Here is a 57,671-nt window from a genome sequence, read left to right on the forward strand (position 1 = left end):
ATACTCACGCACTGCAACTTCTACTGCTTGTTTGAGTAGCTGTTCTGTTTCTTTTGTCAATTGGGTGGGGAAAATTTCCGGTGAAGCCCGCCAGGTTTTGACTTTTTTACCAGGGACAAAACCTTGACCACCGCCGTGTCCTGTAGGTAATCCTGCTGCTCTTTGAATGCCAAAGGCATCTTCATCTTCTGGCATGACGATGCGAGGCATTAAATATTCTCGCAGCTTCAAACGCGCCATGTATTCGGAGTTACCACCCAAGATGATGTCTGTACCTCTTCCTGCCATATTAGTAGCAATGGTCACAGCACCTTTGCGTCCTGCTTGGGCGACAATTTCTGCCTCGCGTTCTACGTTTTCTGGTCGCGCATTGAGTAATTCGTGAGGAATTTCCAGCTGCTTCAATAGTTGACTCAGATATTCAGATTTTTCTACGCTCGTGGTTCCTACTAGCACTGGTCTCCCAGCTTGGTGCATTTCGGCACATTCTTTGGCGATCGCACCCCACTTGCCTGCTTCTGTCTTAAATACCATATCAGACCAATCTTGGCGATTTCTCGGTCTGTTAGTGGGAATTACCGTAACTTCTAGTTTGTAAATTTTTTCAAACTCTGGTTCTTCTGTTTTTGCTGTTCCCGTCATTCCACCCAACTTGGGATATAGCAAGAAGAGATTTTGATAAGTAATTGTTGCTAGAGTTTGAGTTTCTGGCTGAATTTCTACGTGTTCTTTGGCTTCAATTGCTTGGTGTAATCCATCACTCCACCGCCGTCCAGGTAGTACCCGACCGGTAAATTCATCCACAATCACCACTTCGCCATTACGAACGATGTAATTTACGTCCTTAAGGAAAAGTTCTTTAGCTTTAATCGCATTGAAAACAAAATGTGCCCAAGGATCTTCTGGGTCAAATAAATCTGTGACTCCCAAAAGATTTTCTGCCTCTGCAAAGCCTTCATCTGTTAGTAGCACGTTACGAGCTTTTTCATCTACCTCGTAATGCTCGTCTTTTTTGAGAGTCAGTGCTATTTCAGCAGCTTGCAAGTATTTTTCTGTAGGTCTTTCTACTTGTCCTGAAATAATCAGCGGTGTCCGGGCCTCGTCAATTAGAATTGAGTCCACCTCATCAATAACACAGTAATTGAACGGGCGTTGTACCACATCTTTCATGTCTGTGGCCATGTTGTCCCGCAGGTAGTCAAAGCCTACCTCACTGTTCGTCACATAAGTAATATCGCACTCATAATTTTTTTGGCGTTCAGTGGGAGTCATACTTGCCTGAATTAGCCCCACACTCAACCCCAAGAAGCGATGCACCTGTCCCATCCATTCCGCATCCCGACGAGCCAGGTAATCGTTGACAGTGATAACATGTACACCTTTACCAGTAAGAGCATTCAAATAACTAGGCAAGGTAGCTACTAGTGTTTTACCCTCACCAGTTTTCATTTCGGCAATTTGCCCTACATGCAAAATGATACCGCCAAGCAGTTGGACATCAAAGTGCCGTAAGCCTAAAACTCGCCGTCCTGCTTCTCGCACAACAGCATAAGCTTCTGGCAAAATATCATCCAGAATTTCGCCTTTGGCGAGTCTTTGTCTAAATTCTGTGGTTTTACCTTTTAACTCCTCATCAGAAAGAGTATTAATTTCTTCCTCTAAAAGGTTAATTTCAGTAACGGAAGGTTGGTATTTTTTCAGCTTACGAGCGTTGGGATCGCCCAACAAAAGTTTTAGCATGGCAGGTTATCGAACTGAATCAAAGGGGATGGGGATTAAAGGTTTGGCATCGATTATAAACATTTAACCCAATTCAACGCTTTTAGTTGAAAATGGGTATGAAATGAGAATTAACTCAAAAACACGAGAAAAACTGGTCAATCAGTTTCTTAAATGATTGGTTTTAACTCTTATCTTATATTTAGTCTTTCTTCATAGTATCATTTTGCCTCCAGATGGGGCATTGGGGATTGGGGATTGAGTATTAGGAAAGTTTTTCCAGTCCCTAGTGCCCAGTCCCTAGTCCCTACTTTTAATTTTCCCACTCTCGGCTGAGGCGGCGGAAGTTGTAGTCACTAGCACTGGGATGACAGCTCAGGCAGCTACCAATTTCAACAGGACGTGGTAGGTTAACTCCTGGATGCAAAGCTTTGAAATAACGCGAGTTGCTGAGACGATAGGGTGTTTCTTCATCATTGAGTTTGACACGGGAAAAAGTCAAAAGATACTTCCACACTAAAATGCGCGGCGGATCGACTAAAGGTTTGAGTTGTGCGCCGTAGTGCTGTGAGTCTTCCAGAAGATTTTTCCAAGTTTGGGTTGGGAAAACGGCTGGTGGTAAAGCGATGTGGCATGTGGAACAGTTTTCCAAATACAGTTCTTGCCCCAGTTGATATTGTGCAGGCACTACATCAACTGTGCCAATTTCGGCTGTGGGAGTAGCACTTTGGGCATTAGTTACCAAGGCTAGAAGCCAGCCCATAGCTAAACTCCACGTGATAATTACCAAAAGTAAAGCAAAAAATTGCCGTTTGAATTCGCGTTCTGCCCTTTGGTGTAGCCCGCCGTAGGCATCGCTTTTTTGCGGGTTCGTTTCTTGATCGCGCGATTTCCGCTTAACAAAAATTGACATTCCTCACATTCCCAGATACAAGTGGCGCTTGTGTTAATCATAGGACTTACGCAGTATTAGAAGTGTTTCAGATTATGCGTAAGTATTTTTGGCAAGGAATATGGCGATCGCATTTCTGGCGAATATCAAAATTAATATTATATATTTCTACAGCATACTACTGCTGTTTAAATTAACTCTTGAATTAAGGAATGGGAACTGATCGCAATAATCGTTCAATAACAGTTCTAGCGTTGCGTCCTCCTCTGGGAATCAGGCGATGGCAAATAACGTGAGGAACAAGAAATTTCACATCATCGGGAATGGCATAATCACGCCCTAAAAGAAAAGCTAGCGCTTGGGTAGCCCGGTGTAAAGCGACTGTGCCGCGCGGACTGACACCAAGAGCAATTTCCTCGTCTTGGCGTGTTGCCCTTACTAATTCGAGGATGTATTGTTGCAAAGAGGTTGCCACTCTGACTTGAGAGCAAAGGTAACGCAATTCCTGTACTTCTGCCAAGGTAATACAAGGCTGTAAATCAGCAACTTTAACACCATTTTGGAGATTTTGCAGCATTTGGAGTTCTTCTGACTCAGAAGGATAACCCAAACTCAACGACAACATAAACCGATCCATTTGCGCTTCTGGCAAGGGAAAAGTACCTTGATACTCAATCGGATTTTGAGTAGCAATCACAAAAAACGGTTGAGGAACTGTACGAGAGACACCATCGACTGTTACCTGATGCTCTTCCATAACTTCCAGCAAAGCTGACTGGGTGCGGGGTGTGGCGCGGTTAATTTCGTCAGCTAGTAGCACATTGGCAAAGGCTGGCCCTGGAAGAAAAGTAAATTCACCACTTTTTGGATTCCAGATGTTGGTACCAGTGATGTCAGTTGGTAGTAAATCCGGGGTGCATTGTAGCCGTTGAAACCTGCCATCCACTGAATGAGCTAAAGATTTAGCAAGCAGGGTTTTGCCAACGCCTGGAACATCTTCTAAGAGGGCATGACCACCACCTAACAAGGCGACTAACACTAAGCGTATTGCCTCAGTTTTGCCAACGATGGTAAGAGTCAGATTTTGTGTTAGAGCGTCAATTTTTTCTCTCATACAGTGTGGGGAGTGGGGAAGATAGGGAGCAGAGGGAAGAATAATAACTCCTCACTTAACAGTCAACAGTCAACAGTCAACAGTAAGCACTCCCAATGCCCTATCTATTGTGCCCACTCAGCACTCAGCACTCAGCACTCAGTACTAAGAACTTGTCTAGCAGCTAGGCAGTCAAGTTGAATTTGTGTTTTTAAGGCTTCTAGAGAAGGAAATTTTTGTTCAGGGCGCAAAAATTTGACTAGCTCTACAGCCAGTTTTTTACCATACAAATCACCCGACCAATCGAATAGATGTACTTCCACAGATGCAGAAACACCATTTACAGTTGGACGGTTACCGATATTCATCACACCCAATATCTCACTAGGAGAGACATCTGGTATTTCACTAACAGTAAAAACCCGAACAGCGTAAACTCCTTGACGAGGTAAAAACTTTTCTTTTGGCAACTGGAGGTTGGCGGTAGGAAAGCCAATGGTTCTGCCTAGTTGCTGTCCTTGAACTACTACACCAAGGAGACTATAGGAGCGTCCTAGTAAGAGATTTGCATTTTCGATGTCGCCATCTTCAAGGGTTTGGCGGATCAATGAAGTGCTAATGCGCGGATCTTGACTTGGAGTAGTACTGGTGCAACTGCTTTGGGTAGGTGAGTCAGCTGTATAACTTTGTAAGGGAACGATAATAACAGGAATATTGTACTTGGCGGCGAGTAATTGCAAATCTTTAGCAGTACCACTACGCTTTTTGCCAAAACAAAAATCTTCCCCGATACTAATTCGCTGGCATTGGAGTTGTTGAACGAGAATTTTTTCCACAAATTCTTCAGGGGTCAAAGCAGATAATTCTTTGTCGAAGGGTAGTAGTACCAGTTGTTCTACCCCAAGCGATCGCAATTGTTGGACTTTTTCATCAAGTGGCGTTAACAAAGTCCGGGGTTGCCCCGTAAAAAACTCGTGTGGATGGGGGTCAAAGGTGACAACTGTCGAGTAGGTATATTGTTGATTTGTCAGTTGTTGATTTTCGTTGGACTGTAGACTAGTGACTACTGACAACTGACCACCAGCGTGCAATACTGGCTCAATTACCCTTTGATGACCAAGATGTACACCATCAAATTTGCCAAGTGCAACAGCAGTCGGCGTTAGTAGCCCTTCGGTGGAAGAAGCAACCCACACAGAACACCCATTTTGAGACAAATTTAGCACGTGGATTCTGAGATTTTAGGTTTATTTTAGCGATCAGCAGGAAGCTACCTTATAGTAAACCGCTTTCAGGAGGACAGGTTTTATAGTACCGACTTGTCCTTTGTTATTAGTCATTAGTGTTTTGTCATTGGTCATTTGTCTTATGACCACTGCTCAAGGCTTAATAACTAACGACTAGAGAGTGTCCTCCTGTTGTCGCCTTTGTTTTGTAATCAGCGCGGCGACAACTTGCTTAGGCAGCGCTGTCTTACCGTATTGCCAACAAGTACGCTCTGGCGCTGAAAGCTTCTGATCACCAATCTAATCTAAAATCTACAATTGCTTTGATCGCAATATCTAGACAGAAAACTTGCTAACAGGAAAAGATTCTGATAATGAAACTGAGGTGGAAACTTGAAGTACGATTCCTTCCCGTGCCATGATTGCACCAGGGAATTTCTCAGCGGCTTGTTTTCCTACACGATCTAAAAAATCATCATTGTGCGCCGGGTCATGGTGATAGATTACCAAAGTTTTGACATTAGCAGCTTGTGCTATTTTGACAGCTTCTTGCCAGGTAGAATGTCCCCAGCCAATTTTTGGAGATGTTGGTGAGTAATATTCTTCGTCAGTATAGGTAGAATCGTAAATTAGGATGTCGGCATCACGAGATAGCCAAAGCACATTGTCATCAAGTCGGTCAGGAAAGTGTTCGGTATCAGTAATGTAAACAGCAGCACCATCACGCCAGTTGACGCGGTATCCTACAGCTTCACCTGGATGATTTAAAGGTGCTGTTTCGACGATAATGTCATCGATATGTATTGGTTGCCCTGCTCGAATGTCGTGAAAACTTAAATTGGCTTGCATAATCTGCAAGGGCACAGGAAAGTTCGGGTGGAGCATCTGGTCATTGAGGCGCTGTTCTATGGTAGAACCATCAGGAGCGATCGCCCCGTAAATGTGAAAATTATTCCCTTTAACAAATCCTGGAACAAAGAAGGGAAAACCCTGCATGTGGTCCCAGTGCGAGTGGGTGAAAAATATATGGCCTTCTAACGGCATCTGGCGCAATAAAGATTGCCCCAAAACATGCAGTCCCGTACCACCATCGAAAATTAAGCGTTTACCGCCCACTTGCATCTCAACGCAAGGGGTATTCCCGCCGTAACGAACAGTGTGTGGCCCTGGACTGGGGATGCTGCCGCGAACCCCCCAAAATTGTACGGTAAATTGGTTCTCTATCCTAGACATGGGTGTTGCTTGCTGGACTGAGCGGGCGATAAATGAAAAAATTGTTACTGATTTTGTTTAAGTTTATGTTGTCTCACTGATTTTGGTAAGGAAGGATTAGAGGGAGAATTTCTTGGTAAAACAGCATACACTGTTTCCGGCTGATTGTGTAAATCTCAATCAGGCTCTCTAAAGTAAAATCTTTAAGTTTTTCGAGTGGATGTGTATCTGTTATTTCATTGCCCCTACGTTATAGCCTACATTTTGAGCTAATGCATTTGATTAATTCTATTTTTTCACTCATAAACCTGTAAATTTAGGGAAACTTGAATTCCCACTCAGACATTTTATCTAGTCCAGTTCCATAGGTAAGGTTGTATTGTAATGGAGTTATACTGATATAGTTATTACGTATGACATAGACATCTGTTGGCACATTTTGTGGCAAATTTAATCCAGCTGGGGGTTCTACATCCTCAATGACTTCTCCAGTTAACCAGTAGTAGGTTTTTCCCCGAGGATCGACTCGTTTGTCAAAGACATCTATGTAACGTCGGACTCCTTGGCGCGTAAGAGTCGCTCCGGCAATTTCTTCCCACTTCACAGCAGGAATATTAACATTGAGCAACATCAAATCTGGCAGTGGTTTTTGGGCTAACTGGTCTAAGAGAATTTTGACGAACTTGGCAGCAGGTTGAAAATCTTTCGAGGTATGGCTGGTAAGACTCACCGCTACACTGGGAATACCTTCAATCAGACCTTCCATTGCCGCAGAAACAGTACCAGAATACAAAATTTCAGTTCCCAAATTAGCACCTTGATTAATGCCAGAGAGAACGAAATCGGGGTGAGTGTCTAGCAAAGCCCACAGCGCCAATTTGACGCAATCTGAAGGCGTACCATCGCAAGCCCAAGCTTTAACAGCTGGATCGAAAATTGATTCCACAATTTCAGCACGAATTGGTTGGTGCATAGTTAATCCATGTCCAGTTGCCGATCGCTCTCGGTCTGGGCAAACTACAGTAACATCATGCCCTGCTTGTGCTAAATAGTTGGCTAGAGTACGAATACCTAAGGCGGAAATGCCGTCATCGTTGCTAATTAGTAATTTCATAGTCATTGGTCATTGGTCATTAGTTATTTGTTATTTTTTATTAGCCATTTGTCAATGTCAAAGGTCACACGCATTAGGTAAAAGAACACATTTACCCACCCACTGTTCTCTAGGTAATAAACGGAAGTTTGGTTTCCAGTGTTGCCTTTAGTCTAGTTGAGGCATACCTATAAGTTTCTTTATCGAGCAGTTCACAGCTTTTGACTATAGACTAATGACTAATGACCTGTTTGACCAATGACTAATAACTAATGACTAGCAATTTAGAAGCTCAACTTTTAGCACTGCGGCAGCAAGGAGAACAAGCGATCGCCGCCGCTAATACCCTAGAACGCCTAGAAGAACTCAGAGTTAACTATCTGGGTAAGAAAGGAGAACTGGGGGCACTGTTGCGAAGTATGGGGCAGCTGAGTGCAGAGGAGAGACCGATAATTGGGGCGATCGCCAACACAGTCAAAGAATCCCTGCAAACTAGTCTAGACCAACAACGCGCCGCCTTGGAAGCCGCGCAAATTCGCTCCCAGCTAGAAGCTGAAACTCTCGATGTCAGTATGCCGGGAATTTACCGTCCCCAAGGTCGCATTCATCCTCTCAATGGCATTATTGACCGGGCACTCGATATCTTTGTCGGTATGGGCTACACCGTAGCTCAAGGACCAGAGATGGAAACAGATTACTACAATTTTGAGGCGCTCAACACCCCGCCTGACCATCCAGCCCGCGATATGCAGGATACATTTTACCTGCCAGACGGCAATCTGCTGCGAACTCATACCTCGTCAGTGCAAATTCGCTACATGGAAAGAGAGGAACCACCGATTCGGGTTGTGGCTCCAGGACGAGTTTATCGGCGAGATAGTGTAGATGCAACTCACTCCGCGGTTTTCCATCAAATAGAACTTTTAGCCATTGATGAAGGATTAACTTTTACAGACCTCAAGGGGACAATTAAAGTATTTTTACAGACAATATTTGGCGAGTTACCTATTCGCTTCCGCGCCAGTTATTTCCCGTTTACTGAACCTTCTGCTGAGGTGGATTTGCAGTGGAATGGCCGCTGGCTGGAGGTGATGGGCTGCGGGATGGTCGATCCAAATGTCCTCAAAGCAGTCGGTTATGACCCAGAAATTTATACTGGTTTTGCAGCCGGTTTTGGTGTAGAACGCTTTGCAATGGTGTTACATCAAATGGATGATATTCGTCGCTTGTATGCTAGTGATTTGCGATTTTTGCAACAATTTTAGTCAGGCATTAGCAGAGTATATCCTAGCAAAAACAGTGGATTTGTCAGTTTCAGAAGTCAACGAGACTATATCAGATTGAAGTAAACTATCAGTACCAACATTGCTTTACACTGTATGACTGCGATCGCTGGCAAACATCTAACGCTTGAGGAAAATTTGAACTATGATGATGGCACGGATAGCCATTATGAATTGGTGGCAGGTGAATTAGTTGCAATACCACCTGAAAGCCCAAAAAATGTCCAGATATCTCTCTTTTTGCTGATAAATTTCCTCAAGTTTGTTCCAGTTAATCGGTTAAGTAACAAAGTTGAAATTATTGTTGCTGGTTCTCGTGCGACAATTCGCATTCCTGATTTAGTTGTGCTGACGGATGAACTTGCAACAGCCCTAGAAGGTGCAACGCGATCCACAATCACTGTGGATATGCMACCTCCAGCATTAGTTGTTGAAGTTGTTTCTCCAGGCAAAGCTAACGAAGACCGGGACTATCGTTACAAACGTTCTGAGTATGCTGCAAGGGGAATTGCTGAATATTGGATTATTGACCCCCAAAGAAATGCAATTACCGTACTAATATTAGTTGACGGGTTTTATGAAGAAACCAGATTTGTAGGAAATACTGCGATCGCTTCTACTATTTTCCCAGAATTACAATTAACCACAGAGCAAGTACTCAACGTTGGATAAAGGAAGACAGACGAAGTGATTTGAGAGGTGCGATCGCTTTTCAAACTTTCGTTATCTCAAACAGTAAGGTTCAAATCTCTCATCTAAGTATTTGGCGAGAAACTTCTCGGCGATCGGATCCCTCGATCAAGCGATTTTCTAGTCTGTAAACCAGCCTGTTGCTGACCATAACTATTGGTAAACTAGAGGCAACGCCAGTATCTGCTAAGTGATTTTACCCCAAATGAACGAATCAGAAGACTTTCGCCGAAATCTTCTCAGATGCTTGGGAGGTGAGTGGCCCGAGCCTTGTCCGCTCGATCCACGGCTGGAGGACTCTATAGCTCGTGAGGGATATCGAATTGACAAAGTAACATATCAGGTCGAACTTGGAGAGCGTGTGCCTGCATATGTTCTTGTACCGGATGGTGTGACTTCCAAATCACCTGCCCCAGCGATCGCTGTCTGGCATCAGCATAATAATAATTGGGCGCTTGGCAAAAGCGAACCGGCTGGTCTTATAGGCGATCCGACACAATTCACAGGTGTTGCTCTGGCACATGAAGGATATGTTGTGCTTTGTCCAGACGCCCTGTGCTTTGAGGAACGACAGGACTCGATTCTTCGAGGAGGTGATTTTGAGCGCTTTGCTTTCTTGCGCTATCTCGTGAACGGGAAGTGCCTTGCATGGAAATACATACTTGATATGCATAGAGCTATCGACTACTTGTGCTCGCGACCAGATGTGAATGCTAATGCCATCGGTTGCTACGGTCATTCCCTTGGCTCGATTTTCACATGCCTGGTTGGCCCGTGGGAGACACGCCTCAAATGTTTAGTGGGAAATTGCACTTTGCCTATTTACTCAGCGATTCATAGGACTCGTTTGATTATTGATTTCAGCATCTTTATTCCTGGTTTGAACCAATACGGTGATACGCCGGATATTGCAGCACTGATAGCTCCTCGTCCTCTACACCTCAATTTTGGCACCGAGGATAAACGCAGTCCAATGCTTGAGGTCAGGAAGGCTATGGAGACAATTGAGAAGGCTTATTATAAGTGTGAAGCCAAAGATAGCTTTACCTACTTTATTGAGGAGAACCAGGGGCACGTATTGTCTGAGCAGATGTGGGAGCGTGCGAAATCTAAGTTTCTCAAATATTTGCCGCCAAAAGGTGGTCGGTGAATTACACTAACCACCATGCGTGAGACTTTATTTAACTATTCCTGAATGACCTGGAATATCTGCTAAAGGTTCAAATCTCCCACCTAAATATTTAGCGAGAAACTCTTCGGCGATCGCAAAGAAATGTAAGCGATTTTCTGGTCTGGCAAAACCATGTCCTTCATCAGGGTAAAGTGCATATTGCACAGGTAAACCAGCCTGTTGCATTGCGTTAACAATTTGGTCGCTTTCTGCTTGCTTTACTCGTGGATCGTTTGCACCTTGACCAATTAGTAAAGGTTTTTGAATTTTGTCAACGAAAAATAAAGGCGATCGCGATTTCAAAAACTCTGCTTCTGTTTCTAAATTGCCAACGCGGTGATAAAACATCGCTTTGAGCGGTTCCCAATAAGGCGGTATAGTTTGGATTAAACTAATCAAGTTACTTGGGCCCACAATATCCACACCAGCAGCAAAAATTTCTGGTGTAAAAGTCAACCCCACTAGAGTCGCGTAACCACCATAAGAACCACCCATAATCGCAATCTTTTGCGGGTCAGAAATACCTTGTTCCACTAGCCAATTAACACCATCAATTAAATCATCGTGCATTTTGCCAGCCCATTCTCGGTTTCCAGCATTCACGAATGCCTTACCATAACCAGTGGAGCCCCGAAAATTTAGTTGTAAAACAGCATAACCCCGGTTAGCTAGCCATTGCGCTTCTGGATCTAAACCCCAGGTATCCCGCCCCCAAGGGCCGCCGTGAACCAAGAGTACTGTTGGTAAATTCTGGCTAGCTATTCCTACAGGAGTTGTTAGGTAACCGTGGATAGTTAAACCATCCCGCGCCTCGTAGGAAATTGGTTGCATTGAAGCTAACTCCAAGTCTTCGAGTTTCGGTTGGTTGCTGAAGAGGAAAGTGCTAGTTTTTGACTCTCGGTTGTAGGCATAGTAATAAACTGGGCCATCGTCAGTGTTGTAAGCTACTAGCCAGTTTTTATCTTCTAAGTCGCGGCTAATTAAAGAGAACTCCCCTGAACGTAATTTAGCAATTTCTTCAAAATCAGCAGCAATACTTTGGTCAATTACTCGCCATTCCTGTTTGTCTTTGTAGAAAGAAACTGCTTCGATAACTCGCGTCACTGGCTGAATAATTATCCCCACAACATCGTACTGCCAATCTTCAGCAATGACAGTTTCTTGACGGGTATTTAAATCAACAGCTAGCAGGCGTTGGGCGTTAGCATCATGATTAGCTTCAATGTATAGTGTTTTGCCATCGCCTGAAAAGCTAATAGGACTCCCTTCTTCTTCTGGCCCCCAGTGGCGGAGAATTTCCCATTGTTTATCTGTGCTTTCCCGTAGTAACAAATCATAACCACCATCAGGGGTGCTAGCTGTTGCTGCGTTTACTTGGAAATCGGTATCTGCTGTCCAACTAAGAATATTACCTGGGTTGTCAGTGTCAAACTCTACTGCACCATTTTTCAGGTTAATACGGTAAACGTCGAACTTTTGCGGGTTATTCAAGTTCAACGCCACCAGTATTTCGTCTGGAAATTTAGGTTCTATTTCTACCACTTCTGCTTTCACACCTTGAAATGGTGTTAAATCGCGGGTAATCTTTGAGTGAATATTGACTAAGTAGAGGTGAAAGTTTTCATCACCGTCTGAGTCTTGCATGTAAATCAACTGGTCAGCATTATAAGTCCAAAAGAAAATGCGGATACCGCGTTTTTTGTCCGCAGTTAGTATTTGGTCATCTTCTTGTCCTATAGTTCGTAACCATACCTGCAAGATATTTTGTTCATCGGGGGCGATATATGCCAAATATTTGCCATCAGGTGAGAGTCTTGGGCTAGCTTTTTCGGGATTTCCAAATAGAATTTCGCGCGGAATCAGTGGTGGTAGTGAGGTTACTGTTGTTGATGACATATTTTTATCCTCTAGTTGAGCGAATAATTCGTAATTGGTAATAATTTGTAATTAGTAATTTGTAATTAATTTATTACAGTTTCATCCCCTAATTCCGTTACGGATCAAAATAAACATTTTTCATGGTTTCAAGCAAGGGAATTCATCTGTGGGGCAGCAATTACGAATCATGTTGACTACCCTATTGTTACTTGGCGGTAAAAATGATAGTTCATCCGATTGGGTGAATCTAGCCGGAAAATTGTAGCAAACAGCGAAGAATGATTTGTAACTATAACTTAGTATAAATTATAGCAGGAGGCAGTTCGCGTAGCGTGTCGAAGACAAGGCAGCTATGCTGKAGGCAGGAGGTAAAACTATTACTATTCCTAGCATTCATCTTTTCAAAATGTCCTAACCTCTGTGACTACGGCTATAAAGTTTGTGAATAAATCTCTGATACTCGGCCACAAGTCTTTGATACTCATCAATACTTAGTTATGAGACTTACAAATAAAAAATGTGAATTCGACGAACCTATCCCTGGCTTGAACAAAGCAAGGTTAGCGACAATTATCGCAATGTCCACAACGCCAGTTGGCTGCTTCTTTGTCAAAACCAAAGGCGTTTAACAAAAATTGCCAACGACACTGCTTACTTGTAAGATATTGCTGCATTTGTTTGGCAGCGTGTAATTGCGTCGCTGGCTGATTTTTGGCTTTTTCCTCAATGGTGTAATGAAAAGGGTCAAGCCAGTTTAACTGACTGTTGCTGTGGAGTAAAGCTAAGGCTGTAGCAGCTTCGGGAAATTGCCGGGTTACTAGGTTGACTTCTCCCTGTTTTGGTAATTTTTTCACAAGTTGCTGCGCTATTTGTTGTTGCGATCGCATTTTTTCAACAAAAAACTCCTGTCTTTGCTTATCTTCTGAATCTAACCAGCCCGTCGGTTCACTTACCAACGTTAAGGCTTGGGCTGGTTTCCCATCTCTTCCAGCACGGCCAATTTCTTGCACATATTCCGAAAGCAGATGTGGCGCGTGAAAATGAATTACCCAGCGCACATCTGCTTTATTAATCCCCATACCAAACGCACAGGTGCAAACCACAAAGGGCATTTTGCCACTTAACCAGCTGGCTTCCACTGCACGGCGTTCTGCTGCACCTAATCCTGCATGATAACTCGCTGTTGCATAACCCATGTCTGCTAACCATTGGGCTAAATCTTCGCTATCTCGCCTAGTGCGAACGTAAATTAACCCTGATTGTTGCGGTCTATTTTGAATAAACTTTAATAATTGTTGTTTTCTACCTCGTGGCGTCCAAGCAATGCGAACACTGGGATGCAAATTAGGACGGTAAGGATTCAAGCGGAAAATCTCTGGTTGCTGTAATTGTAAAACTGTTTGAATAATTTTTTGTGCTAAGGGGTCGGCAGTCGCAGTAAAAGCCGCAATGCAGATTTTTGTTCCTGGTGGTTTTGATTTGAGCAATGCAGGGCGTACCGCACCTAATCTGCGATAAGCTGGGCGAAAAGTATCACCCCACTGGACTAAACAATGAGCTTCATCCAAAATCAAACCGTTAATTTGCAATTGCGGCTGAGTTAATTTTTCCCAGACTGGGGTACTCAACAATGTTTCTGGTGATAAATATAGTAATCTTAGCTGTTGGCGTTCTAAAGCTTGCAGAGTTGCACGGCGTTGAGATGAAGACAATTCACTATGCAAAAGTGCTGCTTTTTGGTGGTTTTCTCGTAGTTCTTGTACTTGATTTTCCATCAACGCCACCAAGGGCGAAACTACTATAGTTAATCCTGTTTGTAGGAGTGCAGGAAGTTGAAAACAAATCGATTTACCTCCACCTGTGGGCATAATAATCAGCGCATCTTTTTGTGCTAACAAACTGCTGATGATTTCTCCCTGTGGTGGACGAAAATCTTCATAACCCCAAATTTTTTTAAAAGCTGCAAGAACTTCTTGCCAAGATTTTATAGTCGGCTGATTCATAATCAATACTAGATGCACCCATATTCTTGAACACTGAATATAGCTTCTGGTTTGCAGCTAATGGTTCAGTATTTTCATCATCTGAATATTGCAATTCACTAAGCACAACAATGAATTATAATTAATTATTATTTTTTAATTATTAAATGAAATATGAACGAAGAGTTAAAGAATAGATTTTACATTAACACTGATAAATCTAAATTAGATATTAAAATGATTCATGATTTTTTACAAATTTCTTATTGGGCAGAAAACATCCCATTAGCAATGGTCGAAAAATCAATAAACAATTCTTTATGTTTTGGATTATATGAGAGCGAACAACAAGTTGGTTTTGCAAGAGTTATTACTGATTATGCGACTTCTGCCTTATTAAAAGATGTTTTTATTTTGGAGCCTTATCGAGGACAGGGTTTAGGTAAATGGTTTGTAGAATATATTTTAGAATATCCAGAATTGCAAGATATTCAAAGATGGATGTTAGGTACAAGAGATGCTCATGGACTTTATCGGCGTTATGGTTTTAAAAATTTGACTGAGCCGGAAAGAATCATGATGCGTTTAAATTATAATTGCGATCGCACTTGAGCAATACTTAGTAGTAAGTCATAGCAAAAATCAATTTAGCATCTGGAATTGGTAAAAAGCTTGCAGTATAAATGTTCTTTATTTTGACTTTTGCGTTGCTATACCAGCTTGCTAAAGCGTGAGCAAACTAGTGCGATCGCATGATTCATACTTCGATTCAGCTACGCCAAATTCAGAATATAGACAAAAAAGTAGGGTAGCACAGATGTGTTACCCTACTTTTACTTTCCAACCGGCTGTAAATCAAGACAGAAGCGTTTTTACACTTTCTGTGCAGATACACCTTGTTGTTTTTGTTGACTTTGCAAAGATGCATACAACCTATTCAAGGCATTTACATAAGCTTGCGCTGATGCCACGATGATATCTGTATTCGCCGCATGACCAGAAAATACTCTAGATTCATAACGTAAACGAATTGTCACTTCGCCTATTGCATCAATACCTGCTGTTACTGATTGCACAGAAAACTCAATCAATTCGTTAGGCACATTTACCACGCGGTTGATTGCTTTATAAACGGCATCAACTGGCCCAGTACCAATTGCTGCATCAGTTAATTCTTCACCTTCTGGGGTACGCAGAGTAACTGTAGCGGTAGGACAGGCGTTGCTACCACAGGAAACTTGCACTAGTTCTACACGGAATAAATCTGGTGCTTGTTGGATTTCATCGTTGACAATTGCTTCTAAATCGCGATCAGATATTTCTTTCTTTTTATCTGCAACTTCTTTGAATCTGACGAATGCTTTATTTAATTCGCTATCTGACAATTCAAAACCCAATTCTTTTAACCGGGTGCGAAAAGCATTTCTCCCTGAATGTTTACCCAAAACTATTTGATTGTCTGTCAAACCAATCAATTGGGCATCCATAATTTCATAGGTGAGCTTATTTTTTAATACACCATCTTGATGAATACCAGACTCATGGGCAAAGGCATTTGCCCCAACGATCGCTTTATTAGGTTGCACTAGCATTCCTGTCAAATTAGAAACTAAACGTGAGGTTCTATAAATCTCACGCGTGTCAATATTTGTCAGGGATTCTTGAGATTCTTCTGGCCTTCCGAAATAGGGATTAAAATATTGTCGTCGCACATGCAACGCCATTACTAACTCTTCTAATGATGCATTGCCGGCACGTTCACCAATGCCATTGATTGTACATTCTAGTTGACGTGCGCCATTTTTTACAGCTTCTAAAAAGTTAGCAACTGCCAAGCCTAAATCATTATGACCGTGAACCGAAATAATCGCTTGGTCGATGTTGGGAACATTTTCTTTAATGCCTTTAATCATCGCTCCAAATTCGCTTGGGGTGGTGTAACCAACTGTATCGGGAATGTTAACTGTTGTTGCACCAGCTGCGATCGTCGCTTCTAATACTTGATACAAAAACTCTGGATCGGAACGGGCTGCATCCATCGGCGAAAATTCCACATCTGTCATGAAGGATTTAGCATAAGCCACCATTTCTTCGGCGATCGCTAATACTTCTGCCCGTGACTTGTGCAATTGATATTCTAAATGAATATCTGAAGTCGAAATAAATGTGTGAATTCTACCTTTGACTGCTGGTTTTAACGCTTCGGCAGCAGCTTCAATATCTGCTTTAATCGCCCTTGCCAAACTGCAAATTACAGGACCATTTTCTGTCCCAACAATTTCAGCAATCTTGCTTACTGCTTCAAAATCTCCCGGACTGGCAAAGGCAAATCCTGCCTCAATTATATCCACACCTAGCCTTGCTAATTGTTTAGCAATAACTAATTTTTCGTCTATATTTAGGGTTGCTCCGGGACACTGCTCTCCATCTCGCAGTGTAGTATCAAAAATCAGGATTTTATCAGTTTTAGTTGTCATTTGCGCTTTTTTGTTTAGTTTTTACTTTTGACTGAAAATATCTTCAAACTTAGTTTTTATTTATACTTTAACCTTTGTAAATAATTATTAAATCTACTGCCCATCAGTTTTTTCTATTTGTTCTCTGATATCATTTAAATCTATATATCTATCAGTAGCGTTCCTGAGTTCTCTAGCAATCATTCCTTCTGTTGATACTACTGTAATATGTGTGTTTTTGGATCGTAATAGTTCGATTGCTCTTTCAAAATCTCCATCACCGCTAAATAATACAACTCGATCATACTGGTCTACTGTATTAAACATATCGACAACAATTTCAATATCTAAATTTGCTTTTTGTGAGTAACGACCAGAAGTATCATCATAGTATTCTTTAAGAATTTTAGTTCTGACTGTATATCCCAGACTAATTAGAGCATCTCGAAAACCTCGTTGATCTTGTGGGTCTTTTAAACCAGTGTACCAGAATGCATTGATTAATGTTGTTTCTGACTGCTCATGTTTGAAGTATTCTAAGACTCGTCGCGGGTCAAAAAACCACCCATTTTTTTGTTGAGCATAGAACATATTGTTTCCATCTACAAAAATAGACAGACGATTCATTGGAGAACCCATACAAACTTACACCTAATAATATAAATGAATTTAGATGGAACAATAGATTATAGCAATTTTCAAATGCCTTGTTTGCTAATATCTATAAAGTAGGTTTTTATCTATAGCTTTGATCCTGCCTCTTTAAAGGCATAAAAACTGCTGCAACATTAGAGTTGAGATCGTGGGTACTAAGCCTTATTCACCTCCGATACTGTAAGAGCCACGTGTAATCAAAATTTACCAATAAAATTGACCTAGTAACAGCATTCATCACTGCATAACACTAAAGTTTACCCTTAAAGAGGTATGGCATAACCTGAAGGAAGAATATGAGTAAATGCCTATATAGTAAGTAAAGCTTTCAGTATCAAGACATACTTTGCGGCCGATACCAATAGTTGCGCCCAAAACAGAAGACGGACTTGGAACCGCTTCTAGGAAAGCACCCAGTGAAAAGTATACCTGTTGGTTAGATTGAAGTAAAATCTCGTAGTAAACAAGTGCAAAGGCTGAGTATATTGGCTCCAATCTATGGGAGAATCACTAGTTGTAACTCACTCAACACAGAAGGAATAAGTTAGGTAGTGCTAGAGAAAGAATCTCTTGGAGGCTGGCTTTGGCAAAGAAAGTTTCTTGATGAATAAAAGATACTTTACAAATGTATAAGATTAGCATCTTAAGTCTTATTTCAATGTGGTTGTACTAAAAGGTGACCTAAAAAAATATTGGACTTCAATCAATCAGTAACACGATATGGCAGAAGAATCTACATCTACCTTAACCAAAAACTCTGTCTCTACTGCCAATAAACACTCAACTAAACCGACAAAAGTCACGTCTACAGCAGCAGCACGTCAGTCTAGGTGGATAGTTCGCATAGGTCATCTTTTGGCTGGGACTTGGGCAATCGGGGCAGCAGTACTAACTGCTTCTGGTTGGGATTCGGTTCAATTAATGGAAAATCAGGCAGTTTCGGAGTTTTTTAAAGTGCGTGGAGCGATCGCACCTCCAGAAGACATTGTAATTTTAGCAATAGATGATCAGTCAATATCAGTTCCAAGACAGTACTATAAAACAGATCCCAAACAGTATGCCTACCTAGAAACACTGAAATCTTTTCCTTACAAACGTGCTGCATATGCTCAAGTAATCGCTAAGTTAATCAATGCAGGTGCGCGCGCTGTAGCTATAGATATTGTTTTTGATACACCAAGCAGCTATGGACCTAGTGATGATCGCCAACTCCAAGCAGCATTGCAAAAATATGGCAGCAAAGTTACCTTAGCAGCCCTCTATGAAAATTACGAGACATATCAAGGCTCGTTTATCCAACTAACAGAGCCACAACAGATGTTTCACACAGGGTCAGTATTTATTGGCGCAGTTAATTTCCCTGTGGAGGTTGATGGTAAGATTCATCGATTGGCAAGCGATTCCAACTTGTTAAGTGAAGACAATTTATTTAGCAAAAAGCCACCTTCTTTTGATGAAGCGGCCTTGTTAGCAGCACAAGTAAATTATCCGCAACCAAAGGGCGATCGCATTCATTTTTGGGGACCTACGGGGACATTTGAGCAAATACCCTTTTGGCACGTACTCGACCCGGAAAACTGGAATACTTATTTGCAGCAGGGAAAAGTCTTCAAAGACAAGATAGTTTTGATTGGTTCAACAGATAAGTTAAATAATGATTATTATCCAGTAGCAGCTAGTAAGAGTCCCGAACCGATGGCAGGCGTAGAAATTCATGCCAATGCGATCGCAACCTTAATGACAGATAAAGCGATGGCTCAAGGAATTCAAACTCTACCATTACGGGGTTTGTTTGTACTGATTTTAGTTGGCAGTACAGCTTTAATTATTAGCATAAACAAGCATAGTCTGAATCGATTACTGTATAGTCTAGCTTTATCTGGCACTTGGTTAGTAATTAGCTATGGGTTATTTGTCTACGATCAATTAATTTTCCCTATTACTGTACCAATGGTAGCGATCGCTTTTTGCGGACTCAGCTACCTGGGAACTTCAATGGTCAGAGAAAATATTAGAAAACACCAATTAGTAGACATATTTCAGAAATATAAAACTTCTCCCATTGTCCAAGAGATTATCAGCCAACAAAATGACCTGCAACAGCTAATCCAGCAGCGAGATTTAGCTTTATCAGGTAAAATGTTGGCTCAACGCTACAAAATTGTCAAAGTTCTCGGTGCAGGTGGATTCAGCGAAACCTACATTGCCGAAGATACCCAACGTCCTGGGAACCCGCGATGTGTTGTCAAGCAACTAAAACCAAGCAATACCAAATCAGGAGTATTGCAACTTGCCAGACGCTTATTTAACTCAGAGGCACAAACACTCGAAAAATTGGGAACTCATCCTCAAATTCCGCAACTCCTGGCATATTTTGAAGAAGATGAAGAATTTTATCTTGTACAAGAATACATCATTGGTCATCCTCTGAGTCAGGAACTGCCACCAGGCAGAGCAATTGAAGAAATTGCCGCGATTAAAATTGTCAAAGACTTATTGCAAACATTAATATTTGTCCACGAAAACAACGTGATTCACCGCGATATTAAACCTAGCAATATCATCCGCCGACACTCAGACGGTAAACTTGTACTGATTGACTTTGGGGCAGTCAAACAAGTCAGTGCCAAACAGCTAGAGCCTCAAGAGCAAACTGCCTTCACTATTGGTATTGGGACTCAGGGTTACGCACCAACCGAGCAATGTTTGGGGCGTCCACACTACAGTAGTGACATCTATGCAGTAGGTATGGTTGGGATTAAAGCCTTGACTGGAATAGCACCGCGCGAGTTAGATACAGATGCTAATGGACAGATCAAATGGAGCGATCAAGTGCAGGTAAGCAACTCCCTAGCTCAGATTCTCAGTAAAATGGTTCTAGATGACTTCAAAATGCGATATCAGTCTGCGTCGGAAGCGCTTAAAGCTGTTGAAGCTGTTGAAACTTTTGACGATTTACTAAATTCCCAAAGTAGATACCCCATGTCACAACATGACTCATCAATGAGTACTTTAGAACAATTAAACGCTCCGACAAAATCTTACTTAGGAAGTTCGTCAGAAACAATTTGACAGGGACGTGGGAGTGCTCTGATGCAGGAACGTTGGGAGAATATTTGATAATTTCAATCCATCAGAGCCTCTCCCACTCCCTACGTCTTGTTTATTCTGTGCATCTCCCCTTCCCCGCGTTTTCTTCAATTTAACGACAGAAACTCTTCTCCTGTCGTCGGATGAATGCCTACTGTTTCATCCAGTTCTTGCTTAGTAATGCCTTTACGAATTGCAACACCAAGACTTTGAATGATATCAGCTGCGTTTTCGCCCACCATGTGAGCGCCCAAAACTTCCTCGGAATCGCCATTTACCACTAACTTGATTGCCGCTTGCTTATCGTATTGAGTTAGCTGATAGAACAGTGGTTGGAATTGGGTGTAGTAGCATTTTACAGATTCACCAAACTTTTCCCGTGCCTTGGCCTCAGTCATTCCGACGCTAGCTACTTCTGGACGGCAGAAAACAGCAGAGGGGACATAATCATAATTCAGTTTTTGCGGCTTGTTGCCAAAAACTKTATTGGCAAAGGCAATACCTTCTGCCTTCGCCACTGGAGATAATTGGATGCGGCTAGTACAGTCACCTACAGCAAAGATATTTTCTTGGTTGGTACGGCTTTCTTCATCTACTTTAATTGCACCATGTTCGCCAAGTTCAACACGGGCATTTTCTAAGCCTAGATTTTTAGTATTTGGGGTGTAACCTGCGGCAACTAAGATGGTATCTGCTGCAACTATTTCTCGGCTCTCACTAGTAATACTCAACAACAAAGACTCTTCTGAATATTTGATTTTTTGAATGGTGGTGTTGGTGAATAACTTAATTCCCCGTTTACTCAAAGCCTGTCGCACTGTAGAGCGAATGTCATCATCAAACCCCGATAAAATCATCTCTTCTTTTTCAATTACCGTTACTTGGCAGCCAAAAGCGTGCATCATACTAGAAAATTCTATGCCAATATAGCCGCCGCCAATAATTGCCAAACGCTTCGGCAGATAGGGTAGCTGAAACATTTCGCGAGATGTGATAGCGTATTCTATACCTGGGATATTTGGCTTCAGGGGTTGTCCGCCGACAGCAATTAAAATTTTGTCTGCTGTAACTTGGCGTCCACCAATATTGATAGTATGGGCATCAATGAAAGTGGCACGTTCTGAAATTATTTCAATTCCGGCTTTGTGCAATTGTTGAGAATAGGATTGGTTGATGCTGTCAAGATGCTGGTATACAGATTTAATAAATAATGTCCAGTCAAAGTATGTTTGACAATCACTCCACCCATAACTACGCGCCATTTTATTTTGCATCGCAAAGTCAGCAGCATAGACAATCAGTTTTTTGGGAACACAGCCACGATTGACGCAGGTTCCACCAAGGGCTTCTTGCTCAGCGATCGCAACACGAACACCGTAGCTAGCTGCTTTTTTAGCTGCTGCCAATCCCCCAGGCCCAGCACCAATGACAAACAAGTCGTAATCAAATGTCATAAAAATCTGTTCCTTTTCAACTTTTTGGAAAGCAGAGCTATTTCATCCCTTATAGTTATTTAGACAAAACTTCATCTACTGTCTTTGGGTGGACAAATCGATATGAAAGCACACTGATATGTAGCAGATTGCCGCTAACCGCAATTACTACAAAAATAACAGCGATCGCCCCGTTATTGCTAAGTTACATGACATTTGGTTAGGGAACAGACAACATACTTATTTTACAAGAGGTAAGTATTAGCGCTCGCTCTAGGCGGGGCATAGCCCATCGCCTATGGTGGGTAGGTATGCGATCGCACTTCTAAGCAGCCATAGTGGAGAAAAACTAGAAATGCGTTGTTTGCGTATAATTATGGTGAATCAAATAAAGTTTGCATCTCCTGTGCATCCCGTGTCATTCCTAAGTGCTTAAAACCATTAATAGCCTCAGTTGACAATTGGCGGGCTTTGTCTGCACTTCCCCACTTTTTCTCCCAACGCGCAAGAGAACGCTGATAGCAAGCTAGACACCGCTTGTTTTTACTGCTTCTAGCTATAGTGAAGCCTTGAATTAATAGCTTATGAGCTTCATCACGTTCGTCTTGCTCTATTGCAATATCAGCTAGCCAATTTTGAGCAGAATTTATCACCCGATACCAACTAATTTTTTCTGCATTTTGCATCACCTTTTGAAAGAGCATCTTGGCTTCTGTATAGTTATGTTCTCTATAAAAAATTACCGCTTGATGATAAAGAACAGGAATCAAATAACGGATGCACTTTTGCTTATCTAGATGAGCTTGAGTCACTAAGTTCTCTTCTAGATTGAGCCATCTACGTGCGTCTGCATAGTTATTCTGTCTGATTCGCAGCCTAGCGATGTTCTCAGCCAAATCAGCCTGAACCCAGAAGTCTGCATGGTCGCGTAAAACCCATGCCCGCTGCAAGATTTCGTCTGCTTCTTTCAAACTTTGGTGTGAGCACTGCCGAATCAGCAGCCAGGTTTTACAGATAATGATTTTTATTAAAGATGACCATTCACCACGCTGTTCCGATTGTTCTATAAGCCACTGCAACCAATCGAGGCGGTCGTCCCAGTAGGCGTAGAGATTTGCATAGTGGTTCAAAAGCAGCCATAAATCCCTAACTCGTGCATAGTGGTCTTGGTCTTTACACCAATAAAGTACTGCGCGCAGATTTCCTTGCTCTGGTTCTAACTTATTATAGTGTATCCATTTTTCCCAATCTTCTCCGGCATAACTGCGGGCAAAATCCAAATACCATTTAACCCACCGATTTCGTGCTTCTTTCTCAAAATCTGGGTAAGCGGCTAATTCTGCTAAGGCATAATTACGAGTCAGAGAGAGCATCTCAAATCGCTTAGTCTCTGGGTTGAGATTCACCAAGGAAAGTTGCTGCAAGCGTCCCAAGCCATTATTTACAGCATCAGGAGCAGCTGTTAGTCCAGCAACCTCAGCCACAGCAGTAAGTATGGGAGAGTCAGGAAAAATCGCCAGTGACATCAGTAACTTGTGGGGTGGCTGTCCCTTGATTCCTCGCACTGATTGCTCAAAGCAAAAACGAGCAACATCACCTGTAGCCGAGGTTAATCGCTCCAATACCGAGTTTAAGGAGTAGCCAGTTGATACTTGGCCAATTGCATATACTATCGCCAGAGGGATTCCCCCAGTGCAATTGTAGAGTTGCTTAGAGTCCTCATCGTTAATGGTTATACCTTTTTCTCCTGCTTGTTGCTGAATTAACCGTAAACCATCATCTAAAGGCAAGTTTCGTAGATTGATGGGCAGCAAGGCAATCCGTTGGCGAGTAGTAATAACCACTTTGACGCTAATGGGCAAATCGTACAGGAATTCCATGACCCTATCCCAATCCTCTATAGTTTCCATATTGTCCACAATCAGCAGTGTTCGCTTTTTGGAGAGACTTTGGCGTATTAAGTCAAATTGGTCATTCGGAGGAAATTGAATAATCGTGGGGTCTTCTAAAGCATTTGCAATCTCGCGAAAGATATCGCGGAGGTTACGCTGTCCCTGTTGTCGTTGCAAAATACTGTCAGGAATGAGTTCTTGTTGTTTGGCTGAAGTGAAAATAATTGCATCAAATCTAGGTGCGTTAGAAAGGTTTCCGTTACTGGCTTTTAAACATAGATAAGCAGCTGCTAACACCAGCGCCGTTTTGCCTACGCCACCAATGCCATGCACCGTGATCATATGAGCACCATGCTCCGGCGAAAGGCGTTCCAGTAACTTCTTCATTTCCGCCTCACGACCAATAAATTCTGTAAATGTCGGCGCTGGTAGATTGTGAGGGATGGATAAGCTATCCATAGACGATGGGGCAACACGTCTACGATACCCATGTTTCTCCAGAATGTAGACTAGGTTGCTTGACTTGACGCTGTTGTCAGACTCTCTTGTCAAAACTTCTATGTCTCGATAGATATTGCTTAACCCTGCTCTGACAACAGCATTTTCCCTATGCAAGTCTTGACTAATTTTTTTTAAGCTATATCCACACAGTAACCCTAGTAACAAATCTTTTCTAGTACTTTGTCTGTAACGCTTTTGAAGCATAGCCTCTAAGTCAGTCAGTAGTCGGTCTATCTCCCAGTCTTGCAAAATTTTGCGATTCCAACTTTTAGGTAAATTCCAACTTGCTGATTTATTTGACATAAAATATTGTCCTATCAAAAAGTGATGGATTTTCAATTATTAATATTTTCAATAATAAAAATTTGAGATATTGAGCACTATCAAAAAATCCCAATAGTATTATGGGTAAAAAAATTCTTGATGTTCTTAACCGAATGCTTATTGCGGAGTGTTACTAAATACTCCGCAATAAGCATCTAGTCCAGAATCATGCTTTCTCTATCGAGTCGATTGATTTTGAACACAAGAGTTGTTTACAGTTTGGTGCTGGCTATTGGCCACAGTGAAGCCACTTCCAAATGAAATCCCTGCCGTCAAGATAACGGCCAACAACGTCTCTGATAGGCGAAATGTGAAACTAACCCCCGATTGGGGGTTATTGTTTTGAGTAGAGTTTTGTGACATACTAATGGATGCAGCCCTTAATCTGCTGTAAATAAACAATATTCCTGGTGAAGTTGCCAAACATTACCCAGGGATAAACACCAGAAGCCCCCAGCGCCAACTAAAACACTGGGGGTCTTCGCTGTTATGCTTAGGATACAATAAACACTTACAGCAAGTCAATTTAGTTTGTAAATATAGTTATCCAAGTATTATCTTAGCATAATTTTGAATAATGAGTTAAAAATATAACATTTAAACATATAAAATACTAATAAATAAATAACAATTCATTAACAACAAAATTTTGCTAAATAACTGTATTTAAAGAGTTTTAGGCAATTCTACTTCTAGAAAAGTTCCAATGATGTTGTTCTAGGTATTTGATAGACATTCAATATTTTACCAAAGCCTAACTCCAATACCTTTGCAACACTAAATCAATAATTGAGTGCAGCTTTAGCAACTCTCTATGGACTCACCTGTTATAGATAGTGGCTCTTCTCTCAGAGTGTTGAATACTGAAGTCGTTGAAGCAGCCAAACTTGCGGCCTTTACAATATGCTACTTATGTGTGGTGTGGTATCTTTTATAGGACATCTCTATGTGAGGTAAAAAAGTAGGTGCAGGATTTGAACCTCCAAATTGCCAAAATGGTGGAGATACAGATTTTCCACCAACCATCAAACTGGACGACAACCAGACAAAATTTCGTGCATCTTCACGACTTGTCCAATAACTGCGACCGCCGGCGCACCAAATCCAGTTTTCTCCACTTGTTCTACAATTGTTTCTAATGTGCCAATCAATTCTTCTTGTTCTGGGCGCGTACCCCAGCGCACCAAAGCAATCGGCGTTTCCAAACTCAACCCAGCTGTACTTAATTGTTCCACAATGTAAGGTAAATTGTGAATTCCCATATAAATTACAATGGTTTCCGAACCGTGGGCGATCGCACTCCAATTAACTAGAGGTTTATACTTGCCTGCCGCTTCGTGTCCAGTTACAAATGTCACCGAAGAACTATACAATCTATGCGTCAATGGTATACCTGCATATGCAGCTGCGGCAATTCCTGAAGTGATACCAGGCACTACTTCCACTGGAATTCCTGCATTGAGTAATTCTGCCATTTCCTCGCCTCCACGACCAAAAATAAAGGGGTCGCCTCCTTTTAGCCGCACTACTATGGCATTATCCTGGGCTTTATCAATTAGCAGTTGAGTAGTTTCTTCTTGAAAGAGCGAATGTTTTCCCCTGCGCTTACCAGCGTTAATTTGTTCTGCTTGGGGATTAATCATTGCCAGAATTGCTGGACTCACTAAAGCATCATAAATAACTACATCTGCACATTCCAATAAACCTTTCGCCTTCAAGGTTATTAGTCCTGGATCTCCCGGCCCCGCACCTACTAAATAAACCTTTGCCAAATATTTCTTCGTGTGTGTGACTGTGCGGTTCATTTGTCTGTTAAATCCCAAATTAAATCGGCTAATTCTGCACTTGCTCCTAAAGGTTCTGCCAAATGGAAAGTCACTGCCGAAAATTGTAATTTTAGCTTTTCTACTGAAGCAGCGATCGCATCAGTTATTCCACCAGCGAATAAAAAATATGGTAAAATTGCAATTTCCTTATACCCAGCAGTTACCAATTCTTTAACCCGTAATTCTAAACTGCCAGATACAGACCAATAAGCAACCACTGCTGTTAAACTCTGAGCCATTGCTTCTATTGGTTTTTGAGAATCAGGGCGACGGCTACCATGAGCTAACAAAATCCATGCTTGTGCCTGTATGTTAGCGATTTGCTTTGCCAACAGTTTCTTTAAATCTGGGTGAGAACCTAAGTATGGTTGCAATTCAATTATGATATCTTCACCAGTAGCCTGTTGTGCTAGGGCTACTTGAGTGGGAATATCTGTCATTACATGCACTCCCGGGAGTAGAAATAGCGGTAGAATCTTGAGGTGATTATCATTTGGAGACATGTGGACACCAAAAGCAGTTTGGGCAAATTGTTTAATCTGCTCGTGTAGAGGCTCTGGACTCATTTCCAAAGCAGCTATCCCTACCACATATTCGCTATTTGCTTGGTTGTGATTTTGGTACAATTTATTGCATACTAGCCTTGCCAGTTGTTGCATAGCAATTTCTGGTCGCGGGTCGCGACTTCCATGAGATACCAATAGATATGCAGATGACATGGGCAAGCTTTAACTTCTGTGACTAGTTTTCATATTTTACATAATATTAAGCTGGTGTCATGGGTAGACTGGCGATCGCAAAAACTATTATTAGTTTTTAAATAAAAGTATTCTAGTCACAGGTTGTCTTATTGTTGTTCGGCAGTGTAAGTATAAAATTGATCGAAAGCTCCCACCGTTTCAAATTTGTAAGAAGGTACCCAAGAATTTATTTTTAGATCGGTACGGTAAACACTAAAAATAATATAATTTTGCCTTTGTGTAGTTTTGTTAATAATTTCCTGCATTTGCGGGTTAGCTTGATCGACTAACTTTTCACAATTAAAATGGATCAAGTTTTCTATGAAATTTGTAGTTTTTTTGCATACATCGGTTTTTAAGTAGCTTGCCAACCGTTGCACTGCATATTCTTCATAGGCAACCTGACTCGGATTAGTCTTCGCCATTGTCACACCTAATGCAGCGAGTCCTGCTGCTGCTCCAGTATATGCGATGATGGTTAACTGTTTCATGTTTGCCAAATGAAATTCATTGTAATGCTTAGACTCCAGAGACTATAAATCAAGTAAGTCCGTTCCTTGAACAGAAACTCTTGCTCACTTTCCAAAAAATTGTTATAATTCAAATTGTTGAATGGCGAGCGTAGCCAAGTGGTTAAGGCAGTGGTTTGTGGTACCACCATTCGTGGGTTCGAGTCCCATCGTTCGCCCTGATAATCTTTACAGACTTCAAACGGACTAAACCAGGATATTTATTAATGTAGCTTATAAGTAATTATATGTATATGAGCAAATTTACTTGCTTAAGTGTAATTAGGTATTATAAGCTAATCTAGAGCAAATTTGCATATTCTCTGGTTGACAGTGTTAAGGAACTTCAAGAAAAAATTATCCTATTTGAAGTTGATAACTGATGACTGTTGACCATGACAGGGGGATATTTTTTTATTTTTCAGTATATTATATAAGATTCCTAACTCCTGAGAATAATGAAAAATCTTAAACTCAATAATTGCGTTTTTTAAAGTGTATTTATAGCAGGAGGCAGCTATGCTGAAGGTAGAACTATTACTATTCTTAGCATTCATGCCTGTCGTTATGTCCTAAAGGGTGTGACTAGAGTTATAAGTATGAGAAAATACTTAAAATAATGCTCAAAGTAAACCCACATAAGCCAAGTAAATAAATATGCATAATATTGCTTACATTGTCGTCAGAAGATACTAACTAAGGTGTATTATCAGCCATATAAATCGACCAGATTTCAAAAAATTGATGTGGAAATTATAGCTAGGCTAAATCAAAATTTTTCTATATAGCTCATATTTTATTTTTAAAAAATACGTAGGATTGATTAGCCAAAAATTTAAGCAAAAAATAACTTTTATATCAACAGCTTAGAGAATATAGTCATAGCAATCTAATAATTCAAAACTCAGAGATACTTGATTACCAATTATCAATTTATTCCAAGATTAAACTCCGCTAGCTGTATCATTTATTTTAAAGCATCTATCAAAAGAAATAATAATTGTACTCCTTAAGTGAGAGTTAAAAATACTGAGTCATAGATACTTTAGGTGAAGTAGAACATAACTTCAGTACTGCTGAAAAGTAGATACTTGTGTATACATACATAAGTATGGTTTATCTGTATTGTTTTGTGTTTCTATGTGGTGAAATAAAAGGTAGAGGTAGGCTTGTTTGTCCGCCTTGAAAGTTAACAATGCAAACATCGTTATCCAGTGGAGTTTACCATGTCTGAATTGCTGCAAGCAGTCTTAGATAGTGAAGAAAAAAATGATTTGCGTTCCTTTATTAGTGAATTACGCCAACAAGAAAAGAAATACTTGCTGCGAAACGACATCCTCAATGTATATACCGAATATTGTTCTAAGTACCAAAAACCTGAAGCATTTTCCACTACCTCTGACTTAGGTAAGCTGATTTATTATACTCAGGAAATTATTCAAGAGGACTCAAACTTTTGTTTCATCATTCGTTCTAAAATAGCCAGTCAAGAAGTTTATTGGCTAACATCAGACTTGAGCATTGAACCAATGACGGTGCAGGATTTGCTGGATCTGCGCGATCGCTTGGTAAACAAATTTCATCCTCATGAGGGTGACCTGCTAGAATTGGACTTCGGCCCATTTTATGACTACTCCCCAGTCATCCGCGACCCAAAAAATATTGGTAAGGGGGTACAATTTCTCAATCGGTATTTATCGAGCCAACTATTTCAAGACTCGAAAGAATTGTTGGAAAGCTTATTTAATTTCTTGCGCCTGCATCAATACAATGGTGTCCAACTGCTGATAAACAATCGCATTCAATCGCAGCAGCAACTTTCCCAGCAAGTTAAAAAAGCGATCGCTTTTGTCGCTGACCGTCGTAATGATGAACCCTACGAACAATTCTGCTTCCAATTGCAAACAATGGGTTTTGAACCCGGTTGGGGTAATACCGCAGCGCGCGTCCAAGAAACTCTAAATATTCTGGATGAATTGATTGATTCTCCCGATCCTCAAACCCTAGAAGCATTCATTTCTCGCGTTCCGATGATTTTTAGAATCGTCCTCGTCTCCGCCCACGGATGGTTCGGTCAAGAGGGTGTTTTGGGGCGTCCCGATACTGGCGGTCAGGTGGTTTACGTCCTTGACCAGGCAAAAAGTTTGGAAAAACAGCTACAAGAAGATGCTTTACTAGCTGGCTTAGAAGGGTTAAACGTCCAGCCAAAGGTGATTATTCTCACCCGCTTAATTCCTAATAGCGACGGTACCCTTTGTAACCAGCGATTAGAAAAAGTTTATGGTACAGAAAATGCCTGGATTTTGCGAGTACCTTTACGAGAATTTAATCCTAACATGACTCAAAACTGGATTTCCCGGTTTGAGTTTTGGCCTTATCTTGAAACTTTCGCTATTGACTCTGAAAGAGAACTGCGGGCAGAATTTCATGGGAGACCTGATTTAATAGTTGGTAACTATTCTGATGGTAACTTAGTGGCATTTTTGCTAGCGCGACGGCTGAAAGTTACTCAATGCAATGTTGCCCATGCTTTAGAAAAATCTAAATACTTGTTTAGTAACCTTTACTGGCAAGATTTAGAAGATAAATATCATTTTTCCTTACAATTTACAGCTGACTTAATTGCGATGAATGCTGCCAATTTTGTGATTAGCAGCACCTACCAAGAAATTGTCGGAACACCTGATAGCGTGGGACAGTACGAGTCTTATAAATGCTTCACCATGCCGGAGTTATATCATGTAACCAATGGAATTGAATTATTTAGTCCTAAGTTTAATGTTGTACCGCCTGGAGTGAACGAGAATTACTATTTTCCTTACACCCAGACTCAAGACCGAGTAGAAAGCGATCGCCAGCGCCTTGGAGAAATGCTTTTTACCTTAGAAGACCCCAGCCAAATTTTTGGTAAACTCGACGATCCTAGCAAGCGTCCTCTGTTTTCTATGGCGCGTCTTGACCGGATCAAAAACCTCACAGGTTTAGCTGAATGCTTTGGTCAAAGTAAAGAATTACAAGAGCATTGCAACTTAATTTTGGTGGCGGGTAAATTGCGTGTAGAAGAATCTGACGACAACGAAGAACGTGATGAAATTGTCAAACTTTACCAAATTATTGATGAGTACAATCTCCACGGAAAGATTCGCTGGTTGGGTGTACGCCTGTCTAAAACTGATTCTGGTGAAATTTATCGAGTGATTGCTGACCACTATGGAATTTTTGTACAACCAGCTTTATTTGAAGCTTTTGGTTTAACAATTTTAGAGTCGATGATTTCCGGATTACCAACTTTTGCTACACAGTTTGGTGGACCGCTAGAAATTATTCAGAATAAGGTTAATGGTTTTTACATTAACCCAACAAATTTAGAAGACACAGCCAACAAAATAGTGGATTTTGTCACTAAATGCGACCAAAATTCTCAATACTGGAGTGAAATCTCTCAGCGAGCAATTGAGCGAGTTTACAGTACGTATACTTGGAAAATTCACACTACTAAGCTGTTATCTTTAGCACGAATTTACGGCTATTGGAACTTTACCTCGAAGGAAAATCGCGAAGATTTATTGCGTTATATAGAGGCTTTATTCTATTTAATTTACAAGCCAAGAGCGCAACAGCTATTAGAGCAGCATAAGTATCGTTAGTTAGTCTTAAGTAATTTGTTATTAGCTAGGGACATTAGTTATAACAGTTGTTTATTGTGTGGGTCATTTGTCACTTGTCATTTGTTATTAGTAAATACAAATACTAAGGACAAATGACCAAGGACAAATGACTAAATTGTTAACGCCCGCCAAGTTCGTTGACCAACAATTCCATCTACTGCTAAATTCCGCTGGTTTTGAAATGCTTTAACAGCAGTTTCCGTTAACGCTCCAAAAATTCCATCTATTCTTACGGTATAACCATTAGATACTAATAACCGTTGTAAAGCCCTAACAGCAACACCAGAGCTACCGAAATAGAGAGTTGGTAGAGGTTGGCTACTATATTTCTCGAATTTTCCCTCAGACTTTGTAAGGTCTTTCCCTATTGACTGAGAATACTTCTTAGGCTGTTCTAAATCAGTAGAAGCTAGAAACTGATTATTTTTGCTGATTTTTTGGAGTATATGTTTTTTCTCTAGGGCGATTGATCGCAAAGAAGCGTGCGAAGTCCCATCTGTCTGCATGAATTCAGGTGGTGTGACTTGAGCAGTTATCTCTAACTGAGTCTGTGTTGACTGGTTTAGGTCATTTTCCATCTGAAATAATTGCTGTTCTGGCAAATAAGGCCCAGATGCTTGTCTTGTTGTTAACACGCCCGTCATCATCAGGCCAATTTCAGTCATTATCGTTCTGTTTCACTTAAGCCAATATTTCTTTTAACAACCAACAGTAATCCTATCCGGGATAGTGCATACTGTTCAAAAAATTCTGTAGTAAATTTTTCAAATAGTTGATAATTTGCTTACCTCCCATTCCGTGTTATCAGACTAATATTATTAGTCTTTGTGCTTTTTTTATCTTTGAGCTAGCTATTAACTAGTCAGATATTTTTTCTAAATCAAAGGTTTAGACAATAATATACTACACGATCGCAGGGAAATGCTATCAAATAAATTTGTCTAGTTATCTTTGACTAATACTTAGTATGCTGATACTGCTTTTATCATGTTTGTACTACGAGCAAAAATCCTACTAAATTTAATGAGTCAATTTTTTCTGTCTCTATTAGAGTAGTATTTGACAACAATGATAAACTCTTAATTCTCAACAATTTGTCCCCCCTTGGAGGGGGTTATAAACTTTTTTTTGTTCGATATTATCTTGATAGATACACGTTAGGTTCTCAGAGGATTATTTGGTTTTACTAATTTCACTCGTTAGTACAGCTTTGCTTAAATTTGTAGTCAATTAAAGGTTGAAATTTTAACGCCAAGTTATACAGAGTCTTTCTCAAGACAATTCGCTCTTGATTAACGAAACCTAAATATAGGACGCTTAGTTATGGCTACACAAAAGTTTTTATCTTTTATCATCTCGCCACAAAGCAATACCACCTAATAAACCAGTGATATTCGGGATAAGTTTCACATTTAACGGTAATTGAAGATTTACTCTTACAGCTTCACCACCGCCAATATATAGGTAATCATAATTGAACAGATGTTGCAAGGATGCAATCGCCTTTTGTAAACGCTTGTTCCATCTTTTGTCACCAACTTTTTCTAACTGTGCGCGTCCTAGTTGTTGCTCAAAAGTCTCTCCTTTGCGAAATGGATGATGTCCCATTTCCATATTCGGTACTAGCTTACCATCCACAAATAAAGCCGAACCAAACCCCGTACCCAGAGTAATCACCACTTCTACACCTTTACCTGCGATCGCCCCCAGCCCTTGCATATCTGCATCATTAATTACCCGTATAGGCTTATTTAACTGTTTCAATAATGCTGTTTCCAAATCAAATCCAATCCAATCTGGATGCAAATTTACTGCTGTTTCCGTGACTCCACGCCGCACTACACCAGGGAAACCTACTGAAACACGATCAAATTCACCTTGAGCGACTGCTAAGACAACAATTGCATTCATTACAACTTCTGGGGTCGCAGGTTGGGGTGTATCTAAACGCGTTCTTTTGGTGATCGGATTTCCTGTAATATCCAAAACCATTGCCTTAACGCCACTTCCGCCAATATCAACCGATAATGTCCGAATCGAACCATTTTCTGGAACCATTGAGTTACATCCTTGCTGCTGCTTGTTATTTCGTTATTATGCTCTGCTAAATCTACCAATATAGGGATATTTGGAGAGTTTTAATATTAGTGGGCATTATGCTTGTCGAGAACAAAAAGTTCAAAGTTAACAATAGCTTAGATGCGCCACAGCATCTAAATTTGTTAATCTAAGAATAATGGAAATAGTACTGGCATAGTTGCTTAAAATCTATCGGACAGTAAATTTCTCTTGAAAGTATTATCATAAAAAGAATTATGACGGCCTTTGAACCTCAAAGCATCCGCTCTTATAGTCAAGAAGATGTACAACAAATTTTACACTTAGCGATCGCTCGTCAAGCTGATGACAAAGACAGAGAATTTTCTTATGAGCAGCTATTAGAAATTGCTGCTGAGTTAGAAATTTCACCAGATTCTTTAAAATTAGCAGAACGCGACTGGCTAGTGCAACAAGGTCAAGTCCAACAACGAAAGGCTTTTGACACCTACCGCAAGAGAAGATTTCAAAAACGCCTAGGTAATTATGCAATTGTTAATGGCTTTTTGATACTAGTAAATTTAATTACTGGTGGCGGAATTTCTTGGTCGCTGTATATTTTAGTATTTTGCGGATTGCCAGTCGGGCTTGATATCTGGAATACCTTTCAAATTAAAGGCGAGGAGTATGAAATGGCATTCCAAAGGTGGAACCGTAAGCATCAGATTAAAAAAAGTATCAGTACAGTTTTAAATAAGTGGTTTAAAGCTTTACAAGCTTAACAGATTGAGTGCGATCGCTCATTGAAAGAAAAACCCCGCACGAGATTTCGGGGTAAAACTTGCTGCAACGCAATATTTGTTGTCTAACACTATCTACTCAAATCTTATATAAACACAGCAATTATTAGGATCAGACTCAATATTATCCACTCGGTTAAAGTATTTTTTCTATCTTTCTAAATATATGTACGTCTATCAAGAGACTGAAAATTATCTCATTCTGTAAGCAAAAATCTTGGCAACAAATCAATTGTCTATAAGGGCATACATCTGTACGTCCCTAGCAATGTATCTGTACCATAATGTTTTTAAATTATCAAAGATTTAGATAAGCCAGGTTATACCTGGCATAAAAACCGAGATTTATTCTGAGAACAAATACTAACAGACCCACATGATCGCAACCAATAGATATGAAACAGCATCGGAGGAATATAATAATACTGACTTGGAAATAGATTTCCATCAAAACAACTATGAAAGCTGAAGCAGAAAACCATACCAGGCTAACTTGTGAAGTAGAAACTACACTAAAGGTGATTGGCGGACGCTGGAAGGTTTTAATTATTAGAGAATTAATGGCAGGTGTTAAACGCTTTGGCGAGTTACAGCGGGCTTTACCTGGAATAACTCAAAAGATGTTGACTCAGCAACTCAAAGAAATGGAGGAAGACGGTATTATTCATCGAGAAGTTTATCCCCAAATTCCACCCAAGGTAGAATATTCACTGACGCCTTTGGGAGAAACTTTGCAACCAATTCTCTATGCTATGCATGAATGGGCTGTTCAATATTTTACTCAAGCCAATCACCATGCAACGTAATGTAGAACTCACTGCCCTTACTTCCATAATGATGGCTATTTAACTTTGGAGCTATTGCTAACGAGTGCGATCGCCTTCTTGAGGTTCTGTATTGCTGACTTTGGTTTGGTCTAGGTAATTATAGACTCTGCGCGAAACTTCACGCACAAAATCCCCAGCTTTGGGATCGTAGTTTGGTCTTTGCACCAAAACACCTGCTAAATAGCTTTTGCCGTTGGGCATTTTAATAATACCTGCATCACCAATGATAAATCTCAATGTACCAGTTTTGTGAGCGATGGTAGCTCCTTGACCAATACCAGCTGGTAGCAAACTATTGGTTTTGACATGGCGCATAATGCCTAAAACTTGATTGCGGCTGTTTGGGGACAGCAAACGATTGTTAGAAACTAACGCCGCCAATCTCACCAAATCTTTAGAACTAGTTGTATTTGTGCCAGGAATGTCTGGAAGTAGATTCCGAATTGCTGTATTTTGCAATCCCCAGCTACGAAAACGTTGGCTAACTTTTGCTGCACCACCCAAGCGATCAAGAACCATATTTGTTGCGGTATTATCGCTGATTGTCATCATCAAGGTAGCGGTTTCTAAAACGCTAAATTTAGTTCCAATGGGTTTGTATTGCATGGTTCCAGCTTCACCAACCCTTAAATCGCGTCGCATCACTAGTTTATCTGTGAGTTTTATTCTCCCTGCGTCTATTTCTTGGAAAAGAGCCACTAACAAGGGAAATTTAATTGTACTTGCAGCAGCGAATCTTTTTTCACCATTAATATCTATATAGTTTCCTGTATCTAAATCTAAGAAAAATATTCCTGGATTTAATGATTTATAACTCGCTAACAAGGTGCGAATTTGAGAACTAATGCCAACCATCTCTTGACCAAGATTTATAACTCCAGCAAATGTAGATGCATCAGTAGATTTTATGGCAATATCTTCTCTATTTTCTCCAACAATGGAATTATTTGAGCGGCTAAATGAGTTAAATTTTACAATCCAATGAGAACGAGAATCACCATTGATTGATATATTTTGGGAATTAACGTCATAACCAGGAGCTAATTCTACAACAAAACGAGTTGTTTGAGAGTCTGGTTTGCCGATGCGAATTTCTTTGACTGCATTACCAAAACTTTGTTTGACACTATCAGAATTAAAACTAGTTCCAGGTAAGTCAATTACTAATCGGCTAGGATTATCTAATAAATAAGCTTTTGGTTCTATTCCCGAAGTGGTAGTTAGGTCTAATTGGTTTTGGTTAGAATCAAAATACCAAGATTGTAATTGTGAGGCTTTAGCTTGTCCTGCAATTATAACTAAACTACTTAAACCAATCGCCAGTAGATATGATTTCATGTTGTGATTGTGTGTGTGCAAGTAAGGAGCAACTAACCAACTTTACTTAGATTTTTTTCTGATAACTGTGCTTAACTTCCGGATAAAAATATAGAAATCCTATTGAGTTATTTTAGGAAATGATATTTGGAATTAGATCAGCACAATAAATCATCATTACTTCTAAAAAGTAAATCTGCGATCGCTTTGTTGAGGATGTGGATTGATAACAACAGAAATTGTTAATCTAGCGGAACGACGAGCCAAGGATTAATTATGTTTCCAATTTATATTTTGCTGATTGGCTAGTATCGGGCATTGTCAGTTTAGGAAGAGTAGAAAGCTTTTTTATCATCTCCCCACACTTCCTCATCCCCCCTACTCCCTACTTGCTTTAGAAGAAATCAGCCACCGAAGGAGAGCTACCTGCAAATATTTGTGTAGCTGCTGAAATAGCTGCTTCTGTCCCATGCAGTTTTCCGGTCATTTGCAGGTGGTGGGGAGCAAACAAACTTGTATATAGTGGTCCTAGTTCTCGAACATCTAACTGCAACTCACCTTTTCCACCTTTTGTAACTTCACCGCGTCCATTGGCAACAGAAAGGATGAATTTACCATTGTTTGCATCGAGCAAATTATCTTGAATATCTAAGTGCAGCTCGGCTTGAATTGCCGATGGATAACCCCGCATCGACAATGCTTTGACTACATCTACTACCCGCAGCAGCCAGCGAAACTGAGTCGAGATTTTGGCAGTTTGCTCTGGTAACACCAATGTTAAAGTATCAATTGCAGAACTCTTCCAACGCACACGCTGAATTTGGGAGCGATTGCTGGCTAGAAAAGACCAGAAAGTTTGTGTAGCGGCAACTGTTCTCAGTACCCAATCTCTAACAAAGATAATTTCACCTTCATGTGTTCGTTGTTGAGCGAAGATGATGTAACCTTGGGGTTGGTCTTTTGTACCAATGAAATAAGCATAGACTGTTTCCTTTTCATCTGGTTGAATTAATTGCTCCCAGATTGCAGGATGTCGGTCTAAATATCCATGCGTGAGTCTCGCCTGCTGCTGATATAGTTCGTGAAAGACTTGATGATTTATCGGAACTACTGGTTGTAAAGGTAGGGGTTGCTCCCGTAGCCCAATGGTGTTGGTTGCAACTTCCCAAATGTACCAGCTACCCCCTTGCTCATACCCGACTTTTCGATATAAGGTTTGCACGGCTGGGTAAAGAGCAGAGAGTGGTATACCTCTAGCATAAAGCTCCTTAAGGGTGTGCTGCATCAGAGCGATCGCTGCTCCCGAACCACGGTATTCTGGAGCAATACCCACTACGGCGATTCCTGTCATTGGTACACGCTCACCACCCCACCACTGAGCCATATCGAGAGTTGCCAATCCACCAACTAAATTATCTGACTCACGAATAATCCGAAAATTCTCTACACCAACCCGCTTCATATAAGCTCCCTCCTTACCAAGTGCGTTAACAAAACATTGGTCAAGGAGAGGCCCAAGCTGCTCAATATCCTGAGGATGGGCAAGAGTGCTGTATTCAAATTGAGGAGTCATATTTTATATCAATAATCATACAAAAGCAAAACTATACTACAACGAGGATTGCTTGAACTTTCACCTTCTCCCGGATTTCTCACAAAACTAGAAAAAAGGGGAATCAAAAACTGCCAAAATGTCTATTGGACATGAATTATAGCAGTTTTAAGCATCACCCCTCAGAAAACAGATTGGATACTGGAACAGTTCAAATTTAAACCTGTATTGTCATGTCCAGTCGTAGTTAGTTTTAAGGATGAAAGTATAACATCAGGTGCAGGATTAACTTTAATTGCAAAACTAGATAGAAAAAGAGAAATTGTATCGCCATTAGCCAAATATTTATTATAGAAGTTTTGGCAGGATTGAACAGATAGTATATGCTTATCCAAAAAATTTAATAGTATCTTCTCAAATTTTGCGATTTGGTGAGCCAGAACTTAAATTTGCCAAGGGAAAATATTTCTGACTACAGTTTTATCCTAATTATTATCTAGGCGCAGTTAATTTATCAGTCAAAAAAATGTTCTTCAACTCTTTCCACAAACAACAAACTACAACTGCTCAACCTGCAACTAAAGTTAATGTTAGTTAAACTTAAAAATGTCTCACCAATTTTTTCATGACTTAAGTCATGGTTTAAGCATACATAAAATATACAAATTTTGTTATATTATTAATAATCTTCCCAAAAAGGTAATTCAAAAAATGATTGCTAGTGGGGGAAGGAGGGACTAAATTTTTATTCCTGCTGTTTTAACTCAGTTTTCTATGTGTAGATTAATTGGCTATCTTGGTAACAGCATCCAATTAGATGATCTGTTATATAAACCAGAACATTCTCTTTGTCATCAAAGTTATAATTCTTTAGAATTAAAGTCAGGATTCGTATGTGCAGACGGGTTTGGTGTAGGTTGGTATGATGAAGCGGGTAAACCATTTATTTATCGCAATACTGTCCCATTTTGGAATGATCCGAATTTGAAAGAACTGAGTCAATATGTACAATCTGATTGTACTGTGGGTTATACTCGACTAGCTGGAATAGGTGAACCACTTGATATTAGCAACTGTCAACCATTTCGTGATGGAAAGTTGTTGTTTGTCCATAATGGCGATATATCTAACTTTCAACAAACACTTTATAGACCGATACGTGATCGCCTTGGTGATTATACATATCATTCAATTAAAGGTTTAACAGACTCCGAACACATATTCGCTCTGTTTGTAGAAATGCGGCAGTCTGCTTTTGATAGCACTCTGTTATCAGCTCTTCTGAGTACACTAGAAACATTGACTGACTTGGCTCAAAAATACGACACCAGTTTTAGTGCCAATATAATTGTTAGCGATGGTCAAGCACTTGCAGCAGTTCGTTACGCCTATGGCACAGAAGCGCCTAGTCTTTATTGGGCTTGTGATCATGTAACTCACCCAACGGGAGTGATTGTTGCATCAGAACCTTTATCTAACCAAAATTGGACAGCCTTTCCTGAGCAAAGTACTCTATTTGTTGAATCGAAGTCATTGATACCAACAATTAGCCTTTTGGAGAGATGCGCTTAATTTTCAAAAGATGTGTATTTATATTTTACTGGGTTAATTTTTGACATTTAGCTTACTTTCATAATTGCCAGAACGCAGCAGGATCAATTAGTTGTAACTTTTGATTTGATTTAAGGAGTTGAACGCTTCAAGAGTTTGTGCTGAGATAAGTTTATTTGATCATCATCTTTCTAAAGATTTACTATGCTTGATTGCCGTTTCATCTGTAGATAGAGGAGATCTATGCTTGAGAAGGGTAAGATTTGATTGCGTAGCTAGAGGGCTGGTTTAGATTTAATCCAACCCAATTGCAACTACCTTTTGAATCAATTTAGGAAGCAGAAATTATGCGTTGGCAATTGGGTCGTAGGAGTACAAATGTTGAAGACCGCCGTGGGATGAAAGTTTCTGCTCCTGTCGTAGGTGGAGGTATTGGAGCAGTACTCATATCGCTAGTCGTTTTGCTTTTGGGTGGCGACCCCAGTGTGATTTGGGAACAAGATCGGACATCGAATGATAGTCCTGTGGCTGAGTCACCCCAATCAAGAGGCTCTAAAGCTCAAGACCAGATGGCAGATTTTGTATCTGTGGTGCTAGCTGATACAGAAGATACATGGAGCGAACTATTTCGGCAAAACGGACAAACTTACGTACAACCCAAATTAGTTCTTTACTCGGGTGCAGTGCAGTCTGCTTGCGGATTTACGCGTTCAGTAGTCGGGCCTTTTTATTGTCCGCGCGATCGCAAAGTATATATTGATTTAAGTTTTTATCGCGATTTAAAAACTCGATACCAAGCACCGGGAGATTTTGCTCAAGCATATGTAATTGCTCATGAAGTTGGGCATCACGTCCAGAATTTACTAGGAATTTCAGAGAAAGTTGGATTATTGCAGGACAAAGCAAATCAGACCCAAGCAAATCAGCTTTCTGTACGATTAGAATTACAAGCAGACTGTTTTGCAGGGGTTTGGGCAAATCATGCACAGCGCTCACGGCAAATTCTGGAGAGAGGTGATATTGAAGAAGCATTGAACGCCGCTAGTAGTATTGGAGATGACCGCTTACAAGAACAAGCTAAAGGGTATGCGGTACCAGAATCTTTTACACATGGCAGTTCAAGCCAAAGAGTTCGCTGGTTTAAGCAAGGTATTCAGACTGGTGATACTCAGCAATGTAATACCTTTGGTAAGACAAATATTTAAAAAGTTATAAAACAATTTCCATTGCAAATTTTTTGCAATATCTTCTTGACATAAAGTCAATTCATGACCTAGCTATATGAAACAAACAAACGTATTAGCGGCAGATTTTTTGTCTCACGCAAAGGCGCAGAGAACACAACGCAAACAAGGACTTTTACAAGAAATTAGCAGAGGGACTTTAAGCGTTGAGTTTTTTACACTAAGAAATCGGTGAAGATACTCATAATTGTGCGCTGACGCAATTTGACATTCGCATTAATAGACATCCCTGATTGCAATAGAATTTGACAGTCTTTTTCGCCAATCCTTTTGTCATTATCTGTAATTTTGGCTAATAGATCTTCTTGAGACACTGCCGCAGTGTTGCGAACTTTTTAGTTTGCTTGAGCGATCGCTAATCGTAATCGCTGCTTGTCACAAAAACCATAAATTATATTGTATTGCGATGTCAGTCAACCTGATTGCTAACTGAGATAATAATTAAATTAAAATAAAACTTTAAATTAAAATAAAACTTATTCAGTACTTTCACTTGTAATTGCGTAAACCAGACAGCTTAAACTGTAGCAGAAGTATTAGCCAAAAATCCAAATTATTGCAGCCAAGAGACAATGAGCGAAACTAACCCCAGACGAATTGTAATTGGGGATGTACATGGTCACTATGAAGGTTTAATGACATTGTTGGAGGCGATCGCTCCGACATCAGACGATCGGGTCTATTTTCTCGGAGACTTAATTGATCGCGGACCTCATAGTGCACAAGTAGTAAATTTTGTCAAACGAAATAACTACCCGTGTTTGCTGGGAAATCACGAGCAGATGTTATTAAGCATTCTGACTGATGAAAGGACTTCCTCCCCAAGGATGCAAGCATGGCTATATAGTGGGGGGCAAGCGACTGTAGCCAGTTACCACGAGGCTACAATTCCAGATGACCATTTAGATTGGTTCAAGGCTTTGCCTACATATATTGATTTAGGGGATATTTGGTTAACTCATGCTGGTGTTGACCCTTCTAAACCAGTCAGAGAACAAACAGCCGATGAATTATGCTGGATACGAGAAGAATTTCACAGCATTCCCAAGCCTTACTTTCCCGATAAGCAAATTATTATCGGTCACACCATTACCTTTACTTTACCGGGTGTTTCTCCTGGTCAACTTGCACAAGGACAGGGATGGCTAGGCATAGATACTGGCGCATATCATCCCCGGAGTGGCTGGTTGACTGGGCTAGATGTTACAAATCACTTGGTTTATCAAGTTAATATTTTTAGAAATTATCTGCGTGCTGTGCCCTTAGGGGATATGGCGATTGCCATCGATCCAGCCAAAATTAAAGTTAATCGCCGCAATTACAATTGATCGAGGAAGTGGGGACTCTTTAGTAGGGACTGGGAATTAGGCAAGAGTTTTCCTAGTACCCAATGCCCTAAACATCAGGCTAATGGTCGAATATTGGCTCTATAACTAGCTTTATCTAAGCCATAACTTCCATTGCTAGGTTGCTCCTCAATTTCACGTTTGAGGGCAGCAATGCGATCACTTGTTCCGGGGTGAGTACTCAAAAATGTGGGCACAGAACCACCCTGTTTCAACAGCTTTTGCATAAAAGAAACCATCGCCGACTGGGCGTAACCAGTGCGTGTCAAAGTTCTTAATCCTCTTTCATCGGCTTCAAATTCATTTTGACGACTGCGTGGCAAGTCTCGCGCCAACTGTACACCAATTTGTACCGCCGTACTCCGGTCTAAGCCAGCTGCTGTTAATAGACCACTTTCAAGGGCTTTTTGCTGCATTTGTTTGACTACGTGTTTGCCGCCAATGTGACCAATTTCGTGGGCGAGTACGCTTGCTAGTTCCGCTTCATTATCTGCGGTTTTCAGCAAGCCTGTATGGACATATACATAACCTCCCAAAGTCGCGAAAGCATTAATAGACTTATCTTCAACTACTTGGAAAGTATAAGGGAGATCGGGGCGATCGCTATTAGCTGCCAAACGCCGTCCGACTTTTTCCACATAGCGATTAACTTCTGGATTGCGGTAAAGTCGCACTTGACTATTTACCAATTCCTGATTAATCTGCTTACCCAGATCGACTTCCTGGCGAGAGGATATATTAGAAAGCTGAAATACCTGGACTCCTTGGAATAGAAGAGGCAATAAGTCTAAAGCTCTTCCGGGTAAGGGTGTACTTAAGCACAGGCTTAGGGCAACTACCACTGAAATTACTGGATAAAACCAGCGACGACGCCACATCCGGTAATTTCCAATAAAACCTTTCCAATTCAACATAATCTGTACTGAAGATAATTTTGGGAGAACGTAAGATGATAAGACAAATTATGAGACGGATTTAAAATATTCTATGTTGCATTGTTAGCTCAAAACCAAAGGGCTTGTTATACAGTGAATCTTTACGCAAATATACTGAAGTTGACACAGCTAACGATTCCCTCTAGAGATAGGCTTGAACATGAGATTTTACCTTTCGAGTACATCAGTTCCAAGAGGCAAAAATTTGAGGGTTAGCTGTCGCAACTCGAAACTGACGAACACGTGATAAACTGTCGCATGACTACAAGGCTCAGCCGCTTTGAGTTATTACCAAATAGATAAAGTTGCCATTCCCATCGCAAAACTTGTTGCTACAATCAATTACTTCGCTATTACCTTGGAAAACTTTTTATGGCTATTTTAGATTCAAAAGGTCGTTTGTTCGGCAAAATTAACCTCCTTGATTTAGGTGCTGCGCTGGTCAGCCTGGTAGTTGTATTTGTGATCATGTCTAGCTTCTTGTCTAGCTTGGGTCTTGCCCAAGTTGGTGAGAAAATAGCACCCATAGAAGTAGATTTAGTAGTCCGTGGTTTAAATGTACGTGACCCCGAACAATTATTTAATAACGGATTAAAAAAAGGTGGTAAAACAAATGTAATTATCCGTAATCAACCCTATGGTGAGATTGAGATTAAATCAATTCAACAACTACCTAGAACAGTCAATGTTTCCCAGCCTGATGGTTCCGTGAAAGAATTACCAGATCCAAAAACCAATAATTTTAGTACAGATTTTATTTTAACTTTAGATGGCAAAGCCCAAGTAACTGACAGTGGTCCAGTTCTTGGTAACAGTAAAGTCAAAATTGGGATGCCATTTGAATTGGAAGGTTTTAACTACAACTTCAATGCTACTGTCATTGATGTCAGGTTAAAAGACAAATAGTTTTGTCAGAATTCAGAAGGCTTTAATACCTAAGCTTAATAGTTTAAAAGTCAATAATTTATCAAACATTTGATTTTTAAATTTCTAGGGGACTTCCAGAAAATAAATTATCCAATTTCATGCCCATCAAAACGACTTTCTCTCCTCCTGCTCCCTGCTCCCCTGCCCTCAAGGCGTTCGCGTAGCGTCCCGCAGGGATGGAATATTTTTTTAATTGGAAGTCCCTAGCTAGATTCGGAATTCTTACTAATGAGCGGAGCACGGAAAATATTTCCAACTCCGCTTGTGAATTCTGACATTAATTAAGCAAAGGTAAAAATCGGCGAATTAATCCAATTGTTACTCCTGGCAATTCTAAGTGCGGTGTTAATCCCACGTCTTCTAATTGTTGAAAAAATCGGATTGCTTGGGGATTAATTTCGGCGAGGCGGCGACCAATTGAAGGCCCTGTAAATTCCGATTTTTGTCCCCAAATAATGGCGGTGGGGGTGGTCAATTGTTGAATATAAAGAGATAAATCAAAGCATAAATCGCCACGTACAAAAGACAGTGCTGCATACTCAGCATTTGGCTGCTGGGCTGATTGTAGATAAGCATCTACAATTTCTTCGTAGATTCGATTAGGTTGAGCAAATTGTCGCTGCTCTAAGAAGCCACGAATACCGCCACTAGTAGCAACTCCAGTACTGTATAGCACACGATCAATAATCGGAACACTGACTAACTGAGCAAAAAAGCTGCGAGAATAGTCTTCACCAAAGTCAGAAAGTCCGGCAGGAGTAGTGAGAATTAAAGACTTAAATAAATCTGGATGAGCGATCGCTACTCTAATTATAAATGCTGCGGTTAAAGAAGAAGCGATCGTTGTTACTGGGCCGCTGCAAGTCTGCTGAAAAAATTCCCGAATTGTGGTCAAATAATCGTCAATTTTATAACTGCGTGCTGGATGTTCAGATCTACCCCAACCAATTAAATCTGGCGCAATAACCCTATATTCAGCAGCAAAAGCAGGATAAACTTTCGACCACTCATAAGCAGAAGACCCACCACCAAAGGCGTGCAAAAACACTAAAGTTTCTCGGTCGTCGGCTGTCACATCGTTTTGCCAAGGTGATCCAGCGGCCGTATAGTACACCATTTTACCTAATGAGGTAATTACCGAGCGTTGTTCAAATCCTATTGGCTGAAACATAAATATTTTTCTTGACTCTAATGATTAATTAACACAGGTAAGCTGTTTCACATAAAATTGCATATATTAGGCAGGCGAGACGCTCACCGCACAATATATAAAGCCGACTTTCTTGCATCCTGTGAACTCAGTTAGTGCTTTTGTCACTAGTTCGCAGCGGTTAGTACTTTCAGGTTACGATCGCGATCAGCAACTTTTGGTAGAAATGTACTACCAGGCGCTAATCTTGCCAATTCTGATTCGGCTATTTCTGCCAATACCTTATTATCTATAAGTGGGAATAACATCAAAAGCCCCACCTTCTGGGCTTTTGATGGTCAATTCACCCTTGATGACTTTCGTTTTTGTCTTTAAACTAAAACTTTAAAAACTCACTCACAAAATCAAGCTTGCTCGACCCAATCCGGGTATTCTTTTAGAGTATATTATTCATCAGTCTCCCGAAGAGTAGAAATTAGGGTGCTTATAGCAGATTTCAAGGAAAGCTAAGTACACTATTTAAGTTTAGCAGCTAGGTACAGACCCGATTCTAATTCATTAATTCTGACGCCTCGGCAAAGCTTGCTTTGCTTTTGAATTCTCCTGTATAATCACCTGTATTTTTACTAATTCGAGATACTTCTTGATTTCTGCATTTTTTAATAAAACTTATACAATAAGTAATTTCGTAATCAAGTAGGTAAACACTGTGTCACAGGCTTCGTCTTCTTGGCAGCAATTGCTCAACCAAATCCCCAACTGGTCGCTGACAAAGTTCAAGACAGCTAATCACGGAAAAAACCCACAACTAAACATGAAAAAGGAACATACCCTACTCCCTACTCCCCACTCCCTACTCTTGATTTTCAAGTTAGGAGGAAGCTTAAAACCGAAAACTTTTAAGCGCTTCTCTGGTCCTGGCGGCTTTCTTGGGTTCCTGACAATTGTCGTTGCTATGTTGTTGTGGAACTGGAAACTGCTATTAGCTTTGTCAATTGGCGTTGGAGTAATGGTACTAGTTTACTCAATGCAGGCGTGGGACTGGCAATTGCACTGGTCTAAAATACGTGAGTTTTTAAACAGTTCAAACCGTCGGTTAGTCTTAGCAGTCCTGAGTGGTGGTCTTGGGACTGTCAGCACTTACATGGCGGCTGCAATTTGGGTTGACTCTGATAGTCGGTGGATTGCTGCTGGCGCGATCGTCCAAGGTGTGGGAGTACTATTAACTTTAATTTTATTGGTATGGCAAATTGTCAACTTTTATGGAAATCAACAAGAAGACCAGGTCGAGCAGTTGTTAGTCAATTTAACAGAAAAAGATCCATTGAAAAGATTAATTGCCTTGCGTCAACTCACCAAATTAATTACCCGTAAGCAAGTTGATTCTTCAGTGCAGGAAGATGTAGTCCAATGCTTGCAACTCCTACTGAGTAGAGAGGAGGAAGTTCTGATTCGAGAGGCAGCTTTTAAGAGCTTACAAGCCTGCGATCGCCTACAACTACTACCGCCCAAAACAGCCACAACTTTCGTACCCATATCAGCAAAACTCAAACACCATATTTATTAGTCATTTGTCATTGGTCATTTGTGAATAATCAATGCCCCATGCTCAATTATTATTTCCGAAATAGCTGTCCATTGCGGACTTGGGCTACTGGTTGATTGCACCGTCGCACTAATTGTTCGTCGTGAGTGGTAACAATCACCGTAGCGCCAAAAGAATTTAACTTCTGGAGAATTTGTATAACTTGCCAGGAATTATCTGGATCGAGATTTCCCGTTGGTTCGTCAGCCAGCAGCAATGGTGGTGTACTAATAATTGCCCTAGCAATACTCACTCGCTGTTGCTCTCCTCCAGACAATTGATCTGGAAAGCAGTCAGCTTTATTCAGCAAACCTACCAGCTTCAACGTTGGTTCTAAACGGCGTTGAATTTCTTTACGGGTATACCCTTGAGCTTGGAGTACAAAAGTTACATTTTCTGCTACTGTCCGTTGAGTAATTAGTTTGTAATCTTGAAACACAATGCCAATACGTCGTCGTAATAAAGACAAGCGATCGCCTCTTAAAGCCGCGACATTACATTCATCAACGATTACTTCTCCCTGTGTTGGTAACTCCTGCCCATACAGCAGTTTCAAGAGCGTTGATTTACCAGAACCACTTGGGCCTGTGATAAAGAGAAATTCTCCCTTTTTAACTTCAAGGTTGGCATTGAGCAACGCATGACAGCCATTAGTATAGGTCTTAGTTACAGATTGCAATTGCACCTTGGCAGCAGTATTACTAGTGTGCTGTTGAGTTTCACTGTTGTGTCGAGCAACGGATTTCTCTGTCTTAACTTCAGTTGTTAATACTGGCATTGTTAAATTCTCCTCATACCCACAACCAAACACTTTGCCAACTTCGATTTGACATTCCCCCCAAAATCAGAATTCCCAGGTTTTGCCTGGGAATTTCAAATCCAACAGAGAAATTTAAAATTTTTTCAAGACTTCATTAGTAACTAAGTAATAGCACTCAGAGTTGAGAATTGATCGCTTAAAACTCCTAACCAAAGCTAACAAATCAGCACTTAATAGCACTCCTTGCAGTACAGCGATAAACAAAGGCTTTGACTGCAAATTCCGGCAAAGCCAGCATCCGCCGCCACCGCCAAGGTTCTTGATACAGCCGATATAGCCATTCCAAATTATTATTTCCTAACCAAGCGGGAGCGCGAGTTTTAGTACCTGACCAAATATCAAAACTGCCACCGACGCCAATCCAAATTGCTTGAGGACATAAATGGCGGTTTTGGGCAATCCATAATTCTTGACGTGGCACTCCTAAACCTACAAAAATCACTTGTGGTTTTAATTGGGTAAGAGTTTGTTGCAATTGTGCTTCTTCTTCTGGGGAGTGGTAGCCTGAGTGAGTACCTACAATATTCAAATTTGGAACTTGCTGCTGCCAAAACTCTGCTGCAATTGAGGCTACTCCAGGTGCGGCGCCATAGAAAAATACCTTTGCCCCTGTCTGGCGCTGTCCAAGTTCTTGTAAAAGCTTTTCTGCTAATTCGATTCCCGGAAAACGCTGCACTTTTTGCCATAACAGCCAGCGTAAATACAAAACAACTCCAGCTCCATCAGGAATCACTAGTTCAGCATTTTTAATCGTCTGAGCGAGAAATTTGTTCCGCTCTGCCTGCATAGTCATTTCTGCATTGAGCGTTACCACATGAGTTCCTCTGCCTTGTTGCATGCATTCTAATAACCAGCCTGGATAGTTAGTCATCACATGAACTGGTATCCCCAATACTGAAAATGCTTTAGGCGATTTAGACATAAGTTATTGTTGATTTCACACCACATTTCCTTGAACGTTAAGTTTATCAAATATTTTTATCACGGAAGAATTAAAGACGAGTCGCTCCAGTTTTCATTATTAGGCTCGTCAGTCACTTCCTACTTAACGGTACGACTGCCTCCTATCAAAGACAACAGCTGCAACAATAGAAAGCATAATTTAACTAATTATCCTTAGTGCTTGTACTTCGACTAAACCAGTGGCAATTTTATTGTTAAAGTCTAACGTTGACAAAGGGTGTAGCAATGCCGTTACACGTTAGCTTTACTCAAATTGCATTTCCATGTAGACCTGCACAAGAGTACTCAGACCACACGCGAAGCGTTACCTGTGGTGGGGAATTGCACGACAATTAACGGGACATCAAGTACCTTTAATTGTCAGGACTGTGTTGCTTTTTGACGTAGGATTTGAGTTATTCAGGTGTGAAACCTCCATACACAGAATATCTTTAAATCTGCGCTTATTAAGACTTTTTAGTAAACTCGACTTTACAGTTAAGGTAGTGTAACGGGCTGAAGTTGGCTATGAGTAAAATTCGTATCGCTCTGATTGAAGATCATGATCTGACTCGTGTAGGAATTCGCACAGCACTGCAACAAAAGGATGAAATTGAAGTTGTAGGAGAAGCCGCCAATGCCGCTGAAGGGCTAAAAATGTTAAAAGTGCTACAACCAGATATTGCCATAGTAGATATTGGTTTACCAGATAAAGATGGCATTGAGTTGACACGGGAGGTAAAATCTACTACTAATAGCGAAGAGTTAAGCACAAAGGTGTTAATTTTGACACTAAGGGATAATCGAGAAGCGGTATTGGCAGCTTTTGCTGCTGGAGCAGACTCCTACTGTATGAAGGATATCAAATTTGATAATTTGCTGGAAGCAGTGCGAGTAACCTATAATGGCAACGCGTGGATCGATCCGGCGATCGCTCGAATTGTATTACAACAAGCACAACAAAACCCCCAAAAGTCGGAATCGGCTTTTGTTGATACCAAGACCGTTGCCCCTAACCCTGAATTGACGGACAATCTAGAAGGCATTGAACCTTACACCCTGACAGAAAGAGAGTTAGAAGTGTTACAGTTGATTGTCGAAGGTTGTAGCAATGCAGTAATTGCGGAAAGACTTTACATCACTGTTGGAACTGTTAAAACTCATGTCCGCAATATCTTGAATAAGCTATGTGCCGATGACCGTACCCAAGCAGCAGTCCGTGCCTTGCGTTCTGGGTTAGTAGGATAAAAGTTAAATTCAACTGACAGTAAACAGTTATCAAGGTTTTAAACACTGATAACTGATAACTGTTGACGATGATTAGTTCTGAGTTTTTGTTGGTTCTCAGGTGAGATAAAGATTATACTATCTCGCCATTAAAATAGTTGAAAAATAAAGTCAAATATGGCTGAGACAGGAGTGGACAAACTTAAGCTCATGGTCGTGGACGATGAGCCGGATAACTTAGATTTACTCTACCGCACTTTTAGGCGAGATTTCCAAGTATATAAAGCTAATCATGCTCTTGGTGCTTTAGAAATCTTGGAGAAAGTTGGTGAGATGGCTGTGATTATTTCTGATCAAAGAATGCCAGAAATGAGTGGTAGCGAATTTTTTAGTCGCACAGTGGAACGGTTTCCGGACACAATTCGGATTTTATTAACTGGTTTTACTGATGTGGAAGATTTGGTAGACGCGATTAACTCTGGTCAGGTGTTCAAGTACATCACTAAACCCTGGAATCCGGAGCGGCTGAGGGCTTTAGTTGAGCAAGCCACGGATACATACCGCCTAGTGAAGAAGCGCACCCAAGAGTTACGCAGAGCTTTACGGCGAGAATCCTTGTTTAATGCGGTGACAACTGCAATTCGGGAGTCTTTAGACTACGACAGTATGTTGCAAAAAACTGTAGCAACTATCGGACAAACATTTGAAGCCACCAGCTGTTTGCTCATGCCAATAGAGGGCGATCGCCTGACACCAGACCTATTTTCATACCACGATCCTCAATCTGATGTATTTGATTGCGCTTTCGACGTCAGTCCTTTAATTGAAAAAGTTCTGCAAACTCGTGATAGTCAACTTGCTCAAGAAATATCCAACGGTATCGCTTGCCATCATCTAGTTGTACCACTTAGCTATCAACAGCACTTAGTCGCTGTACTGGCTCTTTATCAATCGGGACGCGATCGCCCTTGGCAAGGTGAAGATATCCAATTAATTGTCGGTGTTGCCGAACAAGCAGCCTTAGCTCTGTCTCAAGCAAAACTCTACCAACGCCTCCAGGAAAAACAACAGCAGATTCACACTGAATTGGAGGTGGCTCGTAAAATTCAATACAATCTTCTGCGCCAAACTTTACCTGATATCAAAGGTGTAAAGGTACAAGCTTGCTGCTACCCAGCGCGGGAAGTCGGAGGCGATTTTTTTGAAGTATTTGTCCATCCCAAAGGCGACTTGTGGTTGGCTGTAGGTGACGTTTCTGGCAAGGGTGTCCCAGCTGCTTTATTTATGGCTAGTGTTATTTCTGTCCTGCGCCGGGAATTATCTCAAGAAGCACCAGCCCAACCAAATATCGTCATGCAGAACCTTAACCATGCTCTGAGTGAAGACTTGATTAGTAATAATTATTTCATCACTCTGGTATTAGCTTGTTATACCCCAACGACGAGGGAACTCATTTATACTAATGCCGGTCATATCTATCCACTATTATGGTCACAGAAAGCAGCATTAGCCGACAGTCCCAATTACCTCAAAGTTCGCAGCGTCCCTTTGGGGATATTGCCCAAATGGCAAGCACAGTCTGGTAGCTTGGTTCTCGCTCCTGGAGACACATTGTTACTAGCTAGTGATGGTATTACTGAGGCAATGGTATTAAATAATAATTACAAATCAGTAAAAACCGCGTCTGGCGTTGAGCCAGTTGAGCGTTCTATGCTGAATCAAGATGGTCTTTGGCAACTCTTGCAGCAACAGCAAAAACCGCTTTCTCTTAACCATTTACTAGCTCGCATCCAAGCAGATAACCACGTCCAAGAAGACGATCAAACTATACTCTCACTGGAGATTTTGTAAGTAATGAAAAGTGAGCTTCAAGTACCAAGTGATTTGAACTTTCTGAATATTGTTGAAAACTGGTTGCTGGGATGTTTGAAAATCCAGCTAGGAGAATCAGTAGATTGGTCGCGCCAATCGAGTCGTTTGAGGTTAGCTTTGGTAGAAGCGTACTCAAATGCAGTACGTCATGCCCATAGGGACAAACCAAATTTGCCGATTTTACTGCGTTTGGAACTCAAAGACCGAGACCTGGCCTTAGAAGTTTGGGACTATGGCGAAGGCTTTGATATGTCTACATACTACGCACCGAACCCAGTTGAAAAACAAGAAGGTGGTTATGGTTGGCTGATTATGAATCGTCTGATGGATAAAGTAGATTATAAGTTGCAGATTAATGGCGCTAATTGTCTCAAGTTAGAAGCTACTTTACCTGAATTAGTCAAATGAGTAGTCTATGAGCGATGATGATCACTAGTACTGTCAGGCGTAATTCGTAATGACGCTCGTTCCGACGCTCCTCCGTCGCTAACGCTTCGCTATCGCTACCGCTTCGAAGACAGTAATTCGTAATACTTGCCTCCAGCGAGAAGCAAGCTACGTAATGACGCTCTCTACGAGACGCGCAAGGGACGAGGACTCGGCGGGAGCTGCGAAGACAGTAATTCGTAATTAGCTGTTCGCAAGGGTTTCAGACATTAAAAATGGTTGGTTTATTTCCGCTCTGCTGTACTAGCTACTTTTGGCGACGTAAAGATAGTAACTCTTGAGGTGAAGCTAAAAGTTTGATTCTAGTATATAAAATTTGCTGTTGTTGGTTGAGGATAAATAGCCACAAGACATTCACGCCGCACCAAGAGGTTTGTGCTTTGCCTGTGACTTGGACTTGGATATTACCGTCTTCCAAAGTGTCGCTTATTCCTGTGTTGGGGTAAGCTTTAATATTTTGGGCTTCTTGCTTTAAGTAAGCTGCGATCGCATCACATCCAACAATATCAGATTCTAACGGTGGATGCATCACACCGTCTTTGGCAAATAAAGCCGCAGTTGCGTCAAATTCTCCGGCATTTAATGTTTGAAAATAACGCAGTACACTTGTTTGTCTAATTCCCTCAATCTGGAATTCTGCTTCGTGTTGTAGTGGGGATATTTCAGCAGAGGTCATAAAATTTCCTGTATCAAGCTAACTAAATATTAATTTCAGTACAAAAATTGGTAAAAAGAAAGCCACTATTGAGATAGATTGCTACACACGTACAAATCTTTCTGACGATGGAAGTTTTGGTTGGACAAATTTTGGTCGAGTTCTCAGCAGATAGATCCCTAATTTCGGAAACAGGTCAGGGATTTGAGATGATAAATGTAAAATAAGCAACAAATATTTATCAAAAAATGACTAAATAATGTATAATCTATATGCCTATAGTTAGGCAAATCCGGATAAAAAACAATGAATCAGTGTTCGGTAACCAGCAGCGTAATTAAACAAAAAGCTAGCGAGTTAGGCTTTCATCAAGTTGGAATTGCTGCTGTATATAGGGTAGATGCCACACAAGCGCAGAGGTTACAAGCATGGATAGCGCTGGGTTATCACGCCGATATGGAATGGATGACTAACCCAAAGCGTCAGGATATCCGGTTAGTGATGCCAGAGGTGCGATCACTAGTCTGTGTAGCACTAAATTACTACACACCACATCAACGTCCCCAAGGTAAAGAATACGCCAAAATTTCGCGTTATAGCTGGGGAAGGGATTATCACAAGGTGATACATAAAAAGCTTAAACAACTAACCACATGGCTAAAATCCCTTGATGACAGCATTCGCGCAATTTATTATGCAGACACAGGGCCAGTGCAAGATAAAATCTGGGCACAACAAGCCGGAATTGGTTGGATTGCCAAAAATGGTAACGTGATTACACGCGATTATGGCTCTTGGGTCTTTTTGGGAGAAGTATTGACCAACTTAGAATTAGAGAGTGATCGCCCTCATACACAACACTGTGGTAGCTGTACTCGTTGTCTTGAAGCTTGTCCTACAGGTGCAATTACTCAGCCTTTTGTTGTGGATGCTAATCGCTGCATTGCTTATCATACAATTGAAAATCGGGCAGAAGAATTACCACAGACACTCACACCCCATTTACATGGCTGGGTTGCTGGTTGTGACATCTGCCAAGATGTTTGTCCTTGGAATCAACGTTTTGCTAAGACTACAGATATCACAGAGTTTGCGCCTTATCCTGGGAATCTTGCTCCACAACTGTTAGAATTAGCCCAAATCTCAGATTGCGAATGGGACAAACGATTTCCAGCATCCGCCTTACGACGCATTAAGCCAGAAATGTTACGGCGCAACGCTCGAGCTAATCTTGACGTATCTAGGCCAGAGATGACCCAAAAAGTAATTATTTTTGATTTTGATGGCACGATTGCAGATACCGTAGATGCCCTTGTAAGTATTGCTAATCGTCTAGCTGTAGATTTTGGTTATATACAAATAACCCCAGACCAATTAACCCTACTCAAAAACTTAACATCTAGGGAAATTATTAAGTACTCCGGAGTTTCGCTCTTTAAGATACCTTTTCTCGTAAAAAAAGTTAAAGGAGAATTAAAAGATAAAATTCCTGAATTAAAGCCCATTCCCGGAATAAAAGAAGCATTAACAGAACTCCAAGCTCAAGGATATAAACTAGGAATTATTACTTCTAATTCTAAAGAGAATGTAACTCAGTTCCTGACAATCAATAATTTAAATCACTTATTTGATTTTATATATTCAGGAATTACAATTTTTGGTAAAACAACGATTATCAATAATGTATTAAGGCAAAAACAACTCAAACCTCAAGAAGTTATTTATGTGGGAGATGAAACTAGAGATATAGAAGCATCAAAAAAAGCAAATATTCAAGTAATTGCAGTGACTTGGGGCTTTAATTCATCAGAAGTACTAGCTAAGCAAAATCCAGATTATTTAATTCACCGACCTAGCGAACTACTGGAAGTCATGAAGTCAGAGTTTAATTAATAAAGATGTAGTAGATTAAAAAGCTACGGTACCTTGCTCTAAGTTAAGTACACTACCTTACCCGCCCTATTGGGCATCCTCATCGATGCCTTGGGAGGGATATAATACATTAACTTGTAATCTCCTGTATGTTATGCAAACCTGATAATCTGCTGCATAATGTCATGAATTAAAAACTTCATCTAAAATTTTACATATTGTAGAAAAAATCTAGTCAAGTCTTTTTTGGCGATATTTGCTCAAAAATTCGATACAAAGCGGATAATCGATGAACGTGGGGGTAAGACCCATTCTAAACAAATGTCAAACAGAGGAAAAGACCAGTAACAAACTCTACTAAATTATGGTTAGAAATCCGTTAACTTAATGAAACCTATATAATGTAATGCAGGCTACATAAACATGCGCTTAGAGCAGTTGCAAGCCTTTCTAGCGATCGCCCAAACCGGCAGCTTTCAACAAGCAGCGCGAACGTGTGGTGTTACCCAATCGACGATTAGTCGCCAAATCCAGGCATTAGAAGCAGATTTGGGGATAGAACTGTTTCACAGAACCAGTCATGCCAAGCTGACACTAGCAGGTGAACGTTTGCTACCTCGTGTCCGCAAAATTTGCCAAGAATGGCAGACAGCCACGGAAGAATTAAGCGATTTGATAGCCGGAAAACAGCCAGAACTTTGCATAGCTGCAATTCATTCCCTGTGCGGCTCTTATTTACCACCAGTGTTACAAAAATTTTGTCATGATTATCCAGATGTGCAATTGCGGGTGACTTCATTGGGAAGCGATCGCGCCTTGAAAGTCCTCAAAGATGGATTGGTAGATTTAGCAATTGTGATGAATAATCGCTTTTTAACCACTGGCAGAGAAATGGTAGTAGAAGTACTTTACGATGAACCTATAGAAGTTCTAACCGCAGTCAATCATCCCCTGGCGAAATATGAATTTATCCCTTGGTCAGAGTTGATTCGTTATCCTCAAGTGGTTTTTAAAGATGGTTACGGGATGCAGCGTTTAATCCAAGATAGATTTGAGCGAATGGAGGCTAAACTCCAAGCAGCTTTAGAGGTAAATACCCTAGATGCCTTTCGGGGAGTAGTGCGTCAAGGTGAACTGATAGCTTTACTACCTCAATCGGCATTAGTAGAAGCACGCCAAGACCCTACCTTAGCGATTCGTTCCCTAGCAACTAATGGTACTGGTGGTTTGCCAGATGGTTCTAGTTTGACTCGCCGGGTAGTTATGGTCACAACACAGGATCGGCTGCAAATTCCTCCCATCAAGCACTTTTGGCAACTCGTGCAGGAAAATATCCCAGTACAAATTGACCAGCAGCGCTCGGCTTGTTAACTCAGTAAACTAAAAAGTTTTTCCCAAAGAGCGATCGCTATAAAGCGGGCAAGTATGCCATCGATACCAGCGATCTGTTTGTTTGAGAAAGTTATCTCTCTTGTGTCACTTTCCGAGTACCTAATCTCTGAAAGTGACACAAGAAGGTTATCCATTGCCTAAAATAAAAGCTGATGCCCCGTCTTTGTATAGCGCGTAACTTTCTGCATCAATGCTAAGCTAAACCACATCTAGTTTGCATATCTAAAATTTATATAACTCTTGTGGAGTGGGCATCTTGCTCGCTCTAATTATGCAAGTTCAATGTGGAACAGCTTACTAAAACCCTGACTAAGATTGTGGAACCCACACAGAAACAGAACCAGCACTGCATCGAAAATCGGCCCAGCCTTCTTCATTCGTTGTGACAGGTTCGCTGATATGTTCGGTGATGTCAATATAAGTGGTGTTGGCTTGCCCTACTTCCATCCACTTAGTCCCCTCTCCCCCATTACTCAAAACAACCGCCATACCGCCAGGATGTTCTTCATCTCCTAAGCGTGTCCAGCCGATTGTATTAGCGTGGTCGAAATAATCATATTGGTCGCCATAGGCATAGGTTTGACGAGCGTGCAAAAATTTATCAATTATCCATTGATGACTATCGAGCCAAATCTCATACTCGTTGCCATCTGGGCCCTTATCTTTGTAATTAGCACCATAGTAATCTGCATAGAAGATACAGGGATAACCCTCACTTCGCAATAGAATCAACGCATAAGCCAACGGTTTAAACCAGCTTTCAACTACAGACTCCAACGACTGCAAAGGTTGAGAATCATGATTCTCTACTAAGGTGACGGCTAAAGCAGGTTGCTGCTGCACCAAGGTATTATCAAATATCTGCCGCATATCGTAGTCATTGCCTTGTTTGCTAGCAGCGCTAAAGTTATAGTGCAATGGCGCATCAAACAGCAACACATCACCACCAGTAATGTTAATGAAATGGTGCAGCGCTTCAACTTCATAAGACCAATATTCACCAACAGCAAAAAGCTCGCGACCTGCCTTTTGGCGACAGTGAATTAGCCACTCTGGGAAAAAGCCAGCTCTCACGTGTTTAACGGCATCAAAACGAAAGCCATCTATTTGAGTGGTTTCTACAAACCACTCACCCCAGCGATTCAACTCCTCGCGTACTTCTGGACTCTCCATATCCAGGTCGCATCCCATCAGATAGTCGAAAGCACCTTTTTCCAGGTCAACATTATCGTCAAAATGTTTATCTTTGAACAGATAAACAGCGTTTTCACCTTCGTTGTAAACGTTGTAATCAACTGCATCGAAGTGCCACCAGTGCCATTCCATGTCCGAGTATTTGCCTTTACGACCTGGAAAGGTAAAGTGAGTCCACACTTTAATCGTTTGCATGTCGCCGATGGGGTGGTTGCGATCATCTGGACTATAAGGCGTTGCTTCCACCTCTTCGGCTTCGTCTGCACCTAACTTGTGGTTAAGAACAACATCAGCATACACTCGAATACCAGCAGCTTTTGCCGCTTTGATCGCAGCGAGATACTCGTCTTTTGTGCCGTATTTTGTCCGAACCGAGCCTTTCTGGTCAAACTCCCCTAAATCATACATATCGTAAACCCCGTAGCCGACATCGTAGCCACCCCCTGTTCCTTTGTAAGCTGGGGGTAACCAAACAGATGTAACACCTGCATCAGCTAAGTCCTTCACTTTCTCTTTGAACTCATTCCAAAGATTGCCATCCGGAGGGATATACCAATGGAAGTACTGCATCATTACACCATTCAGTTGAGCCATGTCTATCCCTGTAGTAAAATTTACGATAAATTTTGATTCCTGACACAAAAACT

General features: G+C 40.9%; 45 protein-coding genes, 1 tRNA gene and 2 pseudogenes (1 of these 48 cut by a window edge). 21 read left to right on the forward strand and 27 right to left on the reverse strand.

Features of this window, described 5'->3' with window-relative positions:
• From secA to surE, 6 genes are all read right to left on the reverse strand, one after another.
• A protein-coding gene (secA, locus tag FCR06_RS08570) for a preprotein translocase subunit SecA (RefSeq protein WP_138498592.1) crosses the window boundary here: on the reverse strand, nt 1-1,740 show its 5' portion. 1,053 nt of this gene lie to the left of the window's left edge; the window shows 1,740 of its 2,793 coding nt (coding positions 1-1,740); its start codon is at nt 1,738-1,740; its stop codon lies beyond the left edge, outside the window.
• A 292-nt stretch (nt 1,741-2,032) separates the two neighbouring features.
• The gene (locus FCR06_RS08575) at nt 2,033-2,632 is read right to left on the reverse strand and encodes a cytochrome C (RefSeq protein WP_138498594.1); all 600 of its coding nucleotides are present in this window, start codon (nt 2,630-2,632) and stop codon (nt 2,033-2,035) included.
• Nucleotides 2,633-2,816: 184 nt separating this feature from the next.
• Nucleotides 2,817-3,725, reverse strand: a complete 909-nt coding sequence (locus FCR06_RS08580; RefSeq protein WP_138498596.1) for an AAA family ATPase — start codon at nt 3,723-3,725, stop codon at nt 2,817-2,819.
• Between the two features lie 131 nt (nt 3,726-3,856).
• Entirely contained in the window at nt 3,857-4,930 is a 1,074-nt protein-coding gene (locus FCR06_RS08585; protein ID WP_138498598.1) for a bifunctional riboflavin kinase/FAD synthetase, read from the reverse strand.
• A 336-nt stretch (nt 4,931-5,266) separates the two neighbouring features.
• Entirely contained in the window at nt 5,267-6,163 is an 897-nt protein-coding gene (locus FCR06_RS08590; RefSeq protein WP_138498600.1) for an MBL fold metallo-hydrolase, read from the reverse strand.
• Between the two features lie 295 nt (nt 6,164-6,458).
• Nucleotides 6,459-7,256: a 5'/3'-nucleotidase SurE gene (surE, locus tag FCR06_RS08595; protein WP_138498785.1), complete on the reverse strand. Its 798-nt coding sequence runs from the start codon at nt 7,254-7,256 to the stop codon at nt 6,459-6,461.
• 251 nt (nt 7,257-7,507) lie between these two features.
• Here surE and pheS point away from each other — a divergent pair, with 251 nt between their 5' ends.
• From pheS to FCR06_RS08610, 3 genes are all read left to right on the forward strand, one after another.
• Nucleotides 7,508-8,500 (forward strand): phenylalanine--tRNA ligase subunit alpha, encoded by a 993-nt coding sequence (pheS, locus tag FCR06_RS08600; RefSeq protein ID WP_138498602.1) that lies wholly within the window; start codon nt 7,508-7,510, stop codon nt 8,498-8,500.
• Nucleotides 8,501-8,614: 114 nt separating this feature from the next.
• A complete protein-coding gene (locus FCR06_RS08605; RefSeq protein ID WP_138498604.1) occupies nt 8,615-9,190 on the forward strand; it encodes a Uma2 family endonuclease in 576 nt (191 codons plus the stop codon).
• Nucleotides 9,191-9,413: 223 nt separating this feature from the next.
• Nucleotides 9,414-10,358: a dienelactone hydrolase family protein gene (locus tag FCR06_RS08610; RefSeq protein ID WP_138498606.1), complete on the forward strand. Its 945-nt coding sequence runs from the start codon at nt 9,414-9,416 to the stop codon at nt 10,356-10,358.
• Nucleotides 10,359-10,385: 27 nt separating this feature from the next.
• Here FCR06_RS08610 and FCR06_RS08615 read toward each other — a convergent pair whose 3' ends face one another.
• A complete protein-coding gene (locus tag FCR06_RS08615; RefSeq protein ID WP_138498609.1) occupies nt 10,386-12,275 on the reverse strand; it encodes a S9 family peptidase in 1,890 nt (629 codons plus the stop codon).
• Nucleotides 12,276-12,817: 542 nt separating this feature from the next.
• Nucleotides 12,818-14,260 carry a RecQ family ATP-dependent DNA helicase gene (locus FCR06_RS08620; RefSeq protein ID WP_138498611.1) on the reverse strand — a complete coding sequence of 481 codons (1,443 nt, stop codon included), beginning with the start codon at nt 14,258-14,260 and terminating at the stop codon, nt 12,818-12,820.
• A 153-nt stretch (nt 14,261-14,413) separates the two neighbouring features.
• On the opposite strand from FCR06_RS08620, the gene FCR06_RS08625 reads away from it, so the two are divergent.
• Entirely contained in the window at nt 14,414-14,851 is a 438-nt protein-coding gene (locus FCR06_RS08625; RefSeq protein ID WP_138498613.1) for a GNAT family N-acetyltransferase, read from the forward strand.
• A gap of 260 nt (nt 14,852-15,111) precedes the next feature.
• On the opposite strand, the gene FCR06_RS08630 is transcribed toward FCR06_RS08625, so the two are convergent.
• Together FCR06_RS08630 and FCR06_RS08635 are read right to left on the reverse strand one after the other, a co-directional pair.
• A complete protein-coding gene (locus FCR06_RS08630; RefSeq protein WP_138498615.1) occupies nt 15,112-16,716 on the reverse strand; it encodes a 2-isopropylmalate synthase in 1,605 nt (534 codons plus the stop codon).
• Nucleotides 16,717-16,809: 93 nt separating this feature from the next.
• Nucleotides 16,810-17,334, reverse strand: a complete 525-nt coding sequence (locus FCR06_RS08635; protein WP_138498617.1) for an NYN domain-containing protein — start codon at nt 17,332-17,334, stop codon at nt 16,810-16,812.
• 735 nt (nt 17,335-18,069) lie between these two features.
• On the opposite strand from FCR06_RS08635, the gene FCR06_RS08640 reads away from it, so the two are divergent.
• Entirely contained in the window at nt 18,070-20,421 is a 2,352-nt protein-coding gene (locus tag FCR06_RS08640) for a CHASE2 domain-containing serine/threonine-protein kinase (RefSeq protein WP_138498619.1), read from the forward strand.
• Between the two features lie 125 nt (nt 20,422-20,546).
• Here the strand turns inward: FCR06_RS08640 and gorA are convergent, their stop codons facing one another.
• From gorA to FCR06_RS08665, 5 genes are all read right to left on the reverse strand, one after another.
• Nucleotides 20,547-21,893, reverse strand: a complete 1,347-nt coding sequence (gorA, locus tag FCR06_RS08645) for a glutathione-disulfide reductase (RefSeq protein WP_138498621.1) — start codon at nt 21,891-21,893, stop codon at nt 20,547-20,549.
• Between the two features lie 353 nt (nt 21,894-22,246).
• Nucleotides 22,247-24,568, reverse strand: a complete 2,322-nt coding sequence (locus FCR06_RS08650; RefSeq protein WP_138498623.1) for a tetratricopeptide repeat protein — start codon at nt 24,566-24,568, stop codon at nt 22,247-22,249.
• A gap of 1,046 nt (nt 24,569-25,614) precedes the next feature.
• Nucleotides 25,615-26,394 carry a uroporphyrinogen-III C-methyltransferase gene (cobA, locus tag FCR06_RS08655; RefSeq protein WP_138498625.1) on the reverse strand — a complete coding sequence of 260 codons (780 nt, stop codon included), beginning with the start codon at nt 26,392-26,394 and terminating at the stop codon, nt 25,615-25,617.
• Nucleotides 26,391-27,134, reverse strand: coding sequence for a sirohydrochlorin chelatase (locus FCR06_RS08660; protein ID WP_138498627.1), 744 nt, complete (start codon nt 27,132-27,134; stop codon nt 26,391-26,393). Before FCR06_RS08660 ends, cobA begins: the two co-directional genes overlap by 4 nt.
• 128 nt (nt 27,135-27,262) lie before the next feature.
• Entirely contained in the window at nt 27,263-27,646 is a 384-nt protein-coding gene (locus FCR06_RS08665) for a DUF4359 domain-containing protein (RefSeq protein WP_138498629.1), read from the reverse strand.
• Nucleotides 27,647-27,770: 124 nt separating this feature from the next.
• On the opposite strand from FCR06_RS08665, the gene FCR06_RS08670 reads away from it, so the two are divergent.
• Both FCR06_RS08670 and FCR06_RS08675 read left to right on the forward strand, forming a co-directional pair.
• A tRNA-His gene (locus FCR06_RS08670) sits at nt 27,771-27,843 on the forward strand.
• Between the two features lie 1,047 nt (nt 27,844-28,890).
• Nucleotides 28,891-31,311, forward strand: coding sequence for a sucrose synthase (locus FCR06_RS08675; RefSeq protein ID WP_138498631.1), 2,421 nt, complete (start codon nt 28,891-28,893; stop codon nt 31,309-31,311).
• Nucleotides 31,312-31,442: 131 nt separating this feature from the next.
• Here FCR06_RS08675 and FCR06_RS08680 read toward each other — a convergent pair whose 3' ends face one another.
• The gene (locus tag FCR06_RS08680; protein WP_138498633.1) at nt 31,443-31,997 is read right to left on the reverse strand and encodes a peptidoglycan-binding domain-containing protein; all 555 of its coding nucleotides are present in this window, start codon (nt 31,995-31,997) and stop codon (nt 31,443-31,445) included.
• Between the two features lie 676 nt (nt 31,998-32,673).
• The gene (locus FCR06_RS08685; RefSeq protein WP_138498635.1) at nt 32,674-33,390 is read right to left on the reverse strand and encodes an ROK family protein; all 717 of its coding nucleotides are present in this window, start codon (nt 33,388-33,390) and stop codon (nt 32,674-32,676) included.
• A gap of 257 nt (nt 33,391-33,647) precedes the next feature.
• On the opposite strand from FCR06_RS08685, the gene FCR06_RS08690 reads away from it, so the two are divergent.
• Both FCR06_RS08690 and FCR06_RS08695 read left to right on the forward strand, forming a co-directional pair.
• The gene (locus FCR06_RS08690; RefSeq protein ID WP_138498637.1) at nt 33,648-34,151 is read left to right on the forward strand and encodes a 2TM domain-containing protein; all 504 of its coding nucleotides are present in this window, start codon (nt 33,648-33,650) and stop codon (nt 34,149-34,151) included.
• 476 nt (nt 34,152-34,627) lie between these two features.
• A complete protein-coding gene (locus tag FCR06_RS08695; protein ID WP_138498639.1) occupies nt 34,628-34,975 on the forward strand; it encodes a winged helix-turn-helix transcriptional regulator in 348 nt (115 codons plus the stop codon).
• Between the two features lie 57 nt (nt 34,976-35,032).
• Here the strand turns inward: FCR06_RS08695 and FCR06_RS08700 are convergent, their stop codons facing one another.
• A complete protein-coding gene (locus FCR06_RS08700; RefSeq protein WP_138498641.1) occupies nt 35,033-36,334 on the reverse strand; it encodes a serine hydrolase in 1,302 nt (433 codons plus the stop codon).
• 373 nt (nt 36,335-36,707) lie between these two features.
• Complete coding sequence (gene eis / locus FCR06_RS08705) at nt 36,708-37,886, reverse strand: enhanced intracellular survival protein Eis (RefSeq protein ID WP_138498643.1); 1,179 nt, start codon at nt 37,884-37,886, stop codon at nt 36,708-36,710.
• A gap of 753 nt (nt 37,887-38,639) precedes the next feature.
• Between eis and egtC the strand changes: the two genes are divergently transcribed.
• Nucleotides 38,640-39,437, forward strand: a complete 798-nt coding sequence (gene egtC / locus FCR06_RS08710; RefSeq protein WP_138498645.1) for an ergothioneine biosynthesis protein EgtC — start codon at nt 38,640-38,642, stop codon at nt 39,435-39,437.
• Nucleotides 39,438-39,763: 326 nt separating this feature from the next.
• Complete coding sequence (locus FCR06_RS08715) at nt 39,764-40,621, forward strand: neutral zinc metallopeptidase (protein WP_138498647.1); 858 nt, start codon at nt 39,764-39,766, stop codon at nt 40,619-40,621.
• A 194-nt stretch (nt 40,622-40,815) separates the two neighbouring features.
• Here FCR06_RS08715 and FCR06_RS32475 read toward each other — a convergent pair whose 3' ends face one another.
• On the reverse strand, nt 40,816-40,974 hold the full coding sequence (locus FCR06_RS32475) for a hypothetical protein (RefSeq protein ID WP_189523359.1): 159 nt from the start codon (nt 40,972-40,974) through the stop codon (nt 40,816-40,818).
• A 258-nt stretch (nt 40,975-41,232) separates the two neighbouring features.
• On the opposite strand from FCR06_RS32475, the gene FCR06_RS08720 reads away from it, so the two are divergent.
• Nucleotides 41,233-41,988: a metallophosphoesterase family protein gene (locus tag FCR06_RS08720; RefSeq protein ID WP_138498649.1), complete on the forward strand. Its 756-nt coding sequence runs from the start codon at nt 41,233-41,235 to the stop codon at nt 41,986-41,988.
• A 74-nt stretch (nt 41,989-42,062) separates the two neighbouring features.
• Here FCR06_RS08720 and FCR06_RS08725 read toward each other — a convergent pair whose 3' ends face one another.
• Entirely contained in the window at nt 42,063-42,920 is an 858-nt protein-coding gene (locus FCR06_RS08725) for a M48 family metallopeptidase (protein ID WP_138498650.1), read from the reverse strand.
• 393 nt (nt 42,921-43,313) lie between these two features.
• Between FCR06_RS08725 and FCR06_RS08730 the strand changes: the two genes are divergently transcribed.
• On the forward strand, nt 43,314-43,847 hold the full coding sequence (locus FCR06_RS08730) for a DUF4330 domain-containing protein (protein ID WP_138498651.1): 534 nt from the start codon (nt 43,314-43,316) through the stop codon (nt 43,845-43,847).
• Nucleotides 43,848-44,145: 298 nt separating this feature from the next.
• Here the strand turns inward: FCR06_RS08730 and FCR06_RS08740 are convergent, their stop codons facing one another.
• Nucleotides 44,146-45,039 carry an alpha/beta fold hydrolase gene (locus FCR06_RS08740; RefSeq protein WP_138498653.1) on the reverse strand — a complete coding sequence of 298 codons (894 nt, stop codon included), beginning with the start codon at nt 45,037-45,039 and terminating at the stop codon, nt 44,146-44,148.
• Nucleotides 45,040-45,133: 94 nt separating this feature from the next.
• On the opposite strand from FCR06_RS08740, the pseudogene FCR06_RS33435 reads away from it, so the two are divergent.
• Together FCR06_RS33435 and FCR06_RS08750 are read left to right on the forward strand one after the other, a co-directional pair.
• Nucleotides 45,134-45,393 (forward strand): annotated as a pseudogene (locus FCR06_RS33435) (hypothetical protein); the annotation flags it as partial.
• Nucleotides 45,394-45,727: 334 nt separating this feature from the next.
• Nucleotides 45,728-46,585, forward strand: a complete 858-nt coding sequence (locus tag FCR06_RS08750) for an armadillo-type fold-containing protein (RefSeq protein WP_138498654.1) — start codon at nt 45,728-45,730, stop codon at nt 46,583-46,585.
• Nucleotides 46,586-46,634: 49 nt separating this feature from the next.
• Here FCR06_RS08750 and ftsE read toward each other — a convergent pair whose 3' ends face one another.
• Together ftsE and FCR06_RS08760 are read right to left on the reverse strand one after the other, a co-directional pair.
• Nucleotides 46,635-47,381, reverse strand: a complete 747-nt coding sequence (gene ftsE / locus FCR06_RS08755; protein WP_138498655.1) for a cell division ATP-binding protein FtsE — start codon at nt 47,379-47,381, stop codon at nt 46,635-46,637.
• A 205-nt stretch (nt 47,382-47,586) separates the two neighbouring features.
• The gene (locus tag FCR06_RS08760; RefSeq protein WP_138498656.1) at nt 47,587-48,345 is read right to left on the reverse strand and encodes a WecB/TagA/CpsF family glycosyltransferase; all 759 of its coding nucleotides are present in this window, start codon (nt 48,343-48,345) and stop codon (nt 47,587-47,589) included.
• Nucleotides 48,346-48,893: 548 nt separating this feature from the next.
• Here FCR06_RS08760 and FCR06_RS08765 point away from each other — a divergent pair.
• From FCR06_RS08765 to FCR06_RS08775, 3 genes are all read left to right on the forward strand, one after another.
• Nucleotides 48,894-49,613, forward strand: a complete 720-nt coding sequence (locus FCR06_RS08765; RefSeq protein ID WP_138498657.1) for a response regulator transcription factor — start codon at nt 48,894-48,896, stop codon at nt 49,611-49,613.
• A gap of 156 nt (nt 49,614-49,769) precedes the next feature.
• On the forward strand, nt 49,770-51,443 hold the full coding sequence (locus tag FCR06_RS08770) for a SpoIIE family protein phosphatase (RefSeq protein WP_138498658.1): 1,674 nt from the start codon (nt 49,770-49,772) through the stop codon (nt 51,441-51,443).
• A gap of 3 nt (nt 51,444-51,446) precedes the next feature.
• Nucleotides 51,447-51,872: an ATP-binding protein gene (locus tag FCR06_RS08775; protein WP_138498659.1), complete on the forward strand. Its 426-nt coding sequence runs from the start codon at nt 51,447-51,449 to the stop codon at nt 51,870-51,872.
• Between the two features lie 286 nt (nt 51,873-52,158).
• On the opposite strand, the gene FCR06_RS08780 is transcribed toward FCR06_RS08775, so the two are convergent.
• Entirely contained in the window at nt 52,159-52,587 is a 429-nt protein-coding gene (locus tag FCR06_RS08780; RefSeq protein WP_138498660.1) for a nuclear transport factor 2 family protein, read from the reverse strand.
• 285 nt (nt 52,588-52,872) lie between these two features.
• On the opposite strand from FCR06_RS08780, the pseudogene queG reads away from it, so the two are divergent.
• From queG to FCR06_RS08790, 3 genes and pseudogenes are all read left to right on the forward strand, one after another.
• Nucleotides 52,873-53,843, forward strand: a pseudogene (gene queG, locus FCR06_RS33440) (tRNA epoxyqueuosine(34) reductase QueG).
• Nucleotides 53,818-54,459, forward strand: a complete 642-nt coding sequence (locus FCR06_RS33445) for an HAD-IA family hydrolase (RefSeq protein ID WP_223280079.1) — start codon at nt 53,818-53,820, stop codon at nt 54,457-54,459. Before queG ends, FCR06_RS33445 begins: the two are co-directional and overlap by 26 nt.
• Nucleotides 54,460-54,861: 402 nt before the next feature.
• Nucleotides 54,862-55,809 carry a LysR family transcriptional regulator gene (locus tag FCR06_RS08790; protein WP_138498663.1) on the forward strand — a complete coding sequence of 316 codons (948 nt, stop codon included), beginning with the start codon at nt 54,862-54,864 and terminating at the stop codon, nt 55,807-55,809.
• On the opposite strand, the gene FCR06_RS32485 is transcribed toward FCR06_RS08790, so the two are convergent.
• Nucleotides 55,806-55,964, reverse strand: a complete 159-nt coding sequence (locus tag FCR06_RS32485; RefSeq protein ID WP_189523357.1) for a hypothetical protein — start codon at nt 55,962-55,964, stop codon at nt 55,806-55,808. The genes FCR06_RS08790 and FCR06_RS32485 overlap by 4 nt on opposite strands.
• 175 nt (nt 55,965-56,139) lie before the next feature.
• Nucleotides 56,140-57,618, reverse strand: coding sequence for an alpha-amylase (locus FCR06_RS08795; protein WP_138498665.1), 1,479 nt, complete (start codon nt 57,616-57,618; stop codon nt 56,140-56,142).
• Nucleotides 57,619-57,671: the final 53 nt, after the last annotated feature.

Source organism: Nostoc sp. PA-18-2419 (genome assembly GCF_005869855.1).
Lineage (GTDB): Bacteria > Cyanobacteriota > Cyanobacteriia > Cyanobacteriales > Nostocaceae > Nostoc.

Bases quoted from the DNA above. Each gene is read 5' to 3' on its own strand.
- FCR06_RS08575 (WP_138498594.1), bottom strand. From the start codon at position 2,632: ATGTCAATTTTTGTTAAGCGGAAATCGCGCGATCAAGAAACGAACCCG.
- FCR06_RS08580 (WP_138498596.1), bottom strand. From the start codon at position 3,725: ATGAGAGAAAAAATTGACGCTCTAACACAAAATCTGACTCTTACCATC.
- FCR06_RS08590 (WP_138498600.1), bottom strand. From the start codon at position 6,163: ATGTCTAGGATAGAGAACCAATTTACCGTACAATTTTGGGGGGTTCGC.
- surE (WP_138498785.1), bottom strand. From the start codon at position 7,256: ATGAAATTACTAATTAGCAACGATGACGGCATTTCCGCCTTAGGTATT.
- pheS (WP_138498602.1), top strand. From the start codon at position 7,508: ATGACTAGCAATTTAGAAGCTCAACTTTTAGCACTGCGGCAGCAAGGA.
- FCR06_RS08610 (WP_138498606.1), top strand. From the start codon at position 9,414: ATGAACGAATCAGAAGACTTTCGCCGAAATCTTCTCAGATGCTTGGGA.
- FCR06_RS08615 (WP_138498609.1), bottom strand. From the start codon at position 12,275: ATGTCATCAACAACAGTAACCTCACTACCACCACTGATTCCGCGCGAA.
- FCR06_RS08620 (WP_138498611.1), bottom strand. From the start codon at position 14,260: ATGAATCAGCCGACTATAAAATCTTGGCAAGAAGTTCTTGCAGCTTTT.
- FCR06_RS08625 (WP_138498613.1), top strand. From the start codon at position 14,414: ATGAACGAAGAGTTAAAGAATAGATTTTACATTAACACTGATAAATCT.
- FCR06_RS08630 (WP_138498615.1), bottom strand. From the start codon at position 16,716: ATGACAACTAAAACTGATAAAATCCTGATTTTTGATACTACACTGCGA.
- FCR06_RS08635 (WP_138498617.1), bottom strand. From the start codon at position 17,334: ATGGGTTCTCCAATGAATCGTCTGTCTATTTTTGTAGATGGAAACAAT.
- FCR06_RS08640 (WP_138498619.1), top strand. From the start codon at position 18,070: ATGGCAGAAGAATCTACATCTACCTTAACCAAAAACTCTGTCTCTACT.
- FCR06_RS08650 (WP_138498623.1), bottom strand. From the start codon at position 24,568: ATGTCAAATAAATCAGCAAGTTGGAATTTACCTAAAAGTTGGAATCGC.
- cobA (WP_138498625.1), bottom strand. From the start codon at position 26,394: ATGAACCGCACAGTCACACACACGAAGAAATATTTGGCAAAGGTTTAT.
- FCR06_RS08660 (WP_138498627.1), bottom strand. From the start codon at position 27,134: ATGTCATCTGCATATCTATTGGTATCTCATGGAAGTCGCGACCCGCGA.
- FCR06_RS08665 (WP_138498629.1), bottom strand. From the start codon at position 27,646: ATGAAACAGTTAACCATCATCGCATATACTGGAGCAGCAGCAGGACTC.
- FCR06_RS08675 (WP_138498631.1), top strand. From the start codon at position 28,891: ATGTCTGAATTGCTGCAAGCAGTCTTAGATAGTGAAGAAAAAAATGAT.
- FCR06_RS08680 (WP_138498633.1), bottom strand. From the start codon at position 31,997: ATGACTGAAATTGGCCTGATGATGACGGGCGTGTTAACAACAAGACAA.
- FCR06_RS08685 (WP_138498635.1), bottom strand. From the start codon at position 33,390: ATGGTTCCAGAAAATGGTTCGATTCGGACATTATCGGTTGATATTGGC.
- FCR06_RS08690 (WP_138498637.1), top strand. From the start codon at position 33,648: ATGACGGCCTTTGAACCTCAAAGCATCCGCTCTTATAGTCAAGAAGAT.
- FCR06_RS08695 (WP_138498639.1), top strand. From the start codon at position 34,628: ATGAAAGCTGAAGCAGAAAACCATACCAGGCTAACTTGTGAAGTAGAA.
- FCR06_RS08700 (WP_138498641.1), bottom strand. From the start codon at position 36,334: ATGAAATCATATCTACTGGCGATTGGTTTAAGTAGTTTAGTTATAATT.
- eis (WP_138498643.1), bottom strand. From the start codon at position 37,886: ATGACTCCTCAATTTGAATACAGCACTCTTGCCCATCCTCAGGATATT.
- egtC (WP_138498645.1), top strand. From the start codon at position 38,640: ATGTGTAGATTAATTGGCTATCTTGGTAACAGCATCCAATTAGATGAT.
- FCR06_RS08715 (WP_138498647.1), top strand. From the start codon at position 39,764: ATGCGTTGGCAATTGGGTCGTAGGAGTACAAATGTTGAAGACCGCCGT.
- FCR06_RS08720 (WP_138498649.1), top strand. From the start codon at position 41,233: ATGAGCGAAACTAACCCCAGACGAATTGTAATTGGGGATGTACATGGT.
- FCR06_RS08725 (WP_138498650.1), bottom strand. From the start codon at position 42,920: ATGTTGAATTGGAAAGGTTTTATTGGAAATTACCGGATGTGGCGTCGT.
- FCR06_RS08730 (WP_138498651.1), top strand. From the start codon at position 43,314: ATGGCTATTTTAGATTCAAAAGGTCGTTTGTTCGGCAAAATTAACCTC.
- FCR06_RS08740 (WP_138498653.1), bottom strand. From the start codon at position 45,039: ATGTTTCAGCCAATAGGATTTGAACAACGCTCGGTAATTACCTCATTA.
- ftsE (WP_138498655.1), bottom strand. From the start codon at position 47,381: ATGCCAGTATTAACAACTGAAGTTAAGACAGAGAAATCCGTTGCTCGA.
- FCR06_RS08760 (WP_138498656.1), bottom strand. From the start codon at position 48,345: ATGTCTAAATCGCCTAAAGCATTTTCAGTATTGGGGATACCAGTTCAT.
- FCR06_RS08765 (WP_138498657.1), top strand. From the start codon at position 48,894: ATGAGTAAAATTCGTATCGCTCTGATTGAAGATCATGATCTGACTCGT.
- FCR06_RS08770 (WP_138498658.1), top strand. From the start codon at position 49,770: ATGGCTGAGACAGGAGTGGACAAACTTAAGCTCATGGTCGTGGACGAT.
- FCR06_RS08775 (WP_138498659.1), top strand. From the start codon at position 51,447: ATGAAAAGTGAGCTTCAAGTACCAAGTGATTTGAACTTTCTGAATATT.
- FCR06_RS08780 (WP_138498660.1), bottom strand. From the start codon at position 52,587: ATGACCTCTGCTGAAATATCCCCACTACAACACGAAGCAGAATTCCAG.
- FCR06_RS33445 (WP_223280079.1), top strand. From the start codon at position 53,818: ATGACCCAAAAAGTAATTATTTTTGATTTTGATGGCACGATTGCAGAT.
- FCR06_RS08790 (WP_138498663.1), top strand. From the start codon at position 54,862: ATGCGCTTAGAGCAGTTGCAAGCCTTTCTAGCGATCGCCCAAACCGGC.
- FCR06_RS32485 (WP_189523357.1), bottom strand. From the start codon at position 55,964: ATGGATAACCTTCTTGTGTCACTTTCAGAGATTAGGTACTCGGAAAGT.
- FCR06_RS08795 (WP_138498665.1), bottom strand. From the start codon at position 57,618: ATGGCTCAACTGAATGGTGTAATGATGCAGTACTTCCATTGGTATATC.